The sequence below is a fragment of the Fictibacillus enclensis genome, from assembly GCF_030123385.1.
Classification (GTDB): domain Bacteria; phylum Bacillota; class Bacilli; order Bacillales; family Fictibacillaceae; genus Fictibacillus_C; species Fictibacillus_C enclensis.
The window spans coordinates 3,043,678-3,101,348 of record NZ_CP126109.1 but is presented as its reverse complement, the minus strand read 5'-3'; the positions used below and the strand labels follow the sequence as shown (position 1 = coordinate 3,101,348).

Annotated in this window: 60 protein-coding genes, 5 pseudogenes and 1 riboswitch (2 of these 66 only partly in view); of the genes and pseudogenes, 49 read left to right on the top strand and 16 right to left on the bottom strand. The window is 38.6% G+C overall.

Annotated features, from left to right (window positions below; genetic code table 11):
* Positions 1-893, top strand: partial view of an ATP-binding protein gene (locus QNH15_RS16375; protein WP_283889349.1) — the 3' portion only. 331 nt of this gene lie to the left of the window's left edge; 893 of the gene's 1,224 nt are visible here — the last part of the coding sequence; its start codon lies off the left edge, out of view; it ends in the stop codon at positions 891-893.
* A gap of 118 nt (positions 894-1,011) precedes the next feature.
* On the opposite strand, the gene QNH15_RS16370 is transcribed toward QNH15_RS16375, so the two are convergent.
* Both QNH15_RS16370 and QNH15_RS16365 read right to left on the bottom strand, forming a co-directional pair.
* On the bottom strand, positions 1,012-1,425 hold the full coding sequence (locus tag QNH15_RS16370) for a glyoxalase superfamily protein (protein ID WP_283895611.1): 414 nt from the start codon (positions 1,423-1,425) through the stop codon (positions 1,012-1,014).
* Positions 1,426-1,593: 168 nt separating this feature from the next.
* Positions 1,594-1,905, bottom strand: a complete 312-nt coding sequence (locus QNH15_RS16365) for a hypothetical protein (protein WP_283889348.1) — start codon at positions 1,903-1,905, stop codon at positions 1,594-1,596.
* 445 nt (positions 1,906-2,350) lie between these two features.
* On the opposite strand from QNH15_RS16365, the gene QNH15_RS16360 reads away from it, so the two are divergent.
* From QNH15_RS16360 to QNH15_RS16350, 3 genes are all read left to right on the top strand, one after another.
* Positions 2,351-2,917, top strand: a complete 567-nt coding sequence (locus QNH15_RS16360; protein ID WP_283889347.1) for a YdhK family protein — start codon at positions 2,351-2,353, stop codon at positions 2,915-2,917.
* Positions 2,918-2,998: 81 nt separating this feature from the next.
* Positions 2,999-3,697 (top strand): response regulator transcription factor, encoded by a 699-nt coding sequence (locus QNH15_RS16355; RefSeq protein WP_283889346.1) that lies wholly within the window; start codon positions 2,999-3,001, stop codon positions 3,695-3,697.
* Positions 3,672-4,763 (top strand): sensor histidine kinase, encoded by a 1,092-nt coding sequence (locus QNH15_RS16350; protein ID WP_283889345.1) that lies wholly within the window; start codon positions 3,672-3,674, stop codon positions 4,761-4,763. The genes QNH15_RS16355 and QNH15_RS16350 overlap by 26 nt, the downstream gene beginning before the upstream one ends.
* A 28-nt stretch (positions 4,764-4,791) precedes the next feature.
* Here QNH15_RS16350 and QNH15_RS16345 read toward each other — a convergent pair whose 3' ends face one another.
* Together QNH15_RS16345 and QNH15_RS16340 are read right to left on the bottom strand one after the other, a co-directional pair.
* Positions 4,792-5,013, bottom strand: a complete 222-nt coding sequence (locus QNH15_RS16345; RefSeq protein WP_061972806.1) for a DUF3006 domain-containing protein — start codon at positions 5,011-5,013, stop codon at positions 4,792-4,794.
* Positions 5,013-5,804 carry a ComEC/Rec2 family competence protein gene (locus QNH15_RS16340; RefSeq protein WP_283895610.1) on the bottom strand — a complete coding sequence of 264 codons (792 nt, stop codon included), beginning with the start codon at positions 5,802-5,804 and terminating at the stop codon, positions 5,013-5,015. Before QNH15_RS16340 ends, QNH15_RS16345 begins: the two co-directional genes overlap by 1 nt.
* A 289-nt stretch (positions 5,805-6,093) precedes the next feature.
* Here QNH15_RS16340 and QNH15_RS16335 point away from each other — a divergent pair, with 289 nt between their 5' ends.
* From QNH15_RS16335 to corA, 4 genes are all read left to right on the top strand, one after another.
* Positions 6,094-6,936, top strand: coding sequence for an STAS domain-containing protein (locus tag QNH15_RS16335; protein WP_283889344.1), 843 nt, complete (start codon positions 6,094-6,096; stop codon positions 6,934-6,936).
* A 133-nt stretch (positions 6,937-7,069) separates the two neighbouring features.
* Positions 7,070-7,777 carry an LbetaH domain-containing protein gene (locus QNH15_RS16330; protein ID WP_283889343.1) on the top strand — a complete coding sequence of 236 codons (708 nt, stop codon included), beginning with the start codon at positions 7,070-7,072 and terminating at the stop codon, positions 7,775-7,777.
* Between the two features lie 190 nt (positions 7,778-7,967).
* Positions 7,968-9,305 (top strand): PepSY-associated TM helix domain-containing protein, encoded by a 1,338-nt coding sequence (locus QNH15_RS16325; protein WP_283889342.1) that lies wholly within the window; start codon positions 7,968-7,970, stop codon positions 9,303-9,305.
* 224 nt (positions 9,306-9,529) lie between these two features.
* Positions 9,530-9,691: riboswitch (M-box (ykoK) riboswitch) on the top strand.
* 221 nt (positions 9,692-9,912) lie between these two features.
* Entirely contained in the window at positions 9,913-10,884 is a 972-nt protein-coding gene (gene corA / locus QNH15_RS16320; protein WP_283889341.1) for a magnesium/cobalt transporter CorA, read from the top strand.
* 173 nt (positions 10,885-11,057) lie between these two features.
* Here corA and QNH15_RS16315 read toward each other — a convergent pair whose 3' ends face one another.
* Positions 11,058-11,387 carry a four-helix bundle copper-binding protein gene (locus QNH15_RS16315; RefSeq protein ID WP_283889340.1) on the bottom strand — a complete coding sequence of 110 codons (330 nt, stop codon included), beginning with the start codon at positions 11,385-11,387 and terminating at the stop codon, positions 11,058-11,060.
* Between the two features lie 215 nt (positions 11,388-11,602).
* Here QNH15_RS16315 and desA point away from each other — a divergent pair, with 215 nt between their 5' ends.
* The 3 genes from desA to QNH15_RS16300 all read left to right on the top strand — a co-directional run bounded on the left by desA (position 11,603) and on the right by QNH15_RS16300 (position 14,489).
* The gene (gene desA / locus QNH15_RS16310) at positions 11,603-12,640 is read left to right on the top strand and encodes a Delta(5) desaturase DesA (protein ID WP_283889339.1); all 1,038 of its coding nucleotides are present in this window, start codon (positions 11,603-11,605) and stop codon (positions 12,638-12,640) included.
* Between the two features lie 125 nt (positions 12,641-12,765).
* A complete protein-coding gene (locus tag QNH15_RS16305) occupies positions 12,766-13,893 on the top strand; it encodes a sensor histidine kinase (protein ID WP_283889338.1) in 1,128 nt (375 codons plus the stop codon).
* Complete coding sequence (locus tag QNH15_RS16300; protein ID WP_061972816.1) at positions 13,890-14,489, top strand: response regulator transcription factor; 600 nt, start codon at positions 13,890-13,892, stop codon at positions 14,487-14,489. The genes QNH15_RS16305 and QNH15_RS16300 overlap by 4 nt, the downstream gene beginning before the upstream one ends.
* Before the next feature lie 99 nt (positions 14,490-14,588).
* On the opposite strand, the pseudogene QNH15_RS16295 reads toward QNH15_RS16300, so the two are convergent.
* Positions 14,589-14,675, bottom strand: a pseudogene (locus QNH15_RS16295) (YitT family protein); the annotation flags it as partial.
* Between the two features lie 113 nt (positions 14,676-14,788).
* Between QNH15_RS16295 and QNH15_RS16290 the strand changes: the two are divergent.
* The 3 genes from QNH15_RS16290 to QNH15_RS16280 are packed head-to-tail and all read left to right on the top strand — an operon-like array spanning position 14,789 to position 16,405.
* On the top strand, positions 14,789-15,241 hold the full coding sequence (locus QNH15_RS16290; RefSeq protein WP_283889337.1) for a MarR family winged helix-turn-helix transcriptional regulator: 453 nt from the start codon (positions 14,789-14,791) through the stop codon (positions 15,239-15,241).
* Between the two features lie 16 nt (positions 15,242-15,257).
* Positions 15,258-15,776: a spermidine/spermine N(1)-acetyltransferase gene (paiA, locus tag QNH15_RS16285; protein WP_283889336.1), complete on the top strand. Its 519-nt coding sequence runs from the start codon at positions 15,258-15,260 to the stop codon at positions 15,774-15,776.
* A gap of 23 nt (positions 15,777-15,799) precedes the next feature.
* Entirely contained in the window at positions 15,800-16,405 is a 606-nt protein-coding gene (locus tag QNH15_RS16280) for an FMN-binding negative transcriptional regulator (protein ID WP_283889335.1), read from the top strand.
* Positions 16,406-16,538: 133 nt separating this feature from the next.
* Here QNH15_RS16280 and QNH15_RS16275 read toward each other — a convergent pair whose 3' ends face one another.
* Positions 16,539-17,966 carry a PQQ-dependent sugar dehydrogenase gene (locus QNH15_RS16275; RefSeq protein WP_283889334.1) on the bottom strand — a complete coding sequence of 476 codons (1,428 nt, stop codon included), beginning with the start codon at positions 17,964-17,966 and terminating at the stop codon, positions 16,539-16,541.
* Positions 17,967-18,205: 239 nt separating this feature from the next.
* Here QNH15_RS16275 and QNH15_RS16270 point away from each other — a divergent pair, with 239 nt between their 5' ends.
* Both QNH15_RS16270 and QNH15_RS16265 read left to right on the top strand, forming a co-directional pair.
* A complete protein-coding gene (locus QNH15_RS16270) occupies positions 18,206-18,418 on the top strand; it encodes a hypothetical protein (RefSeq protein ID WP_283889333.1) in 213 nt (70 codons plus the stop codon).
* Between the two features lie 299 nt (positions 18,419-18,717).
* Complete coding sequence (locus QNH15_RS16265) at positions 18,718-18,840, top strand: hypothetical protein (RefSeq protein ID WP_283889332.1); 123 nt, start codon at positions 18,718-18,720, stop codon at positions 18,838-18,840.
* Positions 18,841-19,175: 335 nt separating this feature from the next.
* On the opposite strand, the gene QNH15_RS16260 is transcribed toward QNH15_RS16265, so the two are convergent.
* A complete protein-coding gene (locus QNH15_RS16260) occupies positions 19,176-19,349 on the bottom strand; it encodes a hypothetical protein (RefSeq protein ID WP_283889331.1) in 174 nt (57 codons plus the stop codon).
* Positions 19,350-19,818: 469 nt separating this feature from the next.
* On the opposite strand from QNH15_RS16260, the gene QNH15_RS16255 reads away from it, so the two are divergent.
* The 5 genes and pseudogenes from QNH15_RS16255 (at position 19,819) to QNH15_RS16240 (ending at position 23,235) form a co-directional block, all read left to right on the top strand.
* Positions 19,819-20,007 (top strand): hypothetical protein, encoded by a 189-nt coding sequence (locus tag QNH15_RS16255; protein WP_283889330.1) that lies wholly within the window; start codon positions 19,819-19,821, stop codon positions 20,005-20,007.
* Positions 20,008-20,127: 120 nt separating this feature from the next.
* Positions 20,128-20,313 (top strand): peptidoglycan-binding domain-containing protein, encoded by a 186-nt coding sequence (locus tag QNH15_RS26225; RefSeq protein WP_430667096.1) that lies wholly within the window; start codon positions 20,128-20,130, stop codon positions 20,311-20,313.
* Positions 20,314-20,376: 63 nt separating this feature from the next.
* On the top strand, positions 20,377-21,216 hold the full coding sequence (locus QNH15_RS16250; RefSeq protein ID WP_283889329.1) for a DUF2935 domain-containing protein: 840 nt from the start codon (positions 20,377-20,379) through the stop codon (positions 21,214-21,216).
* Positions 21,217-21,655: 439 nt separating this feature from the next.
* Positions 21,656-22,569 (top strand): annotated as a pseudogene (locus QNH15_RS16245) (IS3 family transposase).
* A 474-nt stretch (positions 22,570-23,043) separates the two neighbouring features.
* Entirely contained in the window at positions 23,044-23,235 is a 192-nt protein-coding gene (locus QNH15_RS16240; RefSeq protein ID WP_061972838.1) for a YbxH family protein, read from the top strand.
* A 503-nt stretch (positions 23,236-23,738) separates the two neighbouring features.
* Here the strand turns inward: QNH15_RS16240 and QNH15_RS16235 are convergent.
* Positions 23,739-23,888 (bottom strand): hypothetical protein, encoded by a 150-nt coding sequence (locus tag QNH15_RS16235; protein WP_175501808.1) that lies wholly within the window; start codon positions 23,886-23,888, stop codon positions 23,739-23,741.
* Positions 23,889-24,078: 190 nt separating this feature from the next.
* Between QNH15_RS16235 and QNH15_RS16230 the strand changes: the two genes are divergently transcribed.
* The gene (locus tag QNH15_RS16230; protein ID WP_061972841.1) at positions 24,079-24,297 is read left to right on the top strand and encodes a hypothetical protein; all 219 of its coding nucleotides are present in this window, start codon (positions 24,079-24,081) and stop codon (positions 24,295-24,297) included.
* Between the two features lie 250 nt (positions 24,298-24,547).
* Here QNH15_RS16230 and QNH15_RS16220 read toward each other — a convergent pair whose 3' ends face one another.
* Positions 24,548-24,718 (bottom strand): imidazoleglycerol-phosphate dehydratase, encoded by a 171-nt coding sequence (locus QNH15_RS16220; protein WP_091004403.1) that lies wholly within the window; start codon positions 24,716-24,718, stop codon positions 24,548-24,550.
* A gap of 540 nt (positions 24,719-25,258) precedes the next feature.
* Between QNH15_RS16220 and QNH15_RS16215 the strand changes: the two genes are divergently transcribed.
* The 4 genes from QNH15_RS16215 to QNH15_RS16200 all read left to right on the top strand — a co-directional run bounded on the left by QNH15_RS16215 (position 25,259) and on the right by QNH15_RS16200 (position 26,992).
* Positions 25,259-25,648, top strand: a complete 390-nt coding sequence (locus QNH15_RS16215) for a YggT family protein (protein WP_283889328.1) — start codon at positions 25,259-25,261, stop codon at positions 25,646-25,648.
* Between the two features lie 86 nt (positions 25,649-25,734).
* Positions 25,735-25,977, top strand: coding sequence for a DinB family protein (locus QNH15_RS16210; RefSeq protein WP_347343383.1), 243 nt, complete (start codon positions 25,735-25,737; stop codon positions 25,975-25,977).
* Positions 25,978-25,995: 18 nt separating this feature from the next.
* On the top strand, positions 25,996-26,301 hold the full coding sequence (locus QNH15_RS16205; protein WP_091004405.1) for a hypothetical protein: 306 nt from the start codon (positions 25,996-25,998) through the stop codon (positions 26,299-26,301).
* A gap of 469 nt (positions 26,302-26,770) precedes the next feature.
* Positions 26,771-26,992: a hypothetical protein gene (locus QNH15_RS16200; RefSeq protein ID WP_283889327.1), complete on the top strand. Its 222-nt coding sequence runs from the start codon at positions 26,771-26,773 to the stop codon at positions 26,990-26,992.
* 531 nt (positions 26,993-27,523) lie between these two features.
* Here the strand turns inward: QNH15_RS16200 and QNH15_RS16195 are convergent.
* Together QNH15_RS16195 and QNH15_RS16190 are read right to left on the bottom strand one after the other, a co-directional pair.
* On the bottom strand, positions 27,524-27,796 hold the full coding sequence (locus QNH15_RS16195) for a stage V sporulation protein S (RefSeq protein WP_283889326.1): 273 nt from the start codon (positions 27,794-27,796) through the stop codon (positions 27,524-27,526).
* A 411-nt stretch (positions 27,797-28,207) separates the two neighbouring features.
* A complete protein-coding gene (locus tag QNH15_RS16190; RefSeq protein ID WP_283889325.1) occupies positions 28,208-28,429 on the bottom strand; it encodes a hypothetical protein in 222 nt (73 codons plus the stop codon).
* Positions 28,430-28,784: 355 nt separating this feature from the next.
* Here QNH15_RS16190 and QNH15_RS16185 point away from each other — a divergent pair, with 355 nt between their 5' ends.
* The 3 genes from QNH15_RS16185 to QNH15_RS16175 all read left to right on the top strand — a co-directional run bounded on the left by QNH15_RS16185 (position 28,785) and on the right by QNH15_RS16175 (position 32,207).
* A complete protein-coding gene (locus QNH15_RS16185) occupies positions 28,785-29,096 on the top strand; it encodes a hypothetical protein (protein WP_283889324.1) in 312 nt (103 codons plus the stop codon).
* 1,333 nt (positions 29,097-30,429) lie between these two features.
* Entirely contained in the window at positions 30,430-31,428 is a 999-nt protein-coding gene (locus QNH15_RS16180) for an aldo/keto reductase (protein ID WP_283889323.1), read from the top strand.
* Positions 31,429-31,862: 434 nt separating this feature from the next.
* Positions 31,863-32,207, top strand: a complete 345-nt coding sequence (locus QNH15_RS16175) for a cupin domain-containing protein (protein WP_283889322.1) — start codon at positions 31,863-31,865, stop codon at positions 32,205-32,207.
* Positions 32,208-32,477: 270 nt separating this feature from the next.
* Here the strand turns inward: QNH15_RS16175 and QNH15_RS16170 are convergent.
* Positions 32,478-32,681: pseudogene (locus QNH15_RS16170) on the bottom strand (methyltransferase domain-containing protein); the annotation flags it as partial.
* An 18-nt stretch (positions 32,682-32,699) separates the two neighbouring features.
* Here QNH15_RS16170 and QNH15_RS16165 point away from each other — a divergent pair.
* From QNH15_RS16165 to QNH15_RS16140, 6 genes and pseudogenes are all read left to right on the top strand, one after another.
* Entirely contained in the window at positions 32,700-33,275 is a 576-nt protein-coding gene (locus QNH15_RS16165; RefSeq protein ID WP_283889321.1) for a dihydrofolate reductase family protein, read from the top strand.
* Positions 33,276-33,584: 309 nt separating this feature from the next.
* Positions 33,585-34,016: an SRPBCC family protein gene (locus QNH15_RS16160; protein WP_283889320.1), complete on the top strand. Its 432-nt coding sequence runs from the start codon at positions 33,585-33,587 to the stop codon at positions 34,014-34,016.
* A gap of 317 nt (positions 34,017-34,333) precedes the next feature.
* The gene (locus tag QNH15_RS16155; protein ID WP_283889319.1) at positions 34,334-34,732 is read left to right on the top strand and encodes an alcohol dehydrogenase catalytic domain-containing protein; all 399 of its coding nucleotides are present in this window, start codon (positions 34,334-34,336) and stop codon (positions 34,730-34,732) included.
* Positions 34,711-35,193, top strand: a complete 483-nt coding sequence (locus QNH15_RS16150; protein WP_430667170.1) for a zinc-binding dehydrogenase — start codon at positions 34,711-34,713, stop codon at positions 35,191-35,193. The genes QNH15_RS16155 and QNH15_RS16150 overlap by 22 nt, the downstream gene beginning before the upstream one ends.
* A gap of 1,130 nt (positions 35,194-36,323) precedes the next feature.
* Positions 36,324-36,713 (top strand): NUDIX hydrolase, encoded by a 390-nt coding sequence (locus tag QNH15_RS16145; protein ID WP_283889317.1) that lies wholly within the window; start codon positions 36,324-36,326, stop codon positions 36,711-36,713.
* A gap of 372 nt (positions 36,714-37,085) precedes the next feature.
* Positions 37,086-37,457: pseudogene (locus QNH15_RS16140) on the top strand (sigma-70 family RNA polymerase sigma factor); the annotation flags it as partial.
* A gap of 794 nt (positions 37,458-38,251) precedes the next feature.
* Here QNH15_RS16140 and QNH15_RS16135 read toward each other — a convergent pair.
* Positions 38,252-41,374, bottom strand: a complete 3,123-nt coding sequence (locus QNH15_RS16135) for an efflux RND transporter permease subunit (protein WP_283889316.1) — start codon at positions 41,372-41,374, stop codon at positions 38,252-38,254.
* 304 nt (positions 41,375-41,678) lie between these two features.
* Here QNH15_RS16135 and QNH15_RS16130 point away from each other — a divergent pair, with 304 nt between their 5' ends.
* From QNH15_RS16130 to QNH15_RS16100, 7 genes are all read left to right on the top strand, one after another.
* On the top strand, positions 41,679-42,956 hold the full coding sequence (locus tag QNH15_RS16130; RefSeq protein WP_283889315.1) for a VTT domain-containing protein: 1,278 nt from the start codon (positions 41,679-41,681) through the stop codon (positions 42,954-42,956).
* Positions 42,957-42,972: 16 nt separating this feature from the next.
* A complete protein-coding gene (locus QNH15_RS16125) occupies positions 42,973-43,686 on the top strand; it encodes a response regulator transcription factor (RefSeq protein WP_283889314.1) in 714 nt (237 codons plus the stop codon).
* Positions 43,661-45,034 carry a sensor histidine kinase gene (locus tag QNH15_RS16120; RefSeq protein WP_347343347.1) on the top strand — a complete coding sequence of 458 codons (1,374 nt, stop codon included), beginning with the start codon at positions 43,661-43,663 and terminating at the stop codon, positions 45,032-45,034. The genes QNH15_RS16125 and QNH15_RS16120 overlap by 26 nt, the downstream gene beginning before the upstream one ends.
* A gap of 363 nt (positions 45,035-45,397) precedes the next feature.
* Positions 45,398-47,092, top strand: coding sequence for a DUF6044 family protein (locus QNH15_RS16115; RefSeq protein WP_283889313.1), 1,695 nt, complete (start codon positions 45,398-45,400; stop codon positions 47,090-47,092).
* A 2-nt stretch (positions 47,093-47,094) separates the two neighbouring features.
* Positions 47,095-48,090 (top strand): glycosyltransferase family 2 protein, encoded by a 996-nt coding sequence (locus QNH15_RS16110; protein ID WP_283895607.1) that lies wholly within the window; start codon positions 47,095-47,097, stop codon positions 48,088-48,090.
* Positions 48,083-48,532: a GtrA family protein gene (locus QNH15_RS16105; RefSeq protein ID WP_347343346.1), complete on the top strand. Its 450-nt coding sequence runs from the start codon at positions 48,083-48,085 to the stop codon at positions 48,530-48,532. Before QNH15_RS16110 ends, QNH15_RS16105 begins: the two co-directional genes overlap by 8 nt.
* The gene (locus tag QNH15_RS16100; RefSeq protein ID WP_129474913.1) at positions 48,505-49,173 is read left to right on the top strand and encodes a phosphatase PAP2 family protein; all 669 of its coding nucleotides are present in this window, start codon (positions 48,505-48,507) and stop codon (positions 49,171-49,173) included. Before QNH15_RS16105 ends, QNH15_RS16100 begins: the two co-directional genes overlap by 28 nt.
* A 146-nt stretch (positions 49,174-49,319) precedes the next feature.
* On the opposite strand, the gene QNH15_RS16095 is transcribed toward QNH15_RS16100, so the two are convergent.
* The gene (locus QNH15_RS16095) at positions 49,320-49,916 is read right to left on the bottom strand and encodes an undecaprenyl-diphosphatase (RefSeq protein WP_283889312.1); all 597 of its coding nucleotides are present in this window, start codon (positions 49,914-49,916) and stop codon (positions 49,320-49,322) included.
* A 170-nt stretch (positions 49,917-50,086) separates the two neighbouring features.
* Here QNH15_RS16095 and QNH15_RS16090 point away from each other — a divergent pair, with 170 nt between their 5' ends.
* Together QNH15_RS16090 and QNH15_RS16085 are read left to right on the top strand one after the other, a co-directional pair.
* Positions 50,087-50,788 carry a response regulator transcription factor gene (locus tag QNH15_RS16090; protein WP_283889311.1) on the top strand — a complete coding sequence of 234 codons (702 nt, stop codon included), beginning with the start codon at positions 50,087-50,089 and terminating at the stop codon, positions 50,786-50,788.
* A gap of 1 nt (position 50,789) precedes the next feature.
* Positions 50,790-52,157, top strand: a complete 1,368-nt coding sequence (locus QNH15_RS16085) for a HAMP domain-containing sensor histidine kinase (RefSeq protein ID WP_283889310.1) — start codon at positions 50,790-50,792, stop codon at positions 52,155-52,157.
* Between the two features lie 322 nt (positions 52,158-52,479).
* On the opposite strand, the gene QNH15_RS16080 is transcribed toward QNH15_RS16085, so the two are convergent.
* Positions 52,480-53,226 (bottom strand): COG4705 family protein, encoded by a 747-nt coding sequence (locus QNH15_RS16080; RefSeq protein WP_283895603.1) that lies wholly within the window; start codon positions 53,224-53,226, stop codon positions 52,480-52,482.
* A gap of 954 nt (positions 53,227-54,180) precedes the next feature.
* Between QNH15_RS16080 and QNH15_RS16075 the strand changes: the two are divergent.
* From QNH15_RS16075 to QNH15_RS16055, 5 genes and pseudogenes are all read left to right on the top strand, one after another.
* Positions 54,181-54,504, top strand: a pseudogene (locus QNH15_RS16075) (sigma factor); the annotation flags it as partial.
* Positions 54,505-55,297: 793 nt separating this feature from the next.
* Entirely contained in the window at positions 55,298-56,002 is a 705-nt protein-coding gene (locus QNH15_RS16070) for a DUF1510 family protein (RefSeq protein ID WP_283889309.1), read from the top strand.
* Positions 56,003-56,368: 366 nt separating this feature from the next.
* Positions 56,369-56,782: a hypothetical protein gene (locus QNH15_RS16065; RefSeq protein WP_283889308.1), complete on the top strand. Its 414-nt coding sequence runs from the start codon at positions 56,369-56,371 to the stop codon at positions 56,780-56,782.
* A complete protein-coding gene (locus QNH15_RS16060; RefSeq protein ID WP_283889307.1) occupies positions 56,779-57,459 on the top strand; it encodes an Ig-like domain-containing protein in 681 nt (226 codons plus the stop codon). The genes QNH15_RS16065 and QNH15_RS16060 overlap by 4 nt, the downstream gene beginning before the upstream one ends.
* A 187-nt stretch (positions 57,460-57,646) precedes the next feature.
* Positions 57,647-57,671, top strand: partial view of a DUF3626 domain-containing protein gene (locus tag QNH15_RS16055; RefSeq protein ID WP_283895601.1) — the 5' end (the start) only. Its footprint extends 1,055 nt past the window's final position; only the first 25 of its 1,080 coding nucleotides appear in the window; its start codon is at positions 57,647-57,649; its stop codon lies beyond the right edge, outside the window.

Genomic DNA, 57,671 nt, shown 5'->3' with positions numbered 1-57,671 from the left:
TGGGGACCCCTCTAACTAAACAATTGTTGAACGCAATCCTACTAGAAGAAAGTAAATCTAAACCAGTTGATATAGAAATAAAGAGTAAAAATGGCATGGCTTGTTTTTACGAGGTAAGCTCATATGATATTAAGTATGGAAATAAAGACGTCAGTCTAACTGTTATTAAAGATATTACTTTAAAAAAAGAAGAGACAAGAATTCTCTTACAAAGATCAGAAGCATTGGCGCTGCTGGGACAAATGGCTGCAGGTATTGCTCATGAAATACGAAATCCTTTAACTTCTATATCGGGATTCATTCAATTATTACAAGTGAACCAACATGAGAACCAATATATAGCGATCGTGGAAAGTGAACTTGAACGAATAAATAATATAGTCGGCGATTTTTTACATCTATCAAAACCAAAGGAAGTTGCCTTAAAAGAACAAAATATAGAACATGTATTGAAAGAAGTTATTGCATTATTGAATTTAAAGACGGAAAATCACAACATTCAAATTACAGAAGAATATGAATCAGATTTGCCTGATTTTTATCTTGATAAGAATCAAATGAAGCAAGTTTTTCTTAATCTTTTAAAGAATTCAATGGAAGCAATGCCGAATGGTGGTCAGATAAAGATTGTAGTTAGTAGAGGGAATCCCGAACAAGTTTTGATAACTATCAAAGATGAGGGAGTCGGTATTCCCAAGGAACAACTCCCAATTTTGGGACAACCTTTTATTACGACAAAAGAGAATGGTACCGGGTTAGGATTACTGATATGTTACAAAATAATAGAATCACATAAAGGAACTCTTAAAGTCGACAGTAAGGTCAATCAAGGAACCACAGTAAGCATTAGTATGCCAATATCCATTATCAATGAAAAAAAACTAAATGTGTAATTTACAAACACTATTTCCAAATTAGTATAGGTTTAATATTTAGGAGTTTATATATAAATGTTAAGTAAAGAAATCTCCCCTGTATCCGTGTCCAAGGGAGATTAATTGGAACTGCTTTTTATAGGTTAAAGATATTACTTCTGTTCAAATCCTGCCCTATGTTCTCGAAAAATACAAGTCTATTTCCGAAAGGATCGCCAATACGAATTTCCCGTGTATTCCATGGAGTGTTCTCAATGCCTGGGCGGGCATATTTGTATTTTTGTGATAACAGGTTGGTATGTAGCAACTCCAAGTTTTCAACTTCAATTCTGAGGGCAGCCCCGGGGCAGCAGTCTCCGTGATGCTCTGAAAGATGAATCACACAATTGTTATATGAAATTTGCATATACAATGGCAAATCATCTTCGAAATGATGCTCCCAATCGACCTTGAAACCTAAAAAGGATAGATAAAATTCTCTGGCTTTTTCCTCGTCAAACATACGAAGAATGGGGACGGGGCTTTTCATGGTTAGGGGTGAATGACTCATTTGAAACAACAACTCCTCTTTTAAAATCAAAATACCTTGTGGATTAATTATACATGTGTTTTATAATGCAAGCCTTTATCCTTTTGGTGAAACGAAGAATGGTACAAAGAAAGACACCTCATCAAAAAGGTGTCTTTTTGGTTTCAAGCGAGCCTGCTATCATGTACTCTACCAGATTCGTTTGCCTTTAGAAGGCGAGCAGCTGATTGCACGTACCCAAGGACCGGATGTGGTTCTTATTGTTCTTCCCGCCGTTACCGTTGTTGTCTGACCGTTTCTCTCAGATGACCCATTTTTCACAGATGTAATGGGGATGCTGTTGATATCAATGGTAATTGGTGTAATGATGGTGCTTTGTTTGATACAGGAGCACTTGTCCAACTTAATATTAACCGTTGTTAAATTTTTATTGTTATTAAGAATATCTTTGGCAATAGAAACATTATGCTTTACGATTGGGTTTTGCTGATGACCTTTCATGGTAGCCCTCCTACATATTTTTGAAGTTTAATAAACTTCTAATTAACATTATATGTAAATAATAGTTTCCGGTTTGGACGTTCCTCTTATATATACCGATAACCATAAGGACAAGCACACAATCCTGAGATAATAGCCAGCATATTGAAAAGGGTAAGAGTTGTTTCCTCTTTTCTTTTTAGAGGACGTTCAGATGCTGATTTACGTGAGAAACCTTAACGGGAACCATTGAATTTAAAGGATCGAATTGCCGTTCTTTCAATTATGAGCAATTTATAAATGATTTTGTGAAAACGCTGACCAAAAAGTTTCTCTAGCTTACAGAACTGTATCAGCGGCTAATGCAGATAACGCATCGAACAAGATAGAGAATTCCTTCCTTCACAATTTCTTCACAACTGCTTTGTATTATGAAAGCAGCATGAATCATAAGGAGGAAGACAGCATGAAAAGAAAAAATATCTGGATTGTATCATTGCTTGCGGTGTCGTTGACTCTTGGAGCGTGTTCAAATGACACTGGCGATAATAATTCGGAAAAACATGAAACAAAAGATGAAGGCATGAGTCATGAGGGGAGGAATCATTCGGGTACCGGGGAGGTACCAAAGGACCTGAAGAAAGCTATGGACCCAGAGTATGAAGTGGGTAGTCAGGCGATTATTAACGCGGATCATATGGAGGGGATGAAGGGGGCAAAAGCAAAAATAGCCGGGGCCTATGATACAACAGCCTATGTGGTAACCTATACACCAACAACAGGTGGAACACCCGTTAAATATCACAAATGGGTCATTCAAGAAGAAATCCAGGATGCAGGAAACAAAACGCTGAAAAAAGGGCAAAAGGTCAAGCTGAAGGCGGATCATATGAAGGGCATGAAAGATGCTTCAGCCATAATCGAATCCTCTGAAAAAACAACCGTATATATGGTGGACTATACCCCAACAACAGGTGGAAAAAGGGTTAAAAATCATAAATGGGTAACAGAAAACGAGCTGGAGGCTAAATAAAGATAACAAAGAGAATCCATGTGTTTCATAAGGATTCTCTTTTTGTCTATAATTGAGGAAGAAGAAAGGGAGAGAAAATAGATGAAAACCGTCCTGATTGTAGATGATGAAGAGAAAATACTCGAGGTTGTCTCTTCGTATTTGAGAAACGAAGGTTATCAAACGATTGAAGCGGCTACTGGACAAGCGGCCCTGGAGTATATAAGGAGAGGGCACATTGATTTTGTTATTTTGGATTTAATGCTTCCGGATTACAGCGGCGAGGATATTTGCCAGAGCATTCGACAAGAAGCTTCCGTTCCCATCCTCATGTTAACGGCAAAAGCAAAGGAAACAGAACGGATAAAAGGTCTGTCGCTGGGAGCGGATGATTACATGGTTAAACCGTTCAGTCCGAGGGAGCTTGTAATGAGGGTGAAAACGATTCTGAGACGTTCCAATGAGAACGATCTACTGGCGGACCAAATATCTTATCATCAAGGCGAGTTAACGATAAATGCAAAGTCAAAAGAAGTTTTTTTAAAGGGCAATTCTATTAGTCTGACTCCAATCGAATATAAAGCGTTACTCGTTTTTGCGCGACATCCTAAACGCACATTTACTAGAGAAGAGCTTGTGGAAAAAGTGCTCGGTTATGATTATGAAGGGGAAACCCGCACCATCGACCAGCATATCAAAAACCTTCGCCATAAAATAGAGTTCAATCCTAAAGAGCCCCGGTACATACAGACCGTTTTTGGAATGGGGTATAAGTTTGAAGGAAACCGAAGTGAAGATTAAAGGACTGCATGCCCGGTTGACCCTTGTTTTTATACTGGCAGCAACTATTAGTTTAATGGTAGCAAGCCTGGTCATTTTGTTGGAAATTCATTATCATTTTACAATGTTTAAATTGGATGCGCCTGAATTTCGGGTAATTAAGCCTCTGGCCATTCATTTTGAGAGAGCGGTCATCGGTTCAATACTATGGACATTATTGGGGGTATTCATTCTGGTTTGTGTGATTAGCTATTTCGTAGCCAGAAAACTATCAGAACCCCTTGTGCAAATGAAATGGGCAGCAGAGAAAATGGCAAAAGGCGATCTCGATGTTAGAGTGAAGGTCCAGGGAAATGATGAATTGCAGGAGTTAGGGCAATCTTTAAACCAGTTAGCAGCACAGCTGCAAAAACAGGAGATTGCAAGAGAAAATATGACCAGTGATATCGCTCATGAATTACGGACGCCTCTGGCCACTCTGAAGAGTCATATGGAAGCCATTGAAGATGGAATCTTTGTGGCTACACCTGAGCGTCTGCATTCATTTGGAGAAGAAATTGATCGGCTCATCCTGCTGGTTTATGATCTCGAACAATTAACGACGTTTGAAGCACCCAACTTTGTACTTGAAAAGCGAAAAGAAAACTTGGGGGAAGTCCTTCAACAAAGCATGAGTACATTACGAGAGTCTTATCTGCAAAAAGGAGTAGCCTTATCCTTTTATGAAAAAATGCAGATACAATTGCTTATTGATAAAAAAAGAATCATGCAAGTTATGATTAACCTGTTAACAAATGCCTTGAAATTTACCCCTGCAAGCGGGAGGGTCGACATTACAATAGAGATTAAAGAGAGGGATGCTGTTATCACAATAAAAGACACCGGGATAGGAATAACTAAAGAAGAAATTTCTAAGGTATTTGAACGATTCTATCGGACGGAGAAATCCAGAAACCGCCGATTTGGAGGGAGTGGCATAGGGCTAACCATCGCCAAACAATTAACTGAAGCTCATGGGGGAAGTATATGGATGGAAAGTGATCCGAATGAAGGGACTGCTGTAATGGTTACTCTGCCATTACAATAGAAAAAGCAGCCCAAATTGGCTGCTTTTTCTAATCCTCCCAAATTTCATCCATCAAATCTTCAATTTCTTTTCTCCGCTTTTCTGTCTGTTCTTTATCAACAAGGACTTCATCACCTTGAAAATAAACGACATCACCGGTTTGAACATTTTTAGGCAGAATGGATCGAAGGATGTCTCTGGTTTCATTTCCGATTTCAACGACAGCATACTCACCCTCGATGCGATCAATGATTCCTTTGATTTTTTTCATTACTTCTTCTCCGTTTTTACAGTCAACGTTGAGCCATTGGTTGTAAAGACGATAGCCCCTTTTTGATCCGTTCGATATACTTTCGTTTTCTTTAATCGGTTCAATACCTCTTTTGTAGGGTGACCGTAATGATTCTTTTTACCGACAGAGATGACAGAATACTGCGGACTCACCGCTTTAATGAACGCACTACTCGATGATGTCTTCGCACCATGGTGACCTACTTTAAGAACGTTTGCTCTTAAGGTTTCCTTGGATTTTATCATATCTGCCTCTGATTTACCCTCGGCATCTCCTGTGAACAGGAACGATTTCTTGCCATGCACCAGACGGAGAACGGCACTCCAGTCGTTCAGGTCACTTTTGCTGTACGTTTTAACCGGAGCAACAAACTTTGCTGACACACCCTTAAGCGGCACCTTTACGTCTTTTTTCGCCGTTTTGATGGTTAACCCCTCACGTTTTACGGCGAGCAGAAAATCTTTGTAGGCTTGACTTGTATGAGAAACCTTTGGTGCATAAACAGATTTGACTTTAAATACCTTTAGCACCTCATCCAGTCCGCCAATGTGGTCCGCATCAGGATGTGTCGCGATCATAACTTCAATATCTTTCACTTTTTGCCTCTTCAAGTAAGCGACAACATCGCTGCCATCCTTGTTTCCTGCATCGATGATCACATCATCACCGCCAGCGGTTTTAATATACGTGCCATCTCCCTGGCCGACATCCATAAAATGGACAGTGGTCGTTTTGGTGGCCGCGGTTGTTGGCGTGCTTGAAAATATCAGACTACTACTTAATAATGCAGCGAATACCCATGTTGGTTTTTTCACTTGTTGCTTTTCCCCCTATAAATGTAAATAAATAACTATAATAAACCATTTCATGAAAAATTTCTATACTATAATAATAAACTATTTAATTTTTTTAGTGAGAGATCCAAAAACTTACGGTAGAATGATAACTTTTATGAATGTATCTTATTCACTCTTAATAATCGTCTTTCCCTTACCAAAAACTTAGGTTATGATGTGGGTATAAATAATACCATCAAAATGATCCGGAGGACTTGAACTAATGAAGCAAGACTTGCAGCTGCTCGGAGAAGCACTTATCCATCGGAAACAAGCGATTGCCGAAATGATTCATTCAAACCGAATGGCTGGTGTGCAGATGACACCTGAACAAACCAATGATTTTCAAAGAGTATTGCCTAAAATTATGGAATTTCGGGAGCAATTGATTCAACTTTTTGGAGAATCACTGATCCAATTTGAAAATCCGGATGGCAGCATTGAGCAGTTTCGCGAATGGGGAAGAGAAGCGGGGGATTTTCTATATAAAATCGGAGCCCCTCTTGACCAAGCCTTGTTTGATACGAGCTTTTATCGCACATACCTTTGGAAAGCAATTAAAGAAGAAACGATAAGTCACGGGTTGTCTGTAGAAACTATATTTGAGGTTATTGAAATAATCGACCCTCTTCTGGACCATGCTGTTTACTTTTTTAGCTTAAGTTATGTGGAGTCTTACCAAAAAGTTCTTGAACAGGCTAAATCGGCGTTTTTAGAGCTTTCTGTCCCGATCGTCCCTTTGGTCAAAGGAACAGGGGTCTTACCGTTAATTGGCAATATTGACACAGAAAGAGCTCAACTTATTTTGGAAGAAACCTTAAAACAATCATCCAAACTAAAACTGGAAAATCTTATTTTGGATCTATCCGGGGTACTCATTGTGGATACTATGGTGGCGGACCAATTGTATAAAGTGATTGATGCTTTATCGTTACTTGGGGTAACAACCGTACTCACTGGAATACTTCCGGAAGTAGCTCAAACGATGGTTTCATTAGGATTAAACATCGATAAGTTTAAAGTGAAGGGCAATTTGCACCAGGCCTTTTTGGAGGTGCAAAAGTAAAACAGCTGGAGAGCACATAGCTTTCCGGCTGTTTTTATTTTGAGGAAAGAGGTTTGTATGTTCATCATTATTGTCGCCTATATTTGCAATCTGCATAAACTGATTGAAATGAGTATATAACGAGGTGGATTGCTTGAAACATAGTGAAGAATCATCTTCATGTCATCAAAAGGATACCGATTGCTGCTTTAAGCCATTTATTAGTCCAAATCCCAAGACATCGTTTAATCCGATTCAGATCTCACCCAAAATTGATAAAAGTGCATTTATTAGTCCATTTACCAGTGTGATTGGAGATGTTGCCATTAGAAGAAATGTGTATGTAGCTCCTCTTGTCAGTATTCGGGCAGATGAAGGGACGCCATTTCATATTGGCTCCAATACCAATCTACAAGATGGTGTCATTTTACATGGTTTATTGAATCGATCAGTGAAAGTAGACGGTAAGGAATATTCGATTTTTATCGATAAAAAGGTTTCTGTCGCTCACGGGGCTCTTATCCATGGACCTTGTTTTATCGGTAAAAATGTATTTGTAGGATTTAAGACCATTGTATATGATGCGACTGTTGAAGATGGCGTATTTATCGCCTATAATGCGGTTGTTACCAATGGTGTCCATGTTCGAAGAAATCGATTTGTTCCTCCGGGTGCTTATATTGATACACAGAAAAAAGCTGATGCCCTTTCAAGAGTTCCAACTGACGCCAGAGAGTTTGCAAGAGAGGTTCAGCGAGTAAATCAAGAATTCCCCCCTGCCTATCATTTGTTGTTCGGAGACAGCCGATGCTCCTGCGGTATGGCGTATAATAAGCAAAGCAGTGAAAAGGAAGAGTCATAAATAGAAGCACAAAGGTGGACCTTTCAGGTGAAAGGCCTCCTTTTTGTTTGTTGCATAATTGTCCACTAATATCACTCCATGGAGCGATGACTAAGGATGAGTTAACCCTTTATACTCAGTATAGTTTTTGAGGAAGCAGAAGCAGAAACTGAAAGTGTAAAACATACTAAGTCATCATGGAGGTTGAGAAGTGAAAACTGGCAATTATAATCGTTTATGGCGCTGGCATTTTTATGCCGCATTATTTATCGCACCCTTATTGATTACATTAACGCTAAGCGGGATCGGATATTTATTTTATACAAATGTGGAAAATAAAGCGTACGATCACTTATTCTTTGGAAAAAATGGAACAACAGAAAAATTAACAATCGATGAAGGAATTGAAAAGGCGATAGAACAAAATAAAGGTTATTCTATCTCAAAGGTGATCGTGTTGGATGATCCGTATAACACGAGATTAACGATGACCAACAAAGACGGAGATCAAAAATATGTATTCTTGGATGACCATAATGAGGTCATCGGTACTCAAAATGCGAAATATACCTTTTCAAATATAATGCGAGAGATTCATAGTTCGCTATTTGTTGGTGGAACGGTCGTCAATTACTTGGTTGAGTTAGCTGCCTGCTGGGCAATATTCTTACTATTTACCGGTCTTTATATGACATTTAAGGGCAGGGCTTTTAAGAAAAGAAAGAATCCTTCCAAGCGGCAAAAAAGTAAAAAATGGCATGCACTGGTGGGAACTATTATTACGATACCGATGATTATCATTATTTTTACAGGCTTACCCTGGTCGGCATTTATGGGGAATTTTATCTACTCAGCAGCACAAAACCATCCATCCATTGGAATTCCAACATTAAAACAACAACCACCTACCTCGGATATGAGCGAAATTCCTTGGGCTACCCGTAAAAATAAGGCACCATCATCAGAGGGTTCGAATGAACATCATGGCGGCATGGCGATGTCGGACAAGCCAAATCAAAGTGCCATGATGAGCATTGAGCAATTGATGGACAAGGTCGATGAAGCACATATTCAAAAACCTTATTCCATTATTTATCCTGCGACAGAAGAAGGGGTATACACCGTATCCAAGGGAAGCAATACAGGTGTAACCGGCTTGGATGTGAGTCCGTATGACGAAATGACATCTTATTTCGATCAATATAATGGAAACTTGATTTCAAAAGTGGGCTATGAAGATTATGGTATCTTAGCAAAATGGTTTACCTGGGGAATCCCATTACACGAAGGTCATTTATTCGGCTGGCCCAATAAAATAATAAATTTGACTGTTTGTCTTTCCTTCCTTTTGGTCATCTTTTGGGGGATGAAGACGTGGCTGGCCAGAAAAAGGAAAGGCGAGATCTCAGCACCGCCCGTTGCCTCCAAAGGTGTTTCGGTCAGTTTTATTCTCTTCATGGTGATTTTAGGTTTATTGATGCCGCTGTTTGGTCTTTCTTTAATTGCCGTAGCCATTGTTGAGGGAATCATTTACCTTACTAATAAATAAAAAAAGGAAAGAATGGCGTCGTGAACGGTGAAAGGACTTTCTCATGAGAGGTGGTACATTTTTGGATGTATCTGAAATGGCTGGTTTCAGGCTGGATGGACGGGATTGGTTTATACTGAAGGTTCTATACTATGCGGTATAACAAATAAATTTGATAAAAAATAGATTAAGAGGAAATTCCGTTGACATAGGCTAGAATTTTTCATATAGTGGCATTAGTTGAATACCTCTTCTGTTAGGTGAGGCTCCTGTATAGAGATACGCTGCTGCCCAAAAATGTCGAGAGACGCCAATGGGTCAACAGGAAAGATCGGATTAAGGTTTTTCTTAATGTAGCTGGTATGACCTATGCTGTACAGTGCTAAAACTCAACACGGGAAGAATAATGGCTCTGTTAAATGTGGCTTTTGTGGCTCTTTCCTGTGATGAAAGAGCTTTTTTATTTTCTCAGGAGGTGAGGAATCATGGGTACAGATGACCCCCATTCGAAAACCATCAGGATAAAAAACACAACGAAAGAGGCAACAAAGTGCTCATGTTCCTCTTGTCCGATAAGATAAGATTTGTTCGCGGCCTTTACTGCCTCTAAAAGAAGAGGTGAATTTTTATGATAAAAACCTATTTGTATCAACAAGAGAACCAAGAAATGACAGTGAATATCCCGCTAAAGGATGTCCACCAGCATCTAAAGAATCCAGAGAACTTGTTATGGATTGATATTTACGACTTACAGAACCGTGAACTGTATGAAATTGCAAAACTATTTGATTTCCACCCCTTAGCGGTTGAAGACTGTTTACATGACAGTCCCCGGGCAAAAATGGATGACTATGAAGACTATAAGTTCTTTGTCTTTCATGCGCTGCGTTACAACGAAGAAAGCGATAATGAAATAACCACACTTGAGCTGAATGTATTCGTCGGTCCTAATTATGTCGTCACCATCCATAAGCATAAACTGAAGTGGCTCGGTCAAATGGATGCCATCTGTTCTAGACATACTAAATACATGAAAAATGGTGCAGACCTTCTTCTCTATGCATTAATTGATGGGATAACTGATGAATATTTTCCTATTCTGGACCGTATAGGGATTCGTATTGATGAACTTGAAGATGAGATTTATGACGAGGGTGTAAGAGGGGTGACGGAAGAGTTTTTAGCATTAAAACGAACGATCATCCTTATTCGCCGTGTCATCCTTCCGCAACGCAGGATTTTCTTAACGGTAGACGGGAATTGGAAGTTTGATATTCGAGAAGATAATCGGCCGTTTTACACAGACCTCATTGACCACTTGGAACGGATCGTAGATTCAACAGAAACCTTTAGAGATCTAGTAAATAGTGCATTGGATACGTACTATTCAATTATCAACGCAAAATCCTCAGAAAAATTAAACGTTCTGACCCTCATCTCCACAATCATGCTTCCGTTAACATTTGTCACTGGTTTTTTTGGAATGAACGTTCCATTGCCATATCAGGATTCCCCTATAGCAACAGTGATTATTTTCTTATTGTTAATCATCCTGACTTGGGGAATGTGGAAGTATTTTAAAAAGAACCAACTTCTTTAAATGCTTGTTGGTATTATACGGGGCGTTGACAGCAAAGCTAATCGCCCGCTTCCAGTGCAGCTTTTACAAGTTCAATACAATAAAAAAGGGGCTAGCTGATACGCTAGTCCCTTGAAAATAAAATCAATTCTTTACTTGGTATCCAGTATATAGTAAAAACATGTTCCTGCGTTTTAGCTTACCATTTTACGGCAAACTTCAGCGCAACGGAGGCATGCTTCTGCACATTGCTGACAATGATCATGGTCATGTTTTTTACATTCATTACCGCATGCTTCACAAATTTTCGCGCATAGCTGGCAAATTTGAGAAGCAAATGGGCTGTTTCGGGACATCGCGTCGGCAGCATATGCACAAATATCAGCACATTCACGGTCTAAACGGATGCATTCCGCCATCATTTTCACATCATCTTCTTGTAAACAGGCATTAAAGCAGTGGTTACACACCTGCATACATGATAGGCATTCCTCAATACATTCTTTAAATTGTTCATGAGACATCGTCAATTCCTCCTTGTTTTAGAGAAGTTCAGTCCTTGTTTATCCTCTATTCCATGGTAATAAACGCTTTTAAACTAAATAGCCCTTTGTTTGTTAAATAAAAGGTCTAACGGTATACATGACATTTATCATACTTTAGGAATGACACATATGTCTTAAAAGCCAAGACTCCCATCTGTATACTTGAGTAGAACCAATGGGAGGGAAACATACTAATGTCAAAACACAAAAATGCTGTTAATTTACGAAAACAAGTTGCCCCATATGAAAAACCAAGTACAAAAAATAGTGTAACGCAGCTAATTAATACACTTGTACCTTTTATTCTTCTGTGGTACCTGGCTTACGAAAGCTTGTCCATTTCATATTTCCTTGCTTTGCCCTTAACGATAATTGGTGCCGGATTTTTGACTCGCATTTTTATTATTTTTCATGATTGCTGTCACCATTCATTCTTTCGAAACCGAAAAGCCAATAAAATTGTTGGAACGATGACAGGAGTCCTTACTTTATTCCCGTATCATCAATGGCAGCATGAACATAACATTCATCATGCTACAAGTGGTAACTTAAATAAACGTGGAACAGGTGATATTTGGATCATGACGGTAGATGAGTATTTAGCGGCATCTTTTTGGAGGCGCATCGCTTATCGTTTATACCGAAATCCGATCATAATGTTTGGTCTTGGGCCAATATACGTATTCCTGATTACCAATCGCTTTAACCGCAAAGGAGCAAGATTCAAAGAACGCATAAATTTATATATAACAAACCTTTCTATCGCTGCGTTGGCCGCATTACTTTGCTGGACGGTCGGATGGGAGGCATTCTTGCTTGTTCAAGGTCCCATTTTCTTTGTATCGGGTGTTGCTGGTATTTGGCTGTTTTATGTACAGCATCAATTTGAAGACTCTTATTTTGAACATGACGAAGAGTGGGATTATGTGAAAGCCGCTATAGATGGCAGTTCTTACTATAAGCTTCCGAAAGTTCTGCAATGGCTGACAGGCAATATTGGATTTCATCATATTCATCATTTAAGCCCAAGGGTGCCTAATTATAACTTGGAAGATGTTCATCGTATTGATTCAACATTCCAAAGTGTACAAACGATCACTCTTACTTCAAGCCTTCGTTCCCTTGGATTCCGTCTTTGGGATGAGGAGAGCAGAACGTTTATTAGCTTTAAAGGCATTCAAAAGATAAAATCAAAAAAGAATAAGGTAAACGCCTATTTGAAATCAGTTTAATCGGCACATAACATGTAGTCCTGAAAGCATGGGTTAACCCATTGTTTTCAGGACTCCATTCTTTCTTGAAAAGATATTGTGATAAAATTACAATAGGCATTTAACACCGCAAAAGAGGTTTCAATATGAAAAAGATATATCAACTGTTTCAAAGGAATACAGGGATTTCTCCGTATGTTTGGAGCGTTTTTAGTATTTTACCGTTTTACTTTATTTTTCAATCATCTTCCACGAAAGCCATTGTAGCGGGTATTATACTAACCATTTTCTTCTTTATTTCTTATCGTTTTGCTTTCATTTCAAAAGGGTGGCCTGTTTACGGTTGGGCTTGCATTCTTATTGCCATATCCATTACCATGACAAGCCTTTATAACTATATTTATTTTGCATTTTTTCTTGCTTATTTTATTGGTAATATAAAAGAACGGATCCCTTTTATTTCCTTATATATTCTACATCTCGTCAGTATGACCGTTTCTTTTAACTTCAACATCATCTTTCAAGATGATCAGTTCCTAAAACAACTGCCTTTTATCATTATCATTTGGATCAGTATCATCCTGATGCCTTTCAGTTTATATAACCGAAAAAAGCGTGAGCAGCTCGAAGAACAATTGCAAGATGCAAATGCGGTACTCGTAAAACAGCAGGAGCGACAGCGAATTGCCCGTGATCTGCACGATACGTTAGGACAAAAGCTTTCGCTGATTGGTCTGAAAAGTGATTTGGCCAAAAAATTAATTGAAAAAGACCCCGTGCAGGCCCGATCTCAGTTAAATGACGTCCAGCAGACGGCTAGAACAGCACTGAACGAAGTCCGGAAAATGGTGTCTCAAATGCGAGGCATTCGATTAGAAGAGGAACTCATCAATGTGAAACAAATACTTAAAGCAGCGCAAATTGAATATATAGGTGATCAAAAAATAAACCTAACAAATGTCTCCCTGTTTATTGAAAACATTCTGAGTATGTGTTTGAAAGAAGCGGTAACCAATGTTGTAAAACACAGTAACGCAACAACCTGCCATATCTCTATCGAACAATCATTAAACGAAGTTAACATTTCCATAAAGGATAACGGCGCAGGTTTAAAAGTAAATGAAGATATAACAAAAGGTCACGGACTACTGGGAATAAAAGAAAGACTTGAATTTGTTAACGGACGTCTTGAACTCTTTTCAGAGGAAGGGACTACGTTAATTATACGAGTGCCGAATGTCATAAAATCCGCGGAAAAGGAGGAAGGCAAATGATTCGGATCGTCATTGCGGAAGACCAGCAAATGATGTTGGGAGCACTGGGTCTGCTGCTTAATTTGGAAGAGGATATGGAAGTCGTGGGAAAGGCCGGCGACGGAGAAGAAGCGATTTCGCTTGTTCATCAGTATCAACCTGACATTTGTATTATGGATATTGAAATGCCAGTAAAAACGGGACTTGAAGCAGCGGAAGAACTGAAAGAATCCGGTGCCAAAGTGATCATTTTAACTACATTCGCTCGTACAGGATATTTCCAGCGTGCGGTGAAGGCTGGGGTCCGAGGATATTTACTGAAAGACAGTCCAAGTGAAGAATTGGCAAGCTCCATCCGCAGTGTGATGGCAGGCAGGCGAATATATGCTCCAGAACTTGTGGACGATGCCTACAGTGAGGAGAACCCGCTGACTGACCGTGAAAAAGAGGTATTGACCCTAATTGCCGATGGAAAAAATACAAAGGAAATCGCCACTCAGCTTTCTATCAAAGCCGGAACAGTACGGAATTACATTTCAACCATATTAGAAAAACTCGAAGTCACCAATCGGATTGAGGCCATAACCCGGTTTCAGGAAAAAGGCTGGTTTAAGTAAGTGTTCAAGCAGGCTGGAAGAAGATAAATATACCAATTATAATAAGTACAGCAGTTAAAAAAGCATTCTAAATAGAATGCTTTTTTTCTGTATCATAATCGGTGATGTTCCGAGATTGGATTGTATTGTGGAAGAAATACCAAGGGTTAAGATAAGGATATCTAAAACATAAATAAACAATTTCAATTTTACCGTTTCCTTTTTGAATCTTTATTGTTGCATATACAACAAATATAAGCTACATTTAATATAAGTAAATTTTATTGCATTTACAATAAAAAATGCTAAGGGAGTGAATTATGAAGGAAATTCTTCGTGAAATTGGAATGATCGCAAGGGCATTGGATTCAATCAGTAATATAGAATTTAAAGAATATGATCTTACAAAAGGACAGTATTTGTACCTTGTGCGAATTTGTGAAAACCCTGGAATGATTCAGGAGAAATTAGCTGAGATGATTAAAGTAGATCGAACAACGGCATCACGTGCTATAAAAAAACTTGAAATGAATGGCTTTGTTGAAAAAAAAGACGATCAATATAACAAAAAAATTAAAAAACTGTTTCCAACAGAGAAGGGGAAAAGGGTTTTCCCTTTTATTAAAAGAGAAAATGAGTATTCCAATAATGTTGCATTAGAGGGATTAACCGAAGAGGAAGCAGAAACCATTTTCAATCTTCTTGAAAGAGTAAGAAAAAATGTAGAAAAAGACTGGGAATTTGTAAAAAAAGGAAACAAGAGAAATTATTGATGGAGGAGCAGCAGGAATGACGATCAAAATAAAAAAGTGCACCAAAGAAGATTCACGCATACTTCAAGAGATTAGTTGTGAAACATTTGACGAGACATTTAAACATGAGAATTCACCGGAAAATATGATTGCCTATTTGGAAAAAGCCTTTAACTTAAGACAAATAGAAAAAGAATTATCCAATCGTTCTTCGCAGTTCTTTTTTGTTTATTTTAAAAATGAAGTGGCAGGATATTTAAAGGTCAATACCAATGATGCCCAGTCTGAAAAAATGGGGGACGATTCATTTGAAATTGAAAGGATCTATATAAAAAGCAAATTTCAAAAACAAGGACTTGGTAAATATCTGCTGAATAAAGCTATGGAAATTGCGACGGAATGTGGTAAAAAGAAAATTTGGCTAGGTGTATGGGAAAAGAATGAAAATGCCATTTCTTTTTATAAGAAATTAGGCTTTGTCCAAACGGGAGCTCACTCATTTTATATGGGGGATGAAGAACAAACGGACTTTATCATGATAAAAACACTCAACTAACTTTTTATGAAAGGATGGATGTTATGTATATCCCTAAGCCTTTTAAGATTGAGGATGAAGCATTGATTTATGATTTTATCGAAAAATACGGCTTTGCAACGTTATTTTCTCAGCATAAAGGAGAACCGTACGCTACTCATCTTCCGCTGTTGTTAGATAAATCTGAACATTTGTTATATGGCCATTTTGCACGCCCAAACGCACAATGGAAGGATGCTGAAGGCCAGCAAGTGCTAGCGGTTTTCCAAGGCCCTCACTGTTATATTTCACCATCGTGGTATGAGACAAGTAAAGCAGTGCCAACTTGGAATTATGTTTCTATCCATGTCTATGGAAAGATGGAGATTGTCGAAGACAGAAACGCAATCATTGATTCTTTAAATGATCTGGTAAATAAATATGAAATCTCTGATAGTCCATACAACTTAAATCACGTAGAACCTAGTTTTATAGAAGGGATGACGAAAGGAATTGTAGCGTTTAGAATAAAAATCACAAATACTGAAGCAAAAGCGAAATTAAGTCAGAATCATCCTGTGGAAAGGCAAGAATTGATTATTAAACATCTGGAAGAAACTTCTCAAGAAGATAATATGCAAGTAGCAGCTTTAATGAAGAAAAATCTCTAATTAACCATATGCATTAATGTTTCGTTAATCTTTTACTGATTTGTCTATTATCCAACCGACTATTTTCACTCAAAAAAGGACCGAAAAATCGGTCATTTTTTGTGCAATAAATAATGTCTAACAATGAATATAGTTATGGAATAACCTCAAAAATAGTACCTTGGTTAAAATCGGTTACTTTCATTGAACCGTACGCCCCTAAATATAGTCTGGTTTGCTCCAGATTCGCTCCTAAGCTCATGTAAAGAGCCGATTGAGACCCGAAATTATAATCGGTCTCAATAATACCAAAATCGTTTAGCTTATCATCTGTTCTTGCCTTGGTGTATGCTAAAACACCTCTAACCGGTTGAGATTCTTGTCGGGCAGCATCGGTAAATACAACGCTTCCCGATAAATCAGGAATGTTATTCCCTAGATATGGCTGGACACCTGTAAGAGCAGTGCCCCCGAACTTGTCAGGGCGAAGATCTTTGTGATAATAACTCGTTATAGGTTCAAGTCGTTTTACTGACGTTTCTATTGCCTCACTGTAGTAAGCAATTGTTTTCTCATCTAGAGCAGAGTTTGCAGAGCAGCCCCTTTTAATCATAGTAGGAAAAGTACCTTCCCAGCCACGCCAGCCAAAGTTAATAAATCCCTCTTGATCTGTGACAGAATCCATTAAAGAAGCGTGCTGAACAAGCTGAGTAACCGGTATCGGTTTATAATGAACGAACGAAAAAATGGATTCTGCACAGTCCTGTCCGACATTACCCGCATATTTAATGTACTGATTATAAAATCTTTGAAATGAAATACCTGGGATATTACGAACCCCTTTGGCAATTACCGTAAGTGTTTCCTGAATAGGAAGGGGTAGTTCATTAAAACGTGTGACTACAGGCGGGTTATTGATAAAGGTATTTTTAACGACATCAATCTCAATTATTTTACCGGCGATTTCCAAATCATTCTGACTTAAATTAAATGGATCAAAGCCCGCCCCGCCATCACCGGTCGTTAAAACAAGTTTGCCGGTTTCAGGTGAAAAGGTTAAGCTGTTGACCCCATTATGATTGAAAAAAGGTCTTCTTAGGTTAAGTAATGTCCGCCGTTTTTGAGGTTGACCATTTGATTGCAATATCCATTCTTCAACTGTATCGATATGATCATATTTAGTTTCTCTATTGATCCATTTCAGGTTTAACGTTTTAGGATCACATGGGTCAGGTTTAAAATGTTTAGAAAGAGCACCTGGACCTTGTGTTCCTGCCATTGAATAATGTAGGTAAAAAAGCCCGTTATAATAAAAATTCGGATGAAACGCCAGCCCCAGTAACCCCCGTTCATCATACCCACCTCGAGAAACACCGGGTTCAGAAGTACCGAGTTTTATGATTCGTGGGCGAATATCCAAAAAAGTCATGATCACTCCATTTCCTATGTAAAAGATTTCTCCCACCTGGGTTGCAATAAATAATCTTTCAATGGAGTCACCTGGAAGTATAGTTGTTTTTAAAACAGTTGGTAAATTAATATTACTTACAATGGGCAGTAACCGAACCTTCACTGATCTCAACTAACTTTACACTCCTTTTTATGTTTTTTGTAAAACATATGTCTAGAAATGTTCTATTAGTATCAATTTAGAACAGAAAAGTTGGCTCATTTACTAGTAACGGTTTTTGGATTTTTACGGGTGGGTAGTAAAATGGCAGGGAATACACATTTAAAGTTTATGAAATATGACTATACTACATGACACCAAAAGAGATTTTAACCTGGAGGATTTGGCTAATTCAGAAGGAGGTGGAAAAGATGAGTACTTCATACAAAACAAAGGTATTTATGGATTCTGGAAAAGAGTACATTATTAATAAGCACCCGGAAGATCTAATAGAACAGTTTAAAAACCAGGAGGGGAACGCAATCAATAGCTTTATTGAGTTTGAGGGATTGATCATTAACCCATCTCATGTGTCATCCCTAGAATATATCGAAGAAATTAAAGATGTAAGATATGACGGATGAAGAGTTCTCGGGAATCCGTATCCTATAATCAAAAAAAGAAAACCAGCCTGTTAAGTTGGTTTTCTTTTGGTTTAATTACACAGGGGCGCCGTTTTGTTTTTTCCTCAATAGGGCAAGTATTGTAAGAACCACCAATATTAAGAGATAAACAGTGGAGCCGATCCCATTATTTTTATAAAATATGAAAAAAATAAAAATAATGGATAATGCCGCTACTCCTAGTATGGTTACTTGAAAGAATGGCTTGCTGGTATATTGACGGCGAAGCGAATTGGTTAAGGCATAAGGGAGTTGATGATATGGCTAATGAAATCGAAGTCGCATTTGAAAGACTTTTTAAAGAAGAGTATGAGGGTAAATTAGCGTTTGCTAAAGATATGGATGATAAGGATGGAAATTATCCATTACCAAGGCGCCTGTGAAGGATTTCAACTTGCAAAACTGCTTTTGGCCCGTATATTTTCTCCCGCAAATTTAAGAATTGAAGCGTCCTCTCGAGGGTGCTTTTTTTATTTTACTTGCTATTATGCTTTAGGTATCCTGCAGGAAGTAAAAAAAGGTGACTAATCTCATTTTAGGGAACAATCAAGGAGTGGTGTTCTCTGATTGGTATTACTATTAATCTATGGGGAAATCTATTAATGGTGTAGGAGTATAGAGCGGATTTTCTACCCTTTTTGCTTATACCTTCAAATAAACTGCCACGTTAACTCAATAAAAAAAGCCACCCGTAAAGGCAGCCTGGATTTCATTGAACTTAATGTTTTTTCTTTTTCTTTTTTTTCTTTTTACATACAAACCAAGAAGAGCTTGAAGAACTTGAAGAGCTAGAACGACGGCGTTTCTTAGCTTGGGATCTTCTATTTTCTCTACTAGATTGATGTTCATTAGATTCATGAAATGAACCATTACAACCACAACCACAAGACATGAGAGATCACCTCCTCTCACTCAACCTGAGATTAAATAATCTCACAATATATTATGTCGGACTCTATTAGTTTGATAACATTTAAATAAAAATGTACTTTTGCTAGAGTAAGATTAGAAAGGGTCTCAGTCATCCTTAGTCTATATCCCGAGAATTTTTTTATTGGCCATGTCCATGATTCAAGCTGATTGGTTAAAAACTAATCAGCTTTTTTAAATAAGCAAAGGCAACTCTTATTTTTGATAACATCGTGTACCTTTATTAAAGGATTTAAGAACCTTCTCGCGAATTATTTTTGTCGGAAGGAGAATTGGTGAATGAAAAAAAAGAATTATTAAATGCTTGAATTGTAAAGTTGTGCTGCATCCTACAGACTGGAAGATCCTTAAGCAAGAAGGGAAATTGCCGTACTGTGATGATTGTGAGCATATCACCTGGCCATCTGTCACTTTGGTGAAGGGAGGTGAGAATGATGAGTCTGCAGCGTGGATTAGAAAAAGAGATTGAGAGCATGTCGCCTGAAGAGGCGAGAAGAATTGTGACTGAAGCTTTTTTAGTTTTAGATGAAGTGAAAGAGCCGGCAGATGCGGGGATTAGTAAGGAAGAAGCATTCGATCAGATTAAAAAAATATTAAATTCAAATATCAAAGTTAAATAGAATTACATAAAGTCGCCTGTGAGTGGGTGGCTTTTTTTATTGCCTACATATAGAGAGGAAAACATTATTGGTTACTTCGGTGTTTGTGATGCCTAGCCGCAGTCTTCCTATAAGTACCCTTTGCCTTCTATCACAGTTGGTAAAGGTAAAAAGAATCCGAAGGCTGAGATCCTGAAGCTTCAAAAGGCGTTGAATGCTGTTAGATTTAAATGCGGGGCTGAGGATGGACTATGGGGACCAAAAACCCAGGATGCACTTGAAAGGTTCCAGAAGGTTTATCTTCCATATTCCTCAATTTTTAAATAAGCATATTCAAACGGCCAAGTATATATAAATTGAATGAAGGAAGTATATCAGGGAGGTTATAGAATGAACGGGGAAGATTCATCTTTGCATGCCGATACCGGTGTTACCTCTGGATTGTTTGTTGAACGCTCTTTAAATGAAATTCGTTTTTGGGCTAGAATCATGAAAGAACATTCTTTATTTCTTCGATTGGGTTTTAGAGCAGAAGATACTCAACTAATTCAAGAGGCTAATCAATTTTATCGCATATTTGAACGCATCGAACAAACTGCACATTCCTTTAATAATCAAACAGACCCAGAACAAATAAGAAGATTTAATTCCGATGTTCAACAAGCGGCAACTAATATTTTCTTCTTTAAACGGAAAATATTAGGACTAATTCTCACATGCAAATTGCCTGGGCAAAATAATTTTCCACTATTAGTTGACCATACAAGTAGGGAAGCAAATTATTTTAGAAAACGATTATTAGAATTAAATGAAGGAAAATTACAAGCGCTTCCAGATGCCATTATTAAAGAAAATGTCTTCTTCTTAAGGATTATGGCAGACCATGCCAAATTTATTGGTCATCTCCTTGATCCATCAGAAAGGAAACTAGTTGATTTAGCACGGAATTTTAGCAATGATTTTGATCAATTGTTGTATCAAGCAAGGGACTTAGAATCTATGAAGCCACAATCTCAAACAGTTCCTCTTTTAGATCAATTTCTTGATCAAAACCGGGTGTCTGTCGTATCTCTTAGGGACTTCAAGAAAACAGCCCGTGATTTAATTGAACAATGTAAAATAAAAAGCATTATTCATCCTCTATTAGCAGACCATGTTTTCAGGGAAGCGGATAGGTTCCTTGAAATCATTGATATGTTTGACGCGCATCTCACAGGCGGTACCCGATAACTAGCAAAAGTTAAAGAATGTGCAACTTGGTTTAATAAAACATTGGAGCTGGCCGAGTTGTGGAGGCTGCTCTTTTTTTATTTTACTTAAAGATTGTGAAGAGTTGTATTTAAAGTAACGAGGGTTTTTATTAAAAAGGGACATAAACGCCTATCAATCAGCAAATGACATCACGCTCAAAGTATGTAAAACACAAATTCAAAAATAAAAACTCTATAACTGGGGGGATCCGCCCCAAAGTTCAATGTAAGAAAAGTTTTGACTAGGAAATCTCATTCCCTTAAAGAAGTATATGATTTAAATGGATTGTGATCGGACTTTGACCAAAATAAAAAGCCCCTCACCATAAATAGAGTGACCTAATTAAATGAGACAAAGGAAAAAACACCACCATGGTCGTAAATACAATTATCGACAAAGTGGAGGTGTTTTTCTTATGGTGAGAAAAAAGAAGGTCTATTCAGAAGAGCTGAAAAGAGAAGTGATTCGTCTAAAATTAACAGGAGAGTATTCCAACCAGGAACTGATGAATCAATTTGGGATTAAGAATCGTACGCAAATTAAAACGTGGATGAAGTGGTTTCGAGATGGGGAGGAACAACGGTTAGCCCAACCTATAGGGAAACAATATACCTTTGGGAAAGGACCGGAAGATGTAAGTGAGCTTGAACATCTTAAAAGAAAAGTAGCGATTTACGAGATGAGAGAAGAACTATTGGGAAAGTATCAGGAGATCGAAATACGGTGCAGAAGATCATTCAGAAATTTAACATTCAATGCCGGGTAAAACCAAAGAGAACCTCCTATACGGCAGGAGAAAGCAAATGTATCGTCGCCAATCTTCTGGAGCGAAACTTTTCAGCAGAGAAGCCCAATCAGAAATGGGTCACAGATATTACGTATTTGCCTTATTGAGAAAAGATGTTATATTTATCGACCATCATGGACTTGTACAACAACGAAATCCTGGCCTATCGAATCAGTGATAAACAAGATACCTCGCTCGTCACTCAAACCCTGGAAGACGCCTGCAGAGGACGAGAAACCTACGAGGTGATCTTGCATAGTGACCAGGGAGCTCAATATACTTCCTATGCTTTTCAGGAAAAGGCAAAAGAAAAAGGCATCATCACAAGCATGTCCCGGAAAGGCAATTGCTTGGATAATGCCGTCATCGAATCCTTCCATTCCTCGCTAAAGTCGGAAGAATTCAGCAGCCCGCTAAGACCGCGTCTTACATGTTCCATTGTACAAGAAAAAGTACAAGATTACATGTATTATTATAATTACAATCGACCATTTACAAAATTAAACTGCCATACTCCAGTAGAATTCAGGAGCATGGCAGCCTAGGTGTTTTTTTCTGTCCCAATTAGCTAGGTGAGGATCGGCACTTGCATATTTAAAGCGACACCTGTAGGCGTGCGGTAAAAGCCTACAACAGACGTAAGTATACGCTTTTCGTTGTGTTCAACAAAAGATGGAATTGACAACCAGACGAGAATGGCTGATTTTCTTTGTATTTAGATGATAATTCAGTAATGCAGTTGTTGGGAATTTCACCGCTGTGCACTTCTCTCACAAAGATATCGAGACGCTTTCAGTTTGGCTAATTCCATGTAGTGGACAGATAGCCCCAAAATCGGCGGATGATACCTTTTATTCGAATGATAACTTAGGCCGGGCTATTTGTAGGTCTATAGCACGTTCTTGCATTTTTCTTACTAGATTGAAAAGAAAAATATGAATTATAAGATTGTTAACAGCAGATTTGTGAAATATTAATTGTAGTGTTTATATATTTGGTTAAGGAGGGTGTTTGGGCCAATGGGTGCTGTGGAACGAAATGGTTTTCGGTTTGAACCAGAATATAGTGTAATCAACCAAAATGGCGCGATTCATGTATATAACAAAGGAGAGTTTTTGGAAGAAATAAAATTTTCTTTTTCAGGAAAATTTCCGGATCTTGATCAAATTGAAAAGTTAATTGACACCTACTGTAATCAGCGAGGCATTTGATTTTTTTGAAGTAAATGGAAAAATGTTTCGTTTTACTTTAATAAGGAGTAAGGCTTTTCAATTGAACTAACGGTGCGTTACTTGAAGATCCGGCTGCCAAACCTGGCGGATTTTTCCTATTGAACTATAGGGGCAGGTTAGTTTAAGAATGGTGTCGAGACGTGACCAACGCCTATTACACCACGATGGACAATGTCAATCGGTACTTTCATTTAACCAAAAAAATAATCCACCCTCGAGTTAACGGCTCCGGTGGATTATTTCTACCTTAACGTCGATCCCCCTTTCAGGGAACCTACTATGTATGGCCGTTGGTGTTCGTAGCACCAGCGGTCTTTTTTAATAAATGTCATTATTTATTATTATTCCCGCGAACGTTAAAAGATAACAAGCTATAGATCCTAAAATTATTTAATTCCTTCTTTGTAGCCCTTTGTGTAACCGTTTGCTCATTTAGTATCTTTATTTTTGTAACCGTCAAATCTGAAACTATGGAGCGATTGTTATTCTTGATTGTCTGCTGTTTTTGATTCTGGGTTAGATCTGTCAATTGACTCAGTATATTTTTCTTTATTACCAGGTTGATTTTCATCCGTTCGTGTATTCCATATACTATATTTGAGTGTATTTGGAACATCTTTGTTTTTTGCCATTATGAACACACCTCCGTTTAATATAGTATCAAAAAAAAATAAAACTATACTTCAATAAAGTTGTTTTATTTGTTTTGTTCATACTCTAATCATTATATGAAAAGGGAGCATAATTTGAGTCGAAACCATTTTATTTCTTACATACACTACTAATTGTTGGTTACATTAACAACAAGCGGAGGTGAAGAAAATGGCAGACAAAAAAGATAAAATTCAGGAAAACGTACGAACACAGCTTGGTGGCATGGGCCTATATGGCACAACAAGCAATGAGGAAGTAGCAGGATACCGGGCATCGGGAGATATTGAAAATGCCGGTCAGCTCGATAAGGGGTTTCAAAAAGAACCGGGTAATGAGGGTGAAACAGCATCTTTCTCTACTAAACAGCAAAGGGAAAATGAGTTATAAGGTAACTCGCTTTCTAATTGCTATTCGGTGCGTTTCACTGCATGCATTAGGGTATATCTAAATGTCCTTCTTTCTTGTATAGCATAAAAAAAGACCTGGTAGCAATTCACGATTTTCCACCAATTATCAATATATTTAGCTCGTCCCAAACATCTAGAACAAGCAACGGAATAACATCCCATTGAGTCAGATTCTGATGCTTTTCAGCTGAAGGCATAAAAAATCGTGAGGCGTAAACCTCACGATTTTTTTATGCTCCGCTTTCCTTTGGATCACTCTTTGATTTACTACCCTTTTTAGAACGATATTCTTTTCCTTTGTTATCATCCCCACTCACAAACTCACTGCTAAATTCTTGATTGTTTTGTGCTTGGGGTGAACCTTGATTTTGGCTTCCTTTGCTGCCGTTGCGACTTGTCATTACATTCCCTCCTTTATTCAAAAACTTCCTTCTTAGTATTGCTTATACGTTGCCTTTTACTCATTGTAGAAAATTATATTGCTTATTATTGGAGCCAGGATGGCTAATGCTCCTATCCCTTGAATGGCTTAAAAGATAATCATGCGGACGGGAACTAATATTTTTTCCGGGAAAGACATTCCGGGAAATTCTAGAGGGTATTAGTACCTCTACCGATACCTCTTTCCTGTGCGATATCACCCATTTCTATGGCCTGTAATCACAACAAAGTGCGTTTTACCTTCAACTTCCCTTTTGGAGAATCGGGACCCGTTCCAACACTAGAAGTCGCCATCCGAACAAAAGGTTGTAAGCTTCTCTAGCTTTCGGCTGTATTTGTTTTAGACCAGCCTCTTGACCCTATTAAAGCAACAATTACTGCAAATAGTCAAAGGGCATTTCAGGTTGAGGATGTGATCAGCTTAAAAGTATCGAATCCCGATAATCAAGATCACACATTGAGTGTATTTTTAGTGAAAACATTTTGTATATGTTGTACGGATGAAAATAACAAATGCAATGAATCTAAATCGAATTCGGAAGGAAATCGGAAGAAACATCGGGAGAAAAATTGGAAAAGAAAAAAGCGATCGAGTTCCAGCAGTTCTTAACATTGTTGATGGGTTGCTAATTGGGCAATATATTTACGATATTTATTATTGGTTAATGTTCATATCCATTCTTGGTTCCTGGTTTCCTCAATTTAATGCAACAAAGGTTTGCATATGGATTAGTAAACTAGTTGATCCTTACTTTGCTATCTTTCGGCGTTTTATCCCGCCGCTTGGTGTAATTGATTTTTCACCTATGATCGCTTTAATTGCATATAGATGTTTAAGGGGATTTGCTCTAGAAGATCTCTGCCAATTAATAAATATGATGGGCGTATAATAATGTAAACAACCTGTCTAACAGGGCTGCATGGCAGCTTTTTTTTATTGAACTAACCGGCGTTTAGTTGAAGAAGGTTTTCTGGAATTATTACAGAAGAAGTTAATAATGTAATTATTATTGGATGCATTAAATTTAAAAGATTAAAAGAGCTTTCTGATGAAGAAATTCAGAGCGTTTTCCCCTCTATATTGAAAGTGGTTTCTCACATGTACATCGTCGATCAACTTTGGTTTCATATTATTTCTGGTAAAGATATGCCCATTGGAAGTAGAGAAAGAAACAGGGGAAGGGTACAGAAAATTGTGCAAATAATAAGTTTTATATGAAAGGAAGGAGGAAATGTTATGAATCCTAATTCCATCGTATTAGAAGTATATACAAGTGATCGGAGACTGCACCAAATAACACTGCCAGTAGAAAAGTGGAAAGAGTACAAAGAAAATGAACTGGATATAGAACATGAAGAATTTAGAAAAGAGCAAAAAATCGTGTCAATTACTAAATATCTTTATAATGTAAACGGAAATATAGTCGGGTCCCGTCATTCTTTTTATAACGAGGAAGGCCGCCTAGTTCATTTTCAATTGTATGATAACAATTGGGAACCCCTTGAATCAGTTTCTCTTTATATTCCCGCACAGAAAAGTTAAGGGAGCGGGAGAACTTGAGACGGGATATGAAAATGTACATAAAAACAAAGAAGAGAATAATTTTAGAGAGGAGATTTGATTGAATACAGGAGACATAATAGTTCAATTGATGTTCGTCGTATTCTTTGCATTTCTTATTACTATGGTTGTATTGTTATTTAGAAGTCAAAGCAATCGAAACAAACAACAGAATAATATAGAAAGTAAGATTGACGAAGTTAGTTCTAAAATGGATAACGGCAATAACCTAACCTTAACAAACAGAGGTTGTAAACGAAAGTAAGAAATCCACCCGAGAATATGAAACAAAGTATGACCAATGTAAGTTTGATGGTAAAATGATATCTATGAGCTTGACGAGCCGGACTACAAAGCATTCAATAAAGGAACCACAAGAACCGGAGTCTTCCCAAGACTAATGCTGTTCGATGGTTTAAGGCTAGTAGATACATAAAGGGGAAATCAACATATGAAATCAATCAAGATCAACATGTTCTTCAGTGTAGGGGAGGGCTATTTAAGAAGGGCCATAGAAGCAATGAAGCGGTCGTCCGATCTCGATGAAAAAACGTTTAAAGAGTATGATGAGGCTTGTTTTGTAGCGGGTTATCTAGCAGGAGATGGAAATAAGGTCACCGTAGAAAAAAATAGAGACGATTGGACAGTGAAAATTCTTGAACGGAGAATTTAAAGAATCTAAAAAAAACTTTGCTCGAAATGAGTTCTAAATAGCGCAATCATAAATAAGAAGCAAAATCTAGTTTTTGTTGTTTCACTTAAAAACGTAGAAGTAAAAATATATCAAAGGTGTTTCTTCATACATGAGGAAACACCTTTTTCTCTAACTGCCTACTGTTACCTCTTACTATCTATACAACAATCGGTTTAGTTATTTAATTAGCATCAATCTTTGAGAATACTACAATCTGAAAACATAGAAAAAGTTTATTTATCTTTATATAAACTTGCGAATAGAAGGAGAGCCAGTGCAACAACAGCTATGGAAAGAATAGTCGTCATATCCATACCCCCTCTCAATCCTCACCGATATTGAGATCAAACCTTCACTTAAACATAATCTTTTACAGGTTGTCCGATTTTTTAAGGAGAATTACAGGATTTATCCTGTAATCTATTCTATGCGTGAGGATGGAAAACGGTATGTGTAAAATACATGTTTGCCTTTCCTGACCAAGTATTTGGCTCTTTACATAATGAAAATCTATCGTTGTTTTCTAGAGTCTATCCTTAATTTTATTGCAGTTTTTTCTTTACTATCGATTAAAATAGTTGTAAATCCCGGAACAAAAACCAGATCAAAACCACTGGGAGCTACAAATCCTCTTGCAATTGCAATGGATTTAATTGCTTGATTTAATGCACCTGCTCCCAACACTTGAATTTCTACATGACCAATTTCTCTTACTACGCCTGCTATTGCACCCGCAACTGATTTCGGCTTTGATTTTGATGATACTTTTAATACATTATCCATATACATGGGCCCCCCTGTTATTTGATCGCATGAATTTGATTACTAGAAGGAATATATTTATCGAAGATCTTTAAATATATTCATATCTAAATCAAACAGAACTATTAAGCGTATTACTCATGGCTAATGTAAGGTGATTAAAGGGACAAAATGATTAAAAACCTTCGCAATTTATTAACAGCTGAATCTAGTTCCTTCCATTATACATGTAGTTTGTATACAAACTATCTTTTTCTTAACGATATGTATATGGAATTAGGTAAATGGAGGCATTGAAGTTGGGTTCTGCAGATACGATGTGACTTAAAAATAAAGAGTGGTGTACTAGCTAGGTGCATTCTTAGGAGGATTTTTGGGAGAAATCCTGGGTTTCCCCTTAACGAACGGATTATCTTTCGAGCCATTCAAGCATCAGCACTCCCGGCTCCAATAACAAGCAATATAGCCCTGCGATTCCAAGAGTTCCTTATATATGCTGTTGCCCCCCATGGAGATCAGGAGTTGCATAACGGTTTCAAAGGGCAGCTTTTTCTTTCGGGTAAAATCTTTTTTGACATAAGGCGCTGGTGCGGCTGACATTTCTCGTATGAGGGATGTCAGCGTTTCATTTAGCGAATTTGCGTACTCATTCATTGGCGTAACCTCCTCGTTTTTTTCAAGGGGCTTCGCTACGCATTTCCATCTTCTTGTCAAGTCCTATTTTTCTTTTTCGTGCAAAAAAAGCGGGCTATCTTTTCGATAACCTGCTCTTTTTTCTTGATTTTTTGGCCCTGTGCCTTAACTTAATGACATTGACGGAAAAACGAGTCGTTTTCCGTCCGGCTTTCATTTTAGGGACTTATTAGACAGCCCCTTTGAAGCAGTTTTTTTTCTAACCCTTTATAACGTAGTGTCCACAGAACATTAGACCTACTTTGTATATTGATCATGGGATTGTAAATCTACGGTAACGGCGCCCAGTACTGTCTTGGTATAAAGTGCATAGGCTGTGACTGATGCTGGCCCTGTTGACCAGGTGTCCAGTGTACTGGATGAGTGTGTTGTCCCTGTTGACCAGGTGTCCAATGTACTGGATGAATGTGCTGCCCATGTTGTCCAGGTGCCCAATGTGCCGGGTGGGTGTGAGGGTGATGTACATGGTGTCCATGTGGCCAATGAATATGGTGGGGATGATGTCCATGCGACCATTGAGCGTGCTGGGTTTGTGGCATGTAATGCTGGCTGCTGCTATGATCACTATGTTGTTGTTGAACCATCACTCCTCCTGGAATCCATGAGCCAGGCTGCTGGTGTCGATTAACCAATAAAAAAACCTCCCTTCATTAAATCGAATAAGACTTCTGTATCAGTTTATAAACGTATAGTAAAACTGTTCTGGTGATACTGCCTAAATCATATGTAAATATCAGAGCTATAACAGGAACCTATGCAGGGGGTAAAGCGGGGGTAAAGGATTAAGTCTAACTTGATCTTCCGTAATCGGGCCATTTAATGGAATAAGACTTTCAAAAAAGACTGGATATTTATTTTAATGTTGGTATGTAGATTGTGAAGAAATGTACTTAAACTATAGGGCAGATTAGCTGTGCGAAATGTTTATGGCTTAAATTGAGAATGGTCACATTATACAGGTAAAGGTCAGACCTTACGGAACCGAAGGGTTATATCGAAGAATCAATTGACGGGGTAACGCCCTGAAGGGTTCTCTCTTAGTCGAATAGCACTGGACTTAGTAAGAATGATAGTGTTATAAACTCGGCGAAAAACGCGTGAGAATTTATCGTAACAGGTTAAGCTGACGAACTTCTGAATGTACGGGTATATACCTGCGATACATAGAAATGTGTATATCACCAAATTGTGAGGTTAGATGTGGGTGAGTAAAAATAACTAATATGAAAATCCATGATACGTTACAGGCGTATGAATGCTAACAGGCTGACAGGAAGCACCTAAGTTCATTCTATAATAGATATAATTCAACGTTGTAAGCCATAACGTGGAGGGCTTACTCCCAAAGAAGCGTTGGCAAGGAAACAATAATGACATTAGTTATTGTATAACTTGTCTTTATATCAGTGAAAGTAGGGGTACAGTACCAATGAAAGGTCTAATCAGCCTGGAGGGATAGCCACTAGACTAATGAAGAAACATTTAATCATGCAAGGCAAATCTTTATCGGTTAATAAGGTTCTTGTGAGACTAATAGAGGTTCACCTACTACGGGGGGCACCGACTTATTAAAACGGAAGAATTGAGACACGGAAGGAGCTTCGATTTCTAAAGTGTTGATGATTAAATCGAATTAGATTAGTTGGAACGCCGTATGAGGTCAAAGTCTCATGTACGGTGTGAACGGGGGGAAAAGGTGGCGATAACCTCAAACTCTTACCTATCTGTATTAAGAAGAACCGTTTAAATATATCCCGTTTTTACCGATTTATGGTAATGTTAAAGTAGTGAACATTTATGAAGAATTACTATGTAAAAGGGATTGTCCGCTTTCAATATTTAATGTCTTTTGTTGATTTAGTTGTTCTATTTGTTATTATTCGATATGCCGTTTGGAGCGGGATTTCAGAACGAAATTGGTTACAGATTGTCATTGAGACTGCCGAGGGGGAAATGTGTCTATGAAAAAAAGAGCACTTGGTCATAACGGTCCACTGGTTTCTGAGATTGGTCTCGGTTGTATGGGGATGTCATGGCTATATGGTAATGCTGAACGAAGCGAAAGCATTGCAACAATCCACGCAGCACTTGAGGAAGGCATTACACTCTTTGATACAGGGGATTTCTATGGCGATGGACACAATGAATTACTTCTACGTGAAGCATTCCAAGGAATCCAACGGGAAAATGTGTTCATTTCAGTAAAATTCGATGGCAAGCTACACTCTCAGGGCAAGAGTCATCGAAAGAGTGATAACCACCCTAATACAGTAAAGAATTTCCTTGAGGATACCCTACTGCGCCTAGGTGTTGAATACATCGATCTTTATCAACCAGGCACAGCCTGTATCGATCCAAACGTACCAATTGAAGAAACGGTTGGTGCAATTGCCGATATGGTAAAGAAGGGATATGTGCGTTACATTGGTCTTTCTGAAGTAGGAGTCGATACAATTCGTCGCGCGCACACTGTACATCCTATTAGTTGGCTGCAAATGGAATACTCACTATTTAATAGGAGCATCGAATCAAATATCTTGCCAACTCTACGGGAATTAGGTATTTCGCTTTCGGCTTATGGTGTTCTCTCAAGAGGTTTATTGAGCGGTACATGGTCAAAAGATCGGGTTCTAGGTTTGGATGATAAACGCAGTAATGGTCCACGGTTTGCCAACGAAAATATTGAAAAAAATTTAGCCCTTGTAGAGGCATTGCGTGAAATTGCTGAAGAAAAGCAAGCAACCATTGCACAGATTGCTGTCGCGTGGGTTTTATCCAAGGGTGAGGATGTTATCCCATTGATTGGTGCAAGAAAGCAGTCACAACTTCATGTTTCACTCGGCGCAGTTGACCTGAATTTAAGTTCAGACGACCTTTTACGAATTGAAGGAGCCGTACCTTCAGAACTTGTCGCCGGCGAATATTACCCGGTACCACGGAAAAAATGGTTCTTCAACTAACGGTTGCGTTAGCTGAAGATCAGAGCTGTCTTTAAGGCAGCTTTTTCTTATGGCACTAAAAGGGGCAAGTTAGTTCAAAAGGAATTTAATATATAATAGATTTTAAAGACACAAATGATTTTCCTAAGGGAAGTACAACAATTATGAGGAATAACAAAAAAACAAAAGGGGAACAGTGTATGAATAATGAATTTGAAAAGGCAATAAATTTACTTATCAAATTTGGAGCAGAGCAAGCCATTTATTCTATCATCAAATAAACTAAATAATCCTTCTTTAACTAACAGGTGCGTTAGCTAAAGATCGGAGCTGTCTTAAAGGCGGCTTTTTCTTATGGAACTAAAGGGGCAGGTGAGTTCAATATGAAAAAGGTATTTTCGTTCCACTGTCGAAATAAGTCAATTTAGGAAGATTAGATTTAAAGGAGAATCAAAATGCAGAAAAAAGGACAATTAGAGGTTTTTAGCCTAAATGAATTAATAAAAGACCAAAGTGACTACACAAATTTTATTGTAAGTGAAATAAATGACCACGCTCTTAGAATTGCTGTGATAAATGGAGAATTTCACTGGCATAAACACGAGGATTGCGATGAATTATTTTATGTATTGGAAGGTGAACTTTTCATTGATTTAGAAAATGATGAAACAGTTTCATTGAAAACTGGTGAAATATTTACTGTACCTGCAAATACAATGCATCGGACTCGTTCAAACGAACGGACAGTTAATATATGTTTTGAAAAGGTAAGTAATGATATAAATGGAAACAACAATTGATGTTTCATCAATGGTGTTGAAATTATCCGGAATGCAAGAGTTAAGCGAAAAAAGAGGGTAACGGCTCTTTTTCTTGTTTCACTAACGTAGCAGGATTATGGAATAACGGACACTGGATATCTCTGTTAATTAAAAAAAAATTAAGTTAGAATAGATCTAATATTAAGACATTAGGGTCAGTGGGGTGTGGGTATGATGGAAGGGTTATTTTTGGACGAGACAATTTATGGGTATGAAGATGTTTTAACAATGTTGGATTCTTTGTTGCAAGACTTTCCAATCGTATATGTCTGCTACGCCTAAGTCTCCACCTTGTAGAAAATAGGTGATTGCAAAGAAGCCATTCGGTTTTAAAGCTTTCTTGATTAGACCTATGTAGTTCATTCTACGGTGAGGAGCAATATGGTGAAAGCAACCCAAATCATAAACAACGTCATATGCACCCTCTTCAATATCTAATTCAAAAATATTATGAACAAAGGAGAACTGAAAATGAGAAAGCTCGTTCTATTTCTGCACGCATCGCTTGACGGTTTTGTAGAAGGGCCGAACGGTGAAATGGACATTGGCTGGGTTTCCTACGATGCTGAATTGGAGAAACACGCGAAAGAAATTCTGAGTACTGCCGACACTGTTATTTGGGGACGTGGGACTTATCAGATGATGCACAATTACTGGCCATCTGTGCCTTCGAACCCATCAGCTTCGCAGCATGAACGGGATCATGCCGAGTGGATCGAAAAGACATCCAAAATCGTTTTTTCCACGACGCTGGAGAAAGTCGAATGGAACAATTCCAGACTGGTGAAAGAAGATGTCGAGAAAGAGATCAAGAACCTCAAAGAGCAGCCAGGCAAGGATATGGTCATCCTCGGAAGTCCTAGGTTCGCACACTACCTTATGCAGCTTGATTTAATAGATGAGTATAAAATTACGGTTTCACCCGTCCTGATTGGCAGCGGGTTGCCGTTATTCAAAGGTCTCAAGGAGAAGATCAATCTTAAACTTATCGAAAACAAGACATTTGATTCTGGAGCCATAGGCCTCGTTTACCAGACGGTTAGATGAACTTGTCTCCTAAAGTAGATTACGCTAGCCGGATTACGTTAGCACAATAAAAACAGCGGCAGTCTAGGTCTTTCGAGTTCCTAGTCCGTCACTGCTTTTTTTACGAGTCAGTCTAATTCAGTTTGTCGGGTGATCGTGTCGTTAAGATTGGATCTTCCACAAACGGGTGTGTTAACTAAAGATCCGAGCTGTCTTTAAGACAGCTTTTTATTATGGAAATAAAGGTCAGGAGCGTGCTAAACTTATGGGTTGTACCCTAATTGTTTTAAAAAAAAAGGTGATTTTAAACAGGTAGAAGGAGAGAATTTTATGAACAATATTACGAAAATGAAAATATTGAAGCCAGTTAATGAAGTGTTTGAAGCCTTCGTAGACCCGTCAAAAATAGGGGATTTTTGGTTTTCATCGAGTTCTCAAAGATGGGAACAAGGTAAAACGATTACACTGAGATATGATGAATATGATGCACAAGGCGATATGAAAATAACGGAAATTGAGTTAAATAAGAAAATAGTGTTTCACTGGGGTACAAATGGGGAAGGCCATAGAGTTATGATTACCCTGAATGAATTAGATAATTCAGAAAGTATCATTGAAATCACTGAAGAAGGTTTTAACGAGAATGATGAAAATATAATAAGTCAGATGTTAGATAATAAAGAGGGTTGGGTCTATATGTTGACTTGTTTAAAGGGATATTTGGAATATGGTGTTAATTTGAGAGCTTCACTGCTTCATTAGTCTTTAATAAATAGGACAGGCTGTTTTGACAGCCTTTTCTTATTCCTTTAACTGAAAGATTGTGAAGAATTGAACTTAGAGCTGTCTTAAAGGCGGCTTTTTCTTGTGGAACTAAAGGGGCAGGTTAGTTTAAGAAAAAATTAACAAAATTAGGAAGGAATATATAATATTCCACATATATATTAGGGCCATCCATAAAGGTAATCTTCTAAAAATAAATATCCCTTATAACTTCGTTAAAATATGCAATGTAAAGGCAAGTACAGAATGAATTTTTATCAAAACTCAAATGTGAAGGAGAACCCATTATCAAAGCAATGGTATACAATAAATATGGAACGACTAACGTTCTTAACCTAAAAGAAATAGAAATACCTACTCTAAAACAAAATGAAGTATTGGTAAAGATTCATGCAGCTTCTGTAAATTATTGGGACTGGGACCTCCTTAGAGGTAAACCATTCCTGAATCGCCTTGGGGGTCTTCTAAAACCAAAATACAAAATCCTGGGTGCGGATATAGCAGGAAGGATTGAAGCAATTGGTAGAGAAGTCAATCATATCTCTGTAGGGGATGAGGTATTCGGAGACATATCCTGGTGTGGTTGGGGTGGGTTTGCGGAATATGTAAGTGTGAATGCAGAGGCATTTACGTTGAAGCCAGCCAGAATGACATTTGAGGCGAGGCTGCTGCGATACCACAAGCGGGAGTTCTAGCTCTACAGGGGCTTCGTGATATAGGACAGATTCATAAAGCTAAAAACGTCTTAATTAATGGTGCGGGTGGAGGCGTTGGAACATTTGCATTGCAAATTGCCAAATTATATGGAGCTGAAGTAACTTGTGTGGACAGTAAGAAAAAATTAGATACTCTTAAGTCCATTGGTGCAGACCATGTTATTGATTACACTGAAGAAGATTTCGCACAAAAAGGACAGTTTTATGATTTGATTCTCGATGTTGTAGGAACTCGGTCTATTTTCGACTACAAGCGGGTACTAAATCCTAAAGAAAGATATGTTCTGATTGGAGACTCCACGTCTCGAATCTTGCAACTGTTGATACTGGGACCCATGATTTATAAAACTGAAAGTAAGAAAATGGCTATTCTTATTCATAAACCTAATAACTTCATCTTGGTGAAGGAAACGTCAAGGGAAAGGTGGTCGTCTGCATGACAAATAATCAGACTTAATCAAAGATATGGAATTTATTAAGAATGTTACCAGTCCCGCAAAGTAAATTTGTGAACTATTGTACTTAAAGTAAAGGGTGCGTTAGTTGAAAATCGTTTGGCCGCTTTTTTATGATGCTGTTTTACTCAAGGGCAGGTTACTAAAGCAGGTTAATTGATATTAACAAATGAAAAATGTAGCAGGGCTTGCCCAGCTACATCTCATACATCCTATTTAACAAATAACAGCTTCCATCTTCGGCAAACCATAAAAATTTACCAGATTTAATATTAAACTCAACGGTGTTTTTATTATAAATTAACTTTGTTACTTTTTTAAATTGCATTAGTAATTCCATCGGGGGATCTGTGATAATGTCCTGAGTGTAGTTAGTAATGACAAATCCTTTTGGATCTAATCTTCGATCAGGTTTTACTTCTGTCATCCAATTGCCGTTAAGCAAAATCGACTTAGCTATTATTTTCTTTTTCCGATTCTGAACAGACCAGATCTTTCGGCAATTACACCGATGTATTTTACACTTCATCCCATAACCCTCTTTTCTTTTAAAATAAGGTCATGGTTCATTATATTTAAACTTTTAGCAAATCATTATGATAAGATGATTGCCTTTGATTAGTTTTTTTAGTTAACAGTAAGAATGGTAAAAATATTCCGCCTTTTCTACTTGGGGTTACCTTGTAATTAAAAATTTAGCTAAAATTTTTTTTATAAAACGGGTTAGTTCTTGTTCAACGAAGGGGAACTTGAGCACAAAAAGATCGCTACGGCGAACATTTCTCTTCTTCAAGAGACGGTCAGGTTAATGAAGAAATATTATCAAGTGTATCCTTGATAAACCATTAAAGACTAAATCAAATAAGTATTCCTCAGTTTCCAAAAAGGTTAAAGGGGATTGTTTTCAGTGACAATGACAAAAAGAAAAAAGCTCGGGCTAAAAGAAGAAAAATATAATAAACAATTTCGTTTGTGAAACAATCGATTATTGAAATAAACTTAAAAGTACTTATTGTACTAACGGGTGCGTTAACTAAAGATCGGAGCTGTCTTTACCTTTTTCTTATTCCACTGGCAGTTATATTTAATAAGGTGAATTTAAATGGAGGAACGTTGTGAGAAATAGAAGTTCGGTAATTCTAATACAAAATAAAAAGGTTGGACTAATTAAAAGGGTTAGAGAAGGTTCTGTATACTATGTATTTCCAGGTGGCGGAATAGAAGAAGGAGAGACACCTGAAAGAGCTGCTAAAAGGGAAGTCCTAGAAGAATTGGGAGTTGAAGTTAAGATTAACGAATGCATTGCAAAAGTTAACGGAAATCAATACTTCTTTCTATCAGAAATCATTGGCGGAACATTCGGAACTGGACAAGGCGATGAGTACATAGGCAGGAATAGAGGCAGAGGAACGTATTTGCCAATGTGGGTAGTTATTGAAAGGTTATCATCCATTGAGATTAAACCCAAAGAAGTTGCTTTAAAGGTTCAATCCTTATTGTCGTAACGGGTGCTTTACTTTAATAACAACGACAATAAAATTCTGTCATAGATCAAATAAAGATAGAATTAAGGCGTGCTAAATTGTTGCCAGTTCGCACTTAATGCTCCAGAGGATAAGCGGGCATAACTCGGAACACTAGAAAGAAGAAGGTAAGGGTGAATATTGAATTGAAACCTGCCATCCTTTATTTTCCTTGTGCGAATTTGGGGGGTCTATAGGAGTAAAAAAAACGTTATTTGCTTAATTAGTCGTTACTAATTCGACGAGGAAAAATGGATATTTTAGAGTGTGCTTCATTTCATATGGTACAGACACCTAACAAGCCCAACCCGGCATACAGATAAGAGTACGAAATAACCGCCGGGAGGTGTCTGAATGTCCGGGTTGCTTGTTGTATTAGGATACTTTTTCAAAGAAGTTATGCTGTTTGTCTCGTATGTGAAAAACAATGCGTTTCCGCAGCCCCTCAATGAAAATGAGGAGAAAGAATACTTAAAACGGATGGCCGAGGGAGACCAGGAGGCCAGAAGCAAACTGATCGAACACAACTTGCGTTTGGTTGCACATATCGTCAAGAAATTTGAGAATACAGGGGAAGATACGGAAGACCTGATTTCCATCGGGACCATCGGACTGATCAAGGCGATCGAGAGCTATTCGAGAGGGAAAGGCACGAAGCTTGCGACGTATGCGGCACGTTGTATTGAAAATGAGATTCAAATGTCATTACTTATTCATAAAAAAACGCCTCCAACAGCGCATGGTAGTGATTTTGAACTTCTCCCCCTGTTTTTGTAAGTTCTGGCCTAGGTATGTGTTAGAAACAGTGCAAAAGACAAACCCCCATTCAAATTAATTCGAATAGGGGTTTGTCTACTGTCTGAAGCTCTGTAGACCGAGCTATTTTATTTTGAGATTAAAAGTTGTAACTGCCCATAAAGAACGAATAACAATAACGAAACCATTAATGATCATTCAGACGTGATCATTTCCAATCCTAGATGGGATAATTCCTTGATTTTTTGCTCATCCTCAACCTATGAGTGCAAGAAGGCCAGACGATTGAATTCGTTGCGACTCTTTTGTTTTGTAATCAAATATTTATATTTGTCCCCCAATTATATAAAAACTAGGGAGCGAAATATATAAACAATCAAGTCTAGTCCACTTGATTCAAAAACCCATTTTATAACGATAGTAAGTAGGGCGCGGCGGTAAAACGCTGTTGCCTTTTTTACTGTACATAGCTCGGTAAACTGATTTCTAATTGCCCTACAGTCCGTTTCAATTAGAGTTGGAAAGCGGGTGTTGAGATGTTTTTTTTCCAACCTACTAAGCAATAAAAATAATGGATCTCATCTACATATCCATAAATACAGTTATGAAAATGTGAGCGTTTCAAAAAAATTGTCTTTCTAAATTTTCAGTTGGATAGGCAATAAGTATAGGAATAGAGCCTGAGAGTGTTCAATTATCTCAGGCATCTATTTCCCTAGATTTCGCCGCATTCGTTGTAAATTAATGCGGCGAGAATCAAAACCTTAGTTAACAGTATTTACTGTTGTTGGAATACTTTTTGAGACAGACTTTTTATGCAGCCATTCATAAATAATAGGAATGATGATAAAACTGTTGATGGTTGAAGTCACCATACCTCCAATAACGACAATACCTAGCGTCTGAGAAATGACTGTATCGGCACTGTGTGATATTGCTAGTGGCAACAACGTTAGGATGGTTGCTGCTGCTGTCATTAAAATCGGCCGAATCCTTGAAAGGCTTCCATTCAGTACCGCCTCGTTCACGGGCATTCCTTCTCTTCGGTTTCGTTCGATCTTATCAATTAACACAATACCATTTGTAACGACGATACCGGTTAGCATCAGAACGCCAATCAATGCCGCTAAATTCCATTCTCCGTGGAACAGAATTAATGCAATGACCACACCGCTTAAGGCGAGCGGGATGCTTAACAGTACGGATAGCGGTGCTCTCCATCCTTTGAAAATGGAAGACGTAATGAGCAACACTAAAAGAATAGAGAAAGCGACTGCCACTGACATATCAAAGATCATATCTTTTACTTGCTGCGTGATCCCACCCATTGAATAGGTTACACCTTTAGGAAGTTTCATGCCGCTTAATGCTTGATCCGCCTGGCTTGATACTTTACTGATATCGTTTGATGTAATCTGTGCGGTCACAAGAGAGAATGGCTGGCCATCTCGTTCGCTAATGGTTGAAGGCGTGTTATCCTTTGAAATTTTAGCAATCTGGTCCAATTTTATCTTTTCACCATTTTTACCAGGTACGGTTTCAGCAGAAAGAGAAGCTAAAACATCACCGGCCGTTGCGTTTAACGTAATGCTGGAGTCCGTTCCAGTCGCAATTTGGTCTAAATATTGGTCCACAGGAAGTGCTTTATGATCCACTGTAACGGTAGCATCTTTGGATGGAGCGATATAACGATTAATGACCGGCAGAATGTCCGTCACTTTTACGCCTTTATCCTGCATCGCTTTTTGGTCAAACGTCACCTTATACTTAGGTGAACCATTGGTTAAATCCACTTTTCCATCTACACTTAGATCCGAAACTTTTGATAAGCTGGTTCTTGCTTTTTGAGCTGCTTGGTCCAATGTTTCCTGGTCCGAACCTGTAAACAGGATACGCATTTGGGAATCGTCACCAGAGATGTTCTGGCTTGTTACCGTATACGTTACATCTTTTGATAATGATGGCAGCTGCTGCTGTAATTGTTTAATGACTGAATCAGCTTCTTTATCATTCTTCAACACAACGGCCAGGTTCGCGACGTTCGGATACGTGATAAAGCCTCCGCCCTGGTCAAACACATCATCACTTTGCGGTGTCATGGTAGACCCGAAATTGGATGAATACGCAGCAACCTTCGGGTTATTCTTTAATGCTTTTTCGATCTTTTGCACTTCAGAATCCACTTGTAGTAATGTACTTCCCTTTGGCAATTCTGCTTTAATGGCAATTTGTCCAATTTTTCCGCTCGGTAACAAACTTACAGGAAGGAATGCAGAACACGTTCCAGCGGCCAGGAACACTACGATCGAAGCAATGATCATGGCTTTCTTATGTTTAAAGGCCGATTGCAAAATGGGTTTCATTTTTGTATCGAGTTTGAGGGTTTGTTGATCTGCATTTCCGCCTTTCCATCCCATAAAAGCAAGGGCAGGAATAACTAACATTGCGACAAAGAATGAAATGATGAGTGCAATAACGACTGACCAGGCAAAACCGCTGTAGGAGGCACTGATGACCCCTCCGACAAAAGCAATCGGAATATAAACGGCAATCGTGGTAAGCGTTGAGCCCAGAATCGCTGGAATCATTTCAACCACCGATGATGCCAGAATAGAAAGCAATGGTTTATCCTTTTGTTCCTCACGTTTTCTGTACATATTGTCCAGGATCACAATCGAGTCATCGACAATACGGCCCATCGCTACGATCAAACCTGAAACGGTTAAAATGTTTAGCGTGATTCCCATCGATTTTAAGAAAGCGGTGGTTGCCAGTAATGAAATCGGCAGTGAAATGGCAATCAATAAGGTGCTTCTTACATTTCGGAAGAAGAAGAACACACAAATCATGGAGAATACACAGCCTAGTAAACCTTCCCGGACCAATCCGAAAAGTGAGCTGTTCAATTCATGCTCCCGGTCCAGCAGAACGCTGAACGAGACATCTTTCGGATTTACGGTATCCAATTGAAGATGTGCCACACGGTCTTTTACTCCATTGGCCACATCCGTGATATTGGCTGATGGTGTCTTAATCACATTTAACGTAACACTTGGTGCTCCATTTGTTCTGGAAACGGTTTTTAGGTCATTTAAGGAATGTGTAATGGTACCGAACGCTGATACAGGAATGACTTTTCCTTCCGAATTCTTAATCGTTGCGTTCTCCATTTGTTTTGGCGTGAATTTCAGTCCATCAAACGACACTGGAATGGATAATTGGTTGTTTATAATCGTTCCCTGTGGCATGGCTGGAACAGCTAACGCAAATGATTTATTGACATCATCCAGTGTTAATCCGTTTTTCACCAGGTCTTTCATGCGAATCGTTAATACATAGCCATCCTTTGCTCCCCCAATGACAGATACATCCGATACACCAGGAACAGATTTTAATTGTTTTACAATTTCCTGTGTGCCAGTGGAGCGCAGGGTTTGTTCATCCAATTTTGAACTTGATATGCTGTATGTCAAAATCGGGAATGAGCTGGTTGTTAATCGTGTTACCGAAGGCGTGCTTGTAATGGTTTGTGGAAGATCCGCATTTGCTAAAGCTTTGTTTACCTGATCCTCCGCTTGTTTCATGTCCGTATTCATGGGAAAATACAAACTCATAAACAATCCGCCGTCATAGGAAGTGCTTTCCACATTGGATAAGCCATCCACTGTTTTAACGGCACTTGCCAGATTATCGGTGATTTGCTGTTTGACCTGAGCGGCTTGATAACCGGGTACTCTCATACTAACGGAAAGAGTCGTATTGTTAATCCCAGGCAAATAATCTCTTTGCATCTGGTAGGCAGAAATACCTCCCCACGCCAAAATAATGACAACACATACAATCATAAGAATTGCCCGCTGCATGGTTGCCTCCACTATTCGTTTCACTTCATTGCCATCCCCCGTCATTTTTATAAAAATAACCCAATTATTTTATGCGTTTCGTTCAATCGATTTGGGCAATCTAATCATACGAAATAAATTTTTAGTTTCTCCTTAACAAAGGATTAATATTTGATTAAAACTAATAACCTCGGTTTAAGATTAAGACTGGGCGTATAACCTTTTTGTTCTATTAATAAAAGATTAATAATTCCTTAATCTGAAAACCTTTCTTAAAAATAGTGGTACATTGAAAAAGAAACGGTATTGATTAGTAATCATTTTTCTGTTTATATTCGGGGGCAGTTTCATGTCACATTTAATCACTTTATTTGAACAACACAGTTATTTGATCTTATTTATAGGAATTTTTCTGGAGCTGATGGCTCTCCCTATTTCGGGAGAATTCTTAATGAGTTACGCTGGATATTTTGTCTATCAAGGCAAGATGAATTATATTTTGGCCCTCTTGGTGGTGGTTGCTTCAGCCGGTTCCGGTATTACCGTCACGTACTGGATTGGTAAAGCAGGGGGCTATAAATTAGTTGAAAAGTATGGGAAGTACATCCACCTTGGACCTGAAAGGTATCAAAAAACATCTGCCTGGTTTGAGCGGTCAGGCAGTAAGCTATTAGTTTTCGCTTACTTTATTCCGGGGATCAGGCATTTTACTGGTTACATTTCGGGGATTTCCAGATTGCCTTTTCGCAAATTCATTATTCCAGCCTATACAGGAGCCATATTATGGGGGATTTGCTTTATTACGCTTGGCAAGGTTCTGGGACCGCAATGGGAAACATTCCATCAAGCTGCCAGTAAATATGTAATCATATTTGTCATTGTGGCAGGTGTATTAGTAGTTAGCTATTTTGCGTACCGTTTTTATAGAGTACAAATTAAAGATTTTTTTATTCATTGGATCAATCGTTTGATTAAAAAGCTAAAAACAATCAGAGCGACCGAAATTTTTCTTGTTTTCCTTACTCTTGTATTCATTGGAATGGTTACGTTAATGCTCGGACTTGCTCAAGACTATATTTATAATGAATTTACTCAGTTTAACGATATTGCGGAATATATGGCTCAATCAGTGATTTACAGTAACTGGATGAGGGGGATTTTAGTTTTCCAATCTCCCCTGGCTATGGGACTTATTATGGCGGCAGCCATGATTGGTATTTGGCATAAAAGACAGAACAGAGGATTGGAATATCTTCTCCTTAGTGTTTCAGTCTTGGGCGCAAAGCCCTTTCACGATACAGTCTTGGGGGTGTTTTCTTACTTACAGTCCATTGGTTTCATCAAGCAGCCTCATTCGGCTAATTTTCCTGACTTTAACGCGACCATTATAATAATTGTTTATGGCGTTTGTTTGTTTTTGCTTGTTCGCCATTCGAAAAATAATTACTTTTATATACTCGCTGCTCTCGTTGGTTTAGTTATTTTTCTTGGACTGGCCGTTATAAACATTGCTGTAACCTCAGTTCTTCCAAGTGATATTGTGGGTGGATATGTCTATGGCGGTGTTTGGATCTTTTTTAACTTCTTATTGTTTGAAATGATAAGGCTTGTATTGGAAAAGCATTAGAAGGGTTGAATTTAAAATGAAAACAACAATTTTAGTGATTGAGGATGAGACTCAAATTGCGCGGGTTTTGAAGATGGAGCTGGAGTACGAAGGGTACCAGGTCGCCGTTGAGCATGATGGTGCATCAGGTTTAAAAGCGGCTATGGAATCCGAGGCCGACTTAATTTTATTGGATGTCATGCTGCCAGGAATAAGCGGTATAGAAGTATTAAGGCGATTGAGAAAAACTAACAAGAAAACGCCGGTTATTCTTCTCACTGCCCGAAATGCTACATGGGATAAAGTGGCAGGGCTGGATCATGGAGCAAATGACTATGTAACAAAGCCATTTGAAATTGAAGAATTACTGGCTCGTATCAGAGCTTGTCTCCGGAACAGCGAGAAAGTAGAAACGAACGAGGAACCCTCCTTATTAACGGTTGAAGATTTAATCATTAATACGGAAACAAGAGAAGTGACAAGGGCTGGTGAACCTATTACGCTAACGCCCAAGGAGTATGACTTTCTGGTGTATTTAATTCATAATAAAAACAAAGTAGTGACTAGAGAGAAGATCATTATCAACGTATGGGGATATGAGTATGAGGGCGAAACCAATGTTATTGATGTATTCATAAGGCACTTGAGACAAAAGGTGGATACGAACTTTTCTGCCCCATTAATTCATACTGTCAGAGGGATTGGCTACACCATCAAGGAGAAAAATGGTGAAAATCACAACAAAAATTAATCTTCTAACCACTGCCTGGATGTTGTGTATCTTGATTCTTACTAATTTTTTGGTTTTCTTTTTATTTATGAAAAACACTGTAACTATGGATGAGAATATGCTTTTTCAAAAGGCGAAGGATATTATGGCAGAGATTCACCTCAATCAGTCATCTTCTCAAATGGAGGAAACATTACGAGATTCGCTAACGGAACATTCCTTTATCCGTGTAATGGGACCTAAAAACAAGGTCATCCTCCAGGAAACAAACGATAAGTTACTTTCAAAGAAAATAAAAGGAAAGTATACAACAAAAAAGCAGACTCAAACCCATATCATTTTTGCTGAACATGGAGAAGAACAAGTATTAGTGGTTCGTGTTCCCATAAAGAATGGTACGACTGTTAATGGAAGTTTGGAAATCGCAGAACGCCTGCAAGGTCTTGAAGCCAGAAGAGAGCTTCTTAGAGTCATTTTAATTTCCTCCACGATTATAGCTGCCTTTTTATCCTTGCTTGGAGGACGATGGTTAGCCAATACGATTATGCGTCCGATCTCTAATATGATAAATACGATGGAGGATATAGAAAAGAGCGGGGTGCCGAAAACCATCAGTATTCAAGATAACACCAAAGATGAACTTCAAACCATGGCGAAAACCTTTAATCGGATGATTGCCAGGCTTCAACTAAATATAGAGAAACAAAGACAATTCGTTTCAGATGCTTCTCATGAATTAAAAACACCGTTAACCGTGATAAAAAGTTATGCCAATCTATTGAGACGACATGGGCTGAAAAACAAGAAGATGACGGATGAAGCCATCGCAGCTATTCATTTAGAAGCAACAAGGATCCAAAAAATGACTGAAACTTTCCTTGATTTAGCTGAATTAGAGAATGAAACTCTACTCGAAACAGATCAGTTTGACCTGGTGTCTTTATGTAAAAGTATCATTAAGCAATTCAAACAAGTGTATAAACGTGAGATAAGCTTTCACTATAAAGAAAATCAAATCCTAGTGGATGGTGATGAATTAAAAATCAAGCAAGTTATCATTATTTTATTAGATAATGCCATAAAATACAGCAATGAAAAAATTGATGTATTTCTAGAAGGACATGAAAATCAAGTCCTGGTTCGTGTAAAGGATTATGGTATTGGAATCCCTGAAGATGAGATCCAGCACATTTTTGAACGATTTTACAGAGTCGATAAAGCAAGAAGTCGAGAGACTGGAGGTTCTGGTTTAGGTCTTCCAATAGCCAAAAGTATTATGAATTTACACAAGGGAGAAATCAATTTGATAAGTACACAAGGGGAAGGAACAGAGGTAATATTAAGATTTTCACAAAAAAACAATTACTAAAATAACTGTGGTGTTGTTGAAATATGATCCTTTTATCGGAAACGTAATCGAAAATATTTTTCAAATTCCAGCATATTTGTTCAGTGTATGATGCGTTCATCAGTAGAATGTTTCGATAACATGTAAATTCTCCCCTCAAACCGTATCTGGTTTCATTCTAGAATAAAAAAAGCTTGTAGACATGAGACTTTGTCAACAAGCTGAAGCTGCCAAATTTGGCAGCTTTTTTTAGCAATGAATCTTAACAATAAAAAAATTAATCCTTTTTTAATGGAGAATTAAGGGTCTTTTCATGGGAGAAGGGTACTGTTTTAAATGAATTATTAGAGATATAAAGGATGATGACTTATAAATTGGAGTAGGATGTGGAGTGAACTTGAACTAAAAAATAAACATTTATGGCTGGCTTGGCTCTTATTGGCCGTATACCTGTCACCTCTTTTTATTCTCGGGGAGAATGCCCATATCCGGGTACATGACAACCTTGATTCCAATATCGCCTGGTATAAGGTATTGCGGGAAAGCGGCCTGCTGTTTGGACCGGTCGACAGCACTGTTCCTCAAATTATAAACGGCCTGCCCCGGGATACCTTCGGGACAGAGTTCAGCGGGATCGAGTGGCTGCATCATTTATTCCCATCGATGATGGCATTTGCCCTGAGCCAGGCGATTACAAGATGTTTTGCATTCATGGGGATGTACCTTTTGCTGAAAAAACATTTTCTGAAGGAACCCGAGGTGTGGCCCATTTCAGTTTGGGTGTCTTTCGCATTTGCAATCACGCCTTTTTGGCCATCCGGGATGCTTAGCACCTTGGGCATGCCCCTTGCTTTATGGGCCTTTTTAAATATCCGAAATGGGGACAGCACGCCTAAAAACTGGCTGACCCTTATTCTTCTTCCTTTGTATTCCAGCTTCGTGCTTGGATTTTTTTTCTTTTTGGCCTCCATGGGTATTTTCTGGCTTTATGACGCTCTCATTCGGAAGAAGCGAAACTGGGTATTCTTGGGGGGAATTGCCCTGATGACGGCAGTATACCTTCTGGTGGAATACCGGCTTGTTTATTCATTGCTGTTTCCACAAGAGCCAACCAGCAGGGATGAGTTTGTCAGTTCAAATCTGGGATTTTGGCATGCTGTAAGATTAACGTTTGAAAACTACCTGCTTGGCCACACCCATGTAATGACCCTGCATACCGCTGTGATCCTGCCGGTTCTGTTTATTGTGATGTGGAAAATTTGGAAATCGGGGATCAAAACCGAAAAGACATTTATATGGCTGTTTATGATTAATATTATTTTGTCCGTTTGGTATGCTTTTTGGTTTTATAAGGGATGGCAGCCAATCAAGGATAAAGTCAGTCTTTTAAATACCTTTAATTTTGCTAGGCTTCATTTCCTTCGGCCACTGATCATTTATCTTTTGTTCGGCCTTGGCTGCCGCTTTTTATGGAAAATGGGATTTGGCTGGAAAAAGGCCGTTAAATGGGCACTTGTTCTGCAGATCCTGATATTGTTCGGGGCAAATCCTGAAATTGATTACAGAGTAATAGGAAAACCCTCCTTTAAAGAATTTTATGCAGAAAAACAATTTGAACAAATCAAAGAGTATATCGGAAAGCCGCAGTCATCATACCGGGTGGCAAGCATTGGGCTACACCCGTCCATCGCCCAGTATAATGGCTTTTATACACTTGATACGTATAACAACTACTACCCTTTGTCCTATAAAAAGAAGTTCAGGAAAATCATTGCGCCAGAGCTGGAAAAGAACCGTACCCTTCGGACCTACTTCGATGATTGGGGAAATCGCTGTTATATCTTCGTCGATGAATTGGGGAAGAATTATGATTTTACAAAGAACTCCCATAAGAAAATCCGCCATCTTGATCTAAATACCGATGCTTTCAAGCGGTTGGGCGGCGATTATTTCTTTTCAGCAGTTCCAATCGAAAATGCTCAGGAAAACAGACTTAAGTTTCTGAAAGCATTCAGTGAAAAAGATTCGGCATGGAAAATTTATCTGTATAAAGTACAAACCAAACAGGAGGGATTATGAAAATGGACTATCCATATGTAACGATTGTCATTCCGTGTTATAACGAAGAGGATGTGCTGGAAGATACGTTGCAGCAGTTGGGTCAATTGCTGGAGAACATGATTGAAGACGGCATGGTTGCCCCTGCAAGCGACCTATTGTTTGTGGATGACGGAAGCAAGGACAACACGTGGGATATCCTTGAAATGTCAAAATACAGTTTCGTGAAAGGCCTTAAGTTGACAAGGAATTCCGGTCATCAAAACGCATTATACGCTGGTTTAATGGCTGCCAAGGACCAGGCAGACTGTGTGATATCGATTGATGCCGATCTTCAGGATGATATCAACGCCATTCCGAAGATGATTGAAAAGTACATGCTGGGCAATGAAATTGTATACGGCGTAAGAAGCAAAAGAGATACAGATACGTTTTTCAAACGGACGACAGCCTTGGGATTTTACCGTTTTATGAATAAAATTGGGATTGATCTGGTCGAGAACCATGCGGATTTCCGTCTAATGAGTTCCAGAGCCTTACATGAATTATCCAACTATAAAGAACAAAATCTTTTCCTTCGCGGCTTGGTTCCCCTTATTGGACTTCCATCTTCAACCGTTGCTTATGAACGGAAGGAGAGGAAGGTGGGTGAATCCAAATACCCTTTAAAGAAGATGCTTTCTTTTGCTTTTGACGGCATCACGTCTTTCAGTGTGGCACCCATACGCCTGGTAACCATTATTGGACTGCTGTCTGTTATCCTTAGCTCTGCAGCCGGCCTTTACGCGTTAACACAAAAGTTCTTGGGCCATACGGAATCCGGCTGGACCTCACTGATTATTTCGATTTGGCTCATCGGTGGTCTGCAGCTCCTCGGAATTGGCCTGTTAGGGGAATATATCGGGAAAATCTTCACGGAAGTAAAAAGACGGCCAAAATATGCCATTGAAATCGATAAATATACCAAGAAAAACACTGTTTTCCCGTCCGTTCATCTTGAAGGAACGCGAAATGATTAACCATTCTTTTTTTCGCTTCCTATTAGTAGGGGTGGCAAATACTGCAGTTGGACTATCTTCCATTTATATATTGCTTCATTGGGGAGGGTTGGGATATTGGCCGGCAACTTTTTTGGGTAATGCAGCCGGGGCATTGGTAAGCTATTTTCTGAACCGTACGTTTACCTTTAGAAGCAGTGAAAAGATGGGGAGCAGTTCGATCCGATTTGTGGCAGTCATTTTTGTTTGCTATTATGCAGCTTACTCATTAGGCAGGGAGACAGCTGACTTCTTGGCGAACACGGTTCATTTCCTTCCTTCCCTCTTTCAAAAAGATGTTTCTGTTTTGGCTGGGACTGTTCTTTATACACTATTCAACTACCTTGGACAGAGGAATTTTGTTTTCAGGAAAAAGGTGGAGAGGAGGAGACATGCATGCATAATTTTTCACGAAAAAAAATAGACCCTGCCATTGTTCTTATCCTTCTTTTTGCAGCAGGGTTCAGTCTGCTTGCATTTCTGGTAATGAGCAATGCCGTTTTCCCTGCTGACATGGCAATTATCAGCTTTGTCCAGGGATTTGAGTCTCCACTCTTCACAACCGTCATGAGATTCTTTACCTTTATAGGATCATTTCCCGTGGTCCTTGGTATCAGTGTGTTAATCCTTCTGCTCTTGTTTAAACTGTACAAACAAAAGGCGGAGCTGATCGTCTTCATGATTGTATTGGTGGGCAGCCCACTGTTTAATGAGGGGTTAAAACGATTTTTTCATCGAGTACGCCCTGAATACCACAGGCTAATAGACATCGGGGGATTCAGTTTTCCGAGCGGACATTCCATGAATGCTTTTTCTTTGTATGGAATTCTTGCTTTTCTCCTTTGGAGGCATATTCGCTCAAGAGCAGGAAGGACAGCATTGGTACTATTTAGCGTTTTTATGATCCTTCTTATCGGTATAAGCAGGATTTATCTTGGCGTTCACTATCCAAGCGATGTTCTTGGAGGCTATACCGCTAGTGGATGCTGGGTAGCAGTGGTGATATGGAGCTTTCAGAAATACAAAGATAGAAGGAAGCAGCAAATGAAAAGTGGAGGCGACTGACCTTGCAGTGCAAAGTAAAAAGAGTGCGAAATGCACTCTTTTCAGACCGTAGACAAACCCCCTTTCAATTTTCTTTGAAAAGCAAGCGAACGGTCCATATAATCAGAAAATGCAGTTCCTGCAAGACTTGTTGATAAAAGTGGGAATCACAGCTTTTCCTTTCTTTCAAGTTCCTTGTCTTCAAAGAACTTAACTTTACGAGAGAGATTCATTACAAACTGAACGAAAGGTTCCAGCTTGGCTGAAAAGTGCAATATAAGATATCCGCAAGCATATGCCAGGAGTGCACTTCCGGCTACATCGACCGGATAATGAACACCGACAAAGATCCGCGAAATGCCAACCAATGCCGCCCAGCAAAGGACAGGTATCCGCCAAGTACTACCTCTCATCCATAAAATCCATGCGATAGAGAATACTACTAGGGCATGTTCACTGACAAATGAGGAGTCCTTGGCATGAGGAATCAGTTTGTGTACATGCTGCACAGCGAACGGCCGTGGATGATAATAAACAAGATGAAATATGATATTCAGCACTAATGCAAGAGCGACAGTACAGCCAGCATAAATTGCCGTGCGTTTGTTTTCTATATCATTCATTTTTCCTGAAGTAAACCATAGCATCAACATGATCGCTGCAGCTGTATAAGGTACACTGCTTGACAGTAAAATCATACTTCTATCTAAAATAGCTGATTGCGTTGCCCAGCTATTAATCCAATGAAAAATCATATTATTCATAGACTGCTCTCCTTTATTCTGACTATCAAAGTGGATGATCCTGGACCAAAACAAAGTATAGACCGGTTAGCTGAAAAAACACTGAAGTCTACATTAAAATTCAATGAAAATAAGAAATTCGGATTGGGTCTCATGGTAAAGTTTAGGGACGCAAGAAAGAAGGGATAGAAATGAAGCAGCGGATACTAGTGGTTGAAGATGAAGTGCAGATTGCTAAAGTTCTTAAGATTGAATTGGAATATGAGGAGTATGATGTTTATGTTGAGCATGATGGTCAATCTGGAATTGAACAGGCTCTTCGTGAAGAGTACAACTTAATCCTCCTAGATGTGATGCTTCCGAAACTAAGCGGAGTAGAGATGTTGAGGCGGCTGAGGAAGGCAGGCAGACATACACCAGTTATTTTATTAACCGCTCGAAATTCAACGCTGGATAAAGTAATGGGATTGGATCTCGGAGCGAACGATTATGTGACAAAGCCTTTCGTGATGGAGGAACTGCTCGCACGCGTAAGATCCACGATACGCTATTATTCTTCAATCCTTAACATAAAAGCAGGAGGAACTGAGGGGCAAAAGCTTTTCTTCAAGGATTTAAGTGTGGACACGGAAACGAGGGAAGTCTCAAGAAACGGGACAAGCATTTTTTTAACGCCTAAAGAGTACGATTTGCTTGTATACCTTCTTCATCATAAAAACAAAATCGTCACACGCGATGGAATTATAACAAATGTCTGGGGCTATGAATTTGAAGGAGAGACCAATGTTATTGATGTTTACATTCGCCATTTGAGGAAAAAACTTGAGGATAATTCTCCGGATTCACTCATACAGACCGTTCGCGGTGTAGGATATACCATGAAGGAGAAGTAAAGTGAAAATTACCACAAAGATCAACCTCTTAACAACAGCATGGCTCGTTTTTATTCTTTTGATTATGAATGTCCTCGTCTTTTTCACCTTCATGAAAACAATTGGCACTATTGAAGAACGGTTTCTCAATCAGAAGGCTCATGAGATCATCAAAAAAACAGAAAGGAAAGGACCAGAGGAATTAACGAAGGATCTGCTGGAGGTCTATCTTTCTGACCATTCTTTCATCCGGATCGTGGACAAGCATTCGGCGGTCATCAAGCAAGTTACGGATGATACAGAATTAGCAAACGTACAACCAGAGTTTACACGCAAGGAAAAGTCCGAACTGCGGCAGATCGGTGAGGAACAGTTTCAAATTGTACGTATCCCCATCTCCATCAATCATAATGTTTCCTATTCGATGGAAATCGCGCAAAGGGTAACGGGTCTAGAAGTGATGAAGGACAAGCTTTTATCCATCTTGGCGGCATGTTCAGGAATTACGCTTCTCCTCTCATTGGCTGGGGGCACACTGCTTTCCAGCGTAATTATGAAACCCATCTCAAGAATAATCAGAACGATGGAGGATATCGAGCAAAGCGGAGTCCCAAAAACAATATTCATTCAGAACCGCTCGAAGGATGAACTTTATACACTTGCCAACACTTTTAATCGCATGATCAGCCGTTTACAGGAAAACATCAAAAGACAGAAACAATTTGCTTCTGATGCCTCCCATGAGTTGAAAACGCCGATCACGGTCATTGGCAGCTATGCCGACTTATTACTGCGGCGAGGTGTGAATAATGTCAAACATTCCAGGGACGCAATTGAAGCCATTCATCAGGAAGCGATGCGGATGCAAAAGATGACCGAGACACTGCTTGATCTGGCATCTTCTGAAAATGAAACCTCCATTGATGTGGGCAAGGTGAACCTTACACAAGTATGCGAAAACTTGGTGATGCAGCTTCAAAGTGTGTATAAACGTGAAATCCTTCTTCACAAGGAAAATAAACCTGTTATTATTGAAGCCGACGAGCTGAAGATGAAACAGGTTATCATTATCGTTCTTGATAATGCGAGCAAGTACAGCAAATCGAAAATCGAAGTTACAGTTGGCGATGATGAGGGGGACGCCTTCATTAGGGTAAAAGATAGCGGAGTTGGGATACCGGAAGAAGACCTTGACAACATCTTTGAAAGGTTTTACAGGGTAGATAAAGCAAGGTCTAGAGAAACAGGCGGCACTGGCCTTGGATTATCCATTGCGAAAACAATCATGAAACTCCATCGAGGCGATATTTTTATACAAAGTAAAGAAGGGAAAGGGACTGAAGTGGAATTAAGAATTCCTGTTTTCTTCAAAAAGACTGAAGGCGCCTAAACATTAAATTTTACTGAGGAGAACATTAAATATAAATGAATGCTACAGTGTAAACAAACTGTAGCAATTCTAAAAAAAGTCCTTTCGCTCTTACCCATTGGTTCTCTTTCATTTGGCGGCAAGGATGAATATGTAACATGTCCTGAATGCGAAGGCACGGGAAAATTTGCTAATGGTATAGCTTATGACTACTGTGATGGAGAAAAGGCAAGATTGAAGAGTCAAAGTACTATGAAATGCTTTCCAAAGGTGACTATGAAGAAATATAGAAAGCTGTCACAAAAAGAAAGCGCTCCGAATCAAGGAACGCTTTCTTTTTGTGTTATTCTTCTACCGGGATCTCGTCTCTCCGGGTCTTTGTTAAATATATTACGAGAGCTAATATAATTGCCAAGAAAATCATACTTGTTCCAGTCGTTCCGAGACCAAGCCCTCCTGCATGACGGGACTGGGAAAGAAAATCTCCGATGGATGCTCCAAGTGGACGTGTTAAAATATAGGCAATCCAAAAGGAAAGAACAGCATTCATATTAAACTTGAAAAAGGCAAGAGCTACTAAAGCTATGACAACCGCGAAAAGGATGCCTGATTTCCAATAGCCTAATCCAATATCTTCAGAAACAAGATCTCCTGCTGCTGTACCGAGTGCAAAGGTAAATAAAATAGCGAGCCAGTAAAATGTCTCTCGTCTCGTTGTAAAGATGGAGTGAATGGAGAGCGTCTTTTCACTCTTATACCAGGCGGCGAATGTAATCGCCAAGATGATGGAAAAGACAATCGTTGATGTAACGAGCGGCACTCCAAAATGGTCAGTGAGATTGTCGGTAATCAGCGTTCCGACTACGCTGATCAACACGACAGCAAGCCAATAGACGCCAGGAATATATTTTCTCGCCTTAAATTGAAAAATAAGGGTGATGATTAATAGAGCGCTCATGACAAAGGTAGTATTGGTGAGTCCCCAGTGCAGCTTGAATGTGAGAAAGTCGGCTGCTGTTTCCCCAACGGTCGTGGCCATAATTTTTATAATCCAAAAGAAAATGGTCACCTCGGGGACTTTATTCAGCATCTGGCGGCCAAGAGAGGGTTCTCTTGTTTCAATAATCGTATCCAATCGTGTTTCCTCCTTTTTTAAGGCAATAATGAGTACAACATCAACCTTACATAGGAAGAATGAAAATCACCTGAAAAACAAATTAAAAATGTGTGAAAAAGACAATTTGTTTACTTATATACAATGTAATTTTTTAGTGAGTAAAGGTGTTTTTAAGGAGTATAGATTCTTTGAAGATTAATTCAGTTAAAAAATTTGATTTATGATATAGTTCAACCTTACTAACGTAATTCGCTTATTTTAAATGTAGCGGAAATAAAACTCACTCCAAATGAATTAAGTGCTATAAATGATGCGCTTTTGAAGATCAAAACTTCGGGAGATCGCTATGCTGCAGGTTCAGATTTTGCAAAAAGGGTAGGGAAATAATGGTGCTTGTGCCCCCATTACTTATTGCAGTTTAAGGATCATATGGACAATTTTCTGAGGGAGATTTACTAAAAAAGAACTTTGATGAATGGCTAGATAAATTAATCATGAGTAAAAGTTACAAGTTTCGGGAGTGGTAAGTTCACTCGTTTTTAGAAATGAGACCAAATAGAAACCAGTTCTTCATTGTTATTTTATAAGTAATGAAACTTCTTTTAGCTTGGCAACCCCTCATTATGAATGAGGGGTCTTTCCATGTAAACAGAGTGATACTTGACCTGATGTAATTAACAATAATTAACTACATATAAACAGATGCTGCTTTATGCTATAAATACAAGATCCTACTACTATCTTCCATGTCAATTTAGCAGAGTAGAGCGTCAAAATAAGTTAATCAGGGTGGACAACGTAATGGAAAAATAAACGAGAAAAAATTAGATATTTTAGATTGTGCTTCATTTCATATGGTACAGACACCTAACAAGCCCAACCCGGCATACAGATAAGAGTAAGAAATAACCGCCGGGAGGTGTCTGAATGTCCAGGTTGCTTGTTGTATTAGGATACTTTTTCAAAGAAGTTATGCTGTTTGTCTCGTATGTGAAAAACAATGCGTTTCCGCAGCCCCTCAACGAAAACGAGGAGAAAGAATACTTAAAACGGATGGCCGAGGGAGACCAGGAGGCCAGAAGCAAACTGATCGAACACAACTTGCGTTTGGTTGCACATGTCGTCAAGAAATTTGAGAATACAGGGGAAGATACGGAAGACCTGATTTCCATCGGGACCATCGGACTGATCAAGGCGATCGAGAGCTATTCGAGAGGGAAAGGCACGAAGCTTGCGACGTATGCGGCACGTTGATTTTCTAATGTCAATAGTGTTGCATGAAAAATACATTATAGGTAATATGCCATCATTTCATTGCACCCATAAGGATGGGTGCTTCTTTTATTTATATTTACTCTCAATTTAGGGGAGGAAATGTAAAGGTTTGATTACAATACAAAAAAAGCACGGCGTGTTTCACCGCGGGGCCTTATTGCGCTCATGGTTTGTGTATGAGCAAGAGTTCCAGTAATGATCACTTCTGAATGATCAATGATATTTTTCATTATTCAGGGTATTTATTTGGGAGCATGGAATTACAAGACCCTTAGTTTGTCCGATTTCTTCAGTTCCATTTCTTTTTCTATCCATTAGATGTATTTAAATCTATATCGGAACGTTTCAGTTCGTTAATCCTGGAAATGTCACCGGCGGTTTTCAGGGGGGGAGTGGCGGCCAGGGAAATGCTGTCTCTCGACAGCCTGAGGAAGGGTTTTTACCCTTCCTTTTTTAGATTTTCATAGAGTACATGCAAAGGCTTAGTGTGGTTGTTTCTCTTCGGGGAGAACGGAAGGTAAGAATTGGAAAATAGTCTTTAGACAGTATGGTCTAACACTAGATGGTCCCAATCAAAGATAAAAAAAAGAGGCTTTGTTTAAATCGCTCATTGTAAAGAATATTTTACCTCTTCATTTTACCCCTTATGTTTAAAAAAAACCTGTCGAATATTATTTAAACAACATCATTTCGTTGTAAAAAAAGAACGAAGAGATCGAAACTTTTGTAAAACCATTGTGATGAAGTGATAGAACTGAAGGGAGATAAGATGAGATCAAGACTTCAACGCCAAAAGAGAAAAAAGATGCATATTACTCTGAACGGCCTAATTTGTGTCGTATTGGTCCTAATATTTATTGTAGCAGGAAAAATAATGTGGGGAGACAGCAATCAGGCCTCAACCGATAACCGACACAACCTAACCAAAAGTGAAAGTGAACAAAGGAACCAACAAAATAATGACACAACGATCAGTAAAGATAAAGAGATCGAATTAAAAAACCAAGATAAAAAATTAAGGGAAAATAAAAAAACTAAAGAGCAGCAAGAAGCTAAAAGAATTCAGAAAGACTCCGAAGAACAAGCTACAAAAAAACAAAAAGTAGAAAAAGACAGAGAAGAGCAGAAAGCAAAAGAAGCCAAGGAAGAGCGCGAGAAGCATAATTCTCAAGATGAGGAGAAAGTGACAGGACCTGGGTCGTCGAAACCCATTGGAACGAGTCAGACTGGACCACATACTTCGAGTTATGTTAAGGATTCAGTGGATTGGAACGAAAAAGTAAAAGCGATCCAAATGGCAACAGGTCTAGGGGTCAACATGAACATCTGGCGTATTGAAAATGGCGGGGGACCTCAAAAATCAGTTGGAAAAGTGAGCCCTGACGGCGAAGATAGTTGGATGTACGTTGTGAATCTTGAATGGGTGGATCAAAAAGGGTGGAAAGTAACAAGTGTTAGTAAACAAAATCGATAATTTAAAAAGGTAAAAAAACCTAGATAATGGAAAACAAGAGCTCAATACATTGTAAAAACAATCGGGCGCTTTCCTGTAACAAGGAACAGCGCTTTTTTAATTTTAGGGCCAGAATGTTGAGGAAAACTTTCGAAAACAATAGGTGGATATGAAGAAAAACGAGGAGGTGTGTACTGGGAAAACATGGATGTATTTGTTGGTGACCCCTCCATCTTAAAACAATGAATATGTTTAATACAAAACAACGCCACTTGGGTATTCCGCCCTAGTGGTTTTTTATTTTCATAGTTTTATCATATTTGCTGAAGGAAAAAAGTACTATAAAATGGAATATATAAACATTAGAAAATTTTGGAGACTATCGACTTGAAAAAGAAAATTGCAGGCTTAGTTTTATCATCAGCACTTTTGGCAAGTACATTAGGGGTATCGTCAGCACATGCAGCATCTGCTCCTACATATAGTGATACAAAACAGGAACTAAAAGTGGCTGTAAAAAATAGCGGCCACCACACAGAACGCATCAGTCATCCGCTTTTTACCACTAAAGCAAAATCCCAAGCTATGAAAATGTTAAAAGCAGGGGATATATATTATGAAAATGAACCAAATAACGACCTATCATCTGCTGATTTATTAACGGAGAGTATGTGGTTGGTTCCTTTTACGATTATGATTTCAATATCTTTGGATTTGATATTAAAACACCCGGGTACCTTTCTGCAGCAGCACTTCCGGTTGATTACCCCTATTCCCTCATGGACCTTGGATATGGCATGATCGATACCAAAAAGAACTTCCTGCCTATCGATTACCGCGAGGTAACAGATAAAGGAATTATTGGTCAAGGGTATGATGTGAAGAAAGCTGGCCACTATTACCTCGTTGCACTTGATTTAGCGAATTTCGGTAGTGGTGATGAGTATATGCTAAGCTACCGTTTCACGCCTTATGACAAAACAGCACCGAAAGCTCCGACGGTGAATACAGTCGATGATAATGATACGGTTGTTAAGGGTAAGGCAGAGGCTAAATCCACCGTTGAAATAAGTGTTAATAAGAAATCCATTGGAAAAGCGACAGCTGACAAAAATGGTAATTTCACCGTTAAGATTGCTAAACAGAAAGCGGGAACTTCATTATCTGTAACAGCGACAGATGCGGCCAAGAATAAAAGTAAGGTGACTGTGAAGAAAGTTATCGACAAGACTGCTCCTTCATTAACTGTAAATAAAGTGGATGACAATGATAAATCAGTTAGCGGTAAGACAGAAAAGAATGCAAGTGTTGTCGTGAAGTATGGCAGCACAAAGCTAGGCAGCAAGAAAGCCGGTTCTGATGGTAAATTCAAGATCACCATTAAGAAACAGAAGAAAGGTAGAGTGTTAACCGTTACATCTACTGATGCTGCCAAGAACACTAAAACTGTAAAAGTTACCGTTCAGAAAGCTAAGTAAAAACATTGGAAAGGGAGGGCCACGCCCTCTCTTATTCAATTAATGGGTGCAAGAGTTGAAGAACCAGCTGCCATTTTTGGCGGCTTTTTTCTATTGTGCTAACGGGGCAGTTTAGTTGAAGAAGGAAAAAATAACCTTTGGTAGAATTTTTAGATGTAATCCGATGAAAGGAGACATTTATCTATTCATGGAATTAACCAGATCCCAATTGT

Bases quoted from the DNA above. Each gene is read 5' to 3' on its own strand.
- QNH15_RS16260 (WP_283889331.1), bottom strand. From the start codon at position 19,349: ATGTCTTGTGGTTGTGGTTGTAATGGTTCATTTCATGAATCTAATGAA.
- QNH15_RS16205 (WP_091004405.1), top strand. From the start codon at position 25,996: ATGAATCCTAATTCCATCGTATTAGAAGTATATACAAGTGATCGGAGA.
- QNH15_RS16130 (WP_283889315.1), top strand. From the start codon at position 41,679: ATGTCACATTTAATCACTTTATTTGAACAACACAGTTATTTGATCTTA.
- QNH15_RS16165 (WP_283889321.1), top strand. From the start codon at position 32,700: ATGAGAAAGCTCGTTCTATTTCTGCACGCATCGCTTGACGGTTTTGTA.
- QNH15_RS16235 (WP_175501808.1), bottom strand. From the start codon at position 23,888: ATGGCAAAAAACAAAGATGTTCCAAATACACTCAAATATAGTATATGG.
- QNH15_RS16345 (WP_061972806.1), bottom strand. From the start codon at position 5,013: ATGAAAAAAATCAAAGGAATCATTGATCGCATCGAGGGTGAGTATGCT.
- QNH15_RS16280 (WP_283889335.1), top strand. From the start codon at position 15,800: ATGTATATCCCTAAGCCTTTTAAGATTGAGGATGAAGCATTGATTTAT.
- QNH15_RS16125 (WP_283889314.1), top strand. From the start codon at position 42,973: ATGAAAACAACAATTTTAGTGATTGAGGATGAGACTCAAATTGCGCGG.
- QNH15_RS16360 (WP_283889347.1), top strand. From the start codon at position 2,351: ATGAAAAGAAAAAATATCTGGATTGTATCATTGCTTGCGGTGTCGTTG.
- QNH15_RS16195 (WP_283889326.1), bottom strand. From the start codon at position 27,796: ATGGATAATGTATTAAAAGTATCATCAAAATCAAAGCCGAAATCAGTT.
- QNH15_RS16090 (WP_283889311.1), top strand. From the start codon at position 50,087: ATGAAGCAGCGGATACTAGTGGTTGAAGATGAAGTGCAGATTGCTAAA.
- QNH15_RS16230 (WP_061972841.1), top strand. From the start codon at position 24,079: ATGGCAGACAAAAAAGATAAAATTCAGGAAAACGTACGAACACAGCTT.
- QNH15_RS16365 (WP_283889348.1), bottom strand. From the start codon at position 1,905: ATGAAAGGTCATCAGCAAAACCCAATCGTAAAGCATAATGTTTCTATT.
- QNH15_RS16100 (WP_129474913.1), top strand. From the start codon at position 48,505: ATGCATAATTTTTCACGAAAAAAAATAGACCCTGCCATTGTTCTTATC.
- QNH15_RS16200 (WP_283889327.1), top strand. From the start codon at position 26,771: ATGAAATCAATCAAGATCAACATGTTCTTCAGTGTAGGGGAGGGCTAT.
- QNH15_RS16115 (WP_283889313.1), top strand. From the start codon at position 45,398: ATGTGGAGTGAACTTGAACTAAAAAATAAACATTTATGGCTGGCTTGG.
- QNH15_RS16160 (WP_283889320.1), top strand. From the start codon at position 33,585: ATGAACAATATTACGAAAATGAAAATATTGAAGCCAGTTAATGAAGTG.
- QNH15_RS16255 (WP_283889330.1), top strand. From the start codon at position 19,819: ATGATGAGTCTGCAGCGTGGATTAGAAAAAGAGATTGAGAGCATGTCG.
- QNH15_RS16240 (WP_061972838.1), top strand. From the start codon at position 23,044: ATGGGTGCTGTGGAACGAAATGGTTTTCGGTTTGAACCAGAATATAGT.
- QNH15_RS16190 (WP_283889325.1), bottom strand. From the start codon at position 28,429: ATGAATGAGTACGCAAATTCGCTAAATGAAACGCTGACATCCCTCATA.
- QNH15_RS16175 (WP_283889322.1), top strand. From the start codon at position 31,863: ATGCAGAAAAAAGGACAATTAGAGGTTTTTAGCCTAAATGAATTAATA.
- QNH15_RS16215 (WP_283889328.1), top strand. From the start codon at position 25,259: ATGAAAATAACAAATGCAATGAATCTAAATCGAATTCGGAAGGAAATC.
- QNH15_RS16300 (WP_061972816.1), top strand. From the start codon at position 13,890: ATGATTCGGATCGTCATTGCGGAAGACCAGCAAATGATGTTGGGAGCA.
- QNH15_RS16265 (WP_283889332.1), top strand. From the start codon at position 18,718: ATGGCTAATGAAATCGAAGTCGCATTTGAAAGACTTTTTAAAGAAGAG.
- QNH15_RS16290 (WP_283889337.1), top strand. From the start codon at position 14,789: ATGAAGGAAATTCTTCGTGAAATTGGAATGATCGCAAGGGCATTGGAT.
- QNH15_RS16155 (WP_283889319.1), top strand. From the start codon at position 34,334: ATGGTATACAATAAATATGGAACGACTAACGTTCTTAACCTAAAAGAA.
- QNH15_RS16305 (WP_283889338.1), top strand. From the start codon at position 12,766: ATGAAAAAGATATATCAACTGTTTCAAAGGAATACAGGGATTTCTCCG.
- QNH15_RS16110 (WP_283895607.1), top strand. From the start codon at position 47,095: ATGGACTATCCATATGTAACGATTGTCATTCCGTGTTATAACGAAGAG.
- QNH15_RS16270 (WP_283889333.1), top strand. From the start codon at position 18,206: ATGAGTACTTCATACAAAACAAAGGTATTTATGGATTCTGGAAAAGAG.
- corA (WP_283889341.1), top strand. From the start codon at position 9,913: ATGATAAAAACCTATTTGTATCAACAAGAGAACCAAGAAATGACAGTG.
- QNH15_RS16335 (WP_283889344.1), top strand. From the start codon at position 6,094: ATGAAGCAAGACTTGCAGCTGCTCGGAGAAGCACTTATCCATCGGAAA.
- paiA (WP_283889336.1), top strand. From the start codon at position 15,258: ATGACGATCAAAATAAAAAAGTGCACCAAAGAAGATTCACGCATACTT.
- QNH15_RS16180 (WP_283889323.1), top strand. From the start codon at position 30,430: ATGAAAAAAAGAGCACTTGGTCATAACGGTCCACTGGTTTCTGAGATT.
- QNH15_RS16250 (WP_283889329.1), top strand. From the start codon at position 20,377: ATGAACGGGGAAGATTCATCTTTGCATGCCGATACCGGTGTTACCTCT.
- QNH15_RS16080 (WP_283895603.1), bottom strand. From the start codon at position 53,226: ATGCTGAATAAAGTCCCCGAGGTGACCATTTTCTTTTGGATTATAAAA.
- QNH15_RS16070 (WP_283889309.1), top strand. From the start codon at position 55,298: ATGAGATCAAGACTTCAACGCCAAAAGAGAAAAAAGATGCATATTACT.
- QNH15_RS16355 (WP_283889346.1), top strand. From the start codon at position 2,999: ATGAAAACCGTCCTGATTGTAGATGATGAAGAGAAAATACTCGAGGTT.
- QNH15_RS16105 (WP_347343346.1), top strand. From the start codon at position 48,083: ATGATTAACCATTCTTTTTTTCGCTTCCTATTAGTAGGGGTGGCAAAT.
- QNH15_RS16315 (WP_283889340.1), bottom strand. From the start codon at position 11,387: ATGTCTCATGAACAATTTAAAGAATGTATTGAGGAATGCCTATCATGT.
- QNH15_RS16120 (WP_347343347.1), top strand. From the start codon at position 43,661: ATGGTGAAAATCACAACAAAAATTAATCTTCTAACCACTGCCTGGATG.
- desA (WP_283889339.1), top strand. From the start codon at position 11,603: ATGTCAAAACACAAAAATGCTGTTAATTTACGAAAACAAGTTGCCCCA.
- QNH15_RS16060 (WP_283889307.1), top strand. From the start codon at position 56,779: ATGATCGATACCAAAAAGAACTTCCTGCCTATCGATTACCGCGAGGTA.
- QNH15_RS16095 (WP_283889312.1), bottom strand. From the start codon at position 49,916: ATGAATAATATGATTTTTCATTGGATTAATAGCTGGGCAACGCAATCA.
- QNH15_RS16370 (WP_283895611.1), bottom strand. From the start codon at position 1,425: ATGAGTCATTCACCCCTAACCATGAAAAGCCCCGTCCCCATTCTTCGT.
- QNH15_RS16220 (WP_091004403.1), bottom strand. From the start codon at position 24,718: ATGACAAGTCGCAACGGCAGCAAAGGAAGCCAAAATCAAGGTTCACCC.